General features: G+C 72.1%; 69 protein-coding genes and 4 tRNA genes (2 of these 73 only partly in view). 18 read left to right on the top strand and 55 right to left on the bottom strand.

Annotated features, from left to right (window positions below):
• Together ACQP60_RS19060 and ACQP60_RS19055 are read right to left on the bottom strand one after the other, a co-directional pair.
• Nucleotides 1–283, bottom strand: partial view of a DUF1206 domain-containing protein gene (locus tag ACQP60_RS19060; protein ID WP_429735832.1) — the start only. 533 nt of this gene lie to the left of the window's left edge; only the first 283 of its 816 coding nucleotides appear in the window; it begins with the start codon at nt 281–283; the stop codon falls past the left edge of the window.
• Nucleotides 284–478: 195 nt separating this feature from the next.
• The gene (locus ACQP60_RS19055; protein ID WP_429735830.1) at nt 479–763 is read right to left on the bottom strand and encodes an iron-sulfur cluster biosynthesis family protein; all 285 of its coding nucleotides are present in this window, start codon (nt 761–763) and stop codon (nt 479–481) included.
• A gap of 273 nt (nt 764–1,036) precedes the next feature.
• Between ACQP60_RS19055 and ACQP60_RS19050 the strand changes: the two genes are divergently transcribed.
• The 3 genes from ACQP60_RS19050 to ACQP60_RS19040 all read left to right on the top strand — a co-directional run bounded on the left by ACQP60_RS19050 (nt 1,037) and on the right by ACQP60_RS19040 (nt 2,724).
• Nucleotides 1,037–1,109 (top strand) — tRNA-Lys (locus tag ACQP60_RS19050).
• Nucleotides 1,110–1,336: 227 nt separating this feature from the next.
• Complete coding sequence (locus ACQP60_RS19045) at nt 1,337–1,915, top strand: hypothetical protein (RefSeq protein ID WP_429735828.1); 579 nt, start codon at nt 1,337–1,339, stop codon at nt 1,913–1,915.
• 44 nt (nt 1,916–1,959) lie between these two features.
• A complete protein-coding gene (locus ACQP60_RS19040; RefSeq protein WP_429735826.1) occupies nt 1,960–2,724 on the top strand; it encodes a DUF2637 domain-containing protein in 765 nt (254 codons plus the stop codon).
• Between the two features lie 466 nt (nt 2,725–3,190).
• On the opposite strand, the gene ACQP60_RS19035 is transcribed toward ACQP60_RS19040, so the two are convergent.
• Nucleotides 3,191–3,439 carry a hypothetical protein gene (locus ACQP60_RS19035; RefSeq protein ID WP_429735824.1) on the bottom strand — a complete coding sequence of 83 codons (249 nt, stop codon included), beginning with the start codon at nt 3,437–3,439 and terminating at the stop codon, nt 3,191–3,193.
• Entirely contained in the window at nt 3,436–3,732 is a 297-nt protein-coding gene (locus tag ACQP60_RS19030) for a hypothetical protein (RefSeq protein WP_429735822.1), read from the bottom strand. The genes ACQP60_RS19035 and ACQP60_RS19030 overlap by 4 nt, the downstream gene beginning before the upstream one ends.
• A 430-nt stretch (nt 3,733–4,162) precedes the next feature.
• On the opposite strand from ACQP60_RS19030, the gene ACQP60_RS19025 reads away from it, so the two are divergent.
• The gene (locus ACQP60_RS19025) at nt 4,163–4,462 is read left to right on the top strand and encodes a hypothetical protein (protein ID WP_429735820.1); all 300 of its coding nucleotides are present in this window, start codon (nt 4,163–4,165) and stop codon (nt 4,460–4,462) included.
• Between the two features lie 243 nt (nt 4,463–4,705).
• On the opposite strand, the gene ACQP60_RS19020 is transcribed toward ACQP60_RS19025, so the two are convergent.
• The 9 genes from ACQP60_RS19020 to ACQP60_RS18980 form a co-directional block, all read right to left on the bottom strand.
• The gene (locus ACQP60_RS19020) at nt 4,706–5,128 is read right to left on the bottom strand and encodes a holin (protein WP_429735818.1); all 423 of its coding nucleotides are present in this window, start codon (nt 5,126–5,128) and stop codon (nt 4,706–4,708) included.
• Between the two features lie 5 nt (nt 5,129–5,133).
• Entirely contained in the window at nt 5,134–6,132 is a 999-nt protein-coding gene (locus ACQP60_RS19015; protein WP_429735816.1) for a peptidoglycan recognition protein family protein, read from the bottom strand.
• Between the two features lie 69 nt (nt 6,133–6,201).
• Nucleotides 6,202–6,723 (bottom strand): hypothetical protein, encoded by a 522-nt coding sequence (locus tag ACQP60_RS19010; RefSeq protein WP_429735814.1) that lies wholly within the window; start codon nt 6,721–6,723, stop codon nt 6,202–6,204.
• Nucleotides 6,720–7,382: a carbohydrate-binding protein gene (locus tag ACQP60_RS19005; RefSeq protein ID WP_429735812.1), complete on the bottom strand. Its 663-nt coding sequence runs from the start codon at nt 7,380–7,382 to the stop codon at nt 6,720–6,722. The genes ACQP60_RS19010 and ACQP60_RS19005 overlap by 4 nt, the downstream gene beginning before the upstream one ends.
• A gap of 1 nt (nt 7,383) precedes the next feature.
• Nucleotides 7,384–7,650, bottom strand: coding sequence for a hypothetical protein (locus ACQP60_RS19000; RefSeq protein WP_429735810.1), 267 nt, complete (start codon nt 7,648–7,650; stop codon nt 7,384–7,386).
• Nucleotides 7,647–8,516 carry a hypothetical protein gene (locus tag ACQP60_RS18995; protein ID WP_429735808.1) on the bottom strand — a complete coding sequence of 290 codons (870 nt, stop codon included), beginning with the start codon at nt 8,514–8,516 and terminating at the stop codon, nt 7,647–7,649. The genes ACQP60_RS19000 and ACQP60_RS18995 overlap by 4 nt, the downstream gene beginning before the upstream one ends.
• Nucleotides 8,513–9,664, bottom strand: coding sequence for a DUF5047 domain-containing protein (locus ACQP60_RS18990; RefSeq protein WP_429735807.1), 1,152 nt, complete (start codon nt 9,662–9,664; stop codon nt 8,513–8,515). The genes ACQP60_RS18995 and ACQP60_RS18990 overlap by 4 nt, the downstream gene beginning before the upstream one ends.
• 9 nt (nt 9,665–9,673) lie before the next feature.
• A complete protein-coding gene (locus ACQP60_RS18985) occupies nt 9,674–11,125 on the bottom strand; it encodes a hypothetical protein (RefSeq protein ID WP_429735805.1) in 1,452 nt (483 codons plus the stop codon).
• 15 nt (nt 11,126–11,140) lie between these two features.
• Nucleotides 11,141–15,280, bottom strand: coding sequence for a phage tail tape measure protein (locus ACQP60_RS18980; protein WP_429735803.1), 4,140 nt, complete (start codon nt 15,278–15,280; stop codon nt 11,141–11,143).
• A gap of 45 nt (nt 15,281–15,325) precedes the next feature.
• Between ACQP60_RS18980 and ACQP60_RS18975 the strand changes: the two genes are divergently transcribed.
• A complete protein-coding gene (locus ACQP60_RS18975) occupies nt 15,326–15,505 on the top strand; it encodes a hypothetical protein (RefSeq protein ID WP_429735801.1) in 180 nt (59 codons plus the stop codon).
• A 22-nt stretch (nt 15,506–15,527) separates the two neighbouring features.
• On the opposite strand, the gene ACQP60_RS18970 is transcribed toward ACQP60_RS18975, so the two are convergent.
• The 19 genes from ACQP60_RS18970 to ACQP60_RS18880 form a co-directional block, all read right to left on the bottom strand.
• Nucleotides 15,528–15,794 carry a hypothetical protein gene (locus ACQP60_RS18970; RefSeq protein WP_429735799.1) on the bottom strand — a complete coding sequence of 89 codons (267 nt, stop codon included), beginning with the start codon at nt 15,792–15,794 and terminating at the stop codon, nt 15,528–15,530.
• A 61-nt stretch (nt 15,795–15,855) separates the two neighbouring features.
• A complete protein-coding gene (locus ACQP60_RS18965) occupies nt 15,856–16,593 on the bottom strand; it encodes a hypothetical protein (protein ID WP_429735797.1) in 738 nt (245 codons plus the stop codon).
• A gap of 95 nt (nt 16,594–16,688) precedes the next feature.
• On the bottom strand, nt 16,689–17,195 hold the full coding sequence (locus ACQP60_RS18960) for a phage tail tube protein (protein WP_429735795.1): 507 nt from the start codon (nt 17,193–17,195) through the stop codon (nt 16,689–16,691).
• A gap of 6 nt (nt 17,196–17,201) precedes the next feature.
• Nucleotides 17,202–17,396: a hypothetical protein gene (locus ACQP60_RS18955; RefSeq protein WP_429735793.1), complete on the bottom strand. Its 195-nt coding sequence runs from the start codon at nt 17,394–17,396 to the stop codon at nt 17,202–17,204.
• 14 nt (nt 17,397–17,410) lie between these two features.
• Nucleotides 17,411–17,848, bottom strand: a complete 438-nt coding sequence (locus ACQP60_RS18950; RefSeq protein ID WP_429735791.1) for a hypothetical protein — start codon at nt 17,846–17,848, stop codon at nt 17,411–17,413.
• A complete protein-coding gene (locus tag ACQP60_RS18945) occupies nt 17,849–18,235 on the bottom strand; it encodes a hypothetical protein (RefSeq protein ID WP_429735789.1) in 387 nt (128 codons plus the stop codon).
• Entirely contained in the window at nt 18,232–18,627 is a 396-nt protein-coding gene (locus tag ACQP60_RS18940) for a DUF6093 family protein (RefSeq protein WP_429735787.1), read from the bottom strand. Before ACQP60_RS18940 ends, ACQP60_RS18945 begins: the two co-directional genes overlap by 4 nt.
• Nucleotides 18,624–19,211, bottom strand: a complete 588-nt coding sequence (locus ACQP60_RS18935) for a hypothetical protein (RefSeq protein WP_429735785.1) — start codon at nt 19,209–19,211, stop codon at nt 18,624–18,626. The genes ACQP60_RS18940 and ACQP60_RS18935 overlap by 4 nt, the downstream gene beginning before the upstream one ends.
• 15 nt (nt 19,212–19,226) lie before the next feature.
• Nucleotides 19,227–19,538 (bottom strand): hypothetical protein, encoded by a 312-nt coding sequence (locus tag ACQP60_RS18930; RefSeq protein WP_429735783.1) that lies wholly within the window; start codon nt 19,536–19,538, stop codon nt 19,227–19,229.
• Complete coding sequence (locus ACQP60_RS18925; RefSeq protein ID WP_429735781.1) at nt 19,535–20,389, bottom strand: major capsid protein; 855 nt, start codon at nt 20,387–20,389, stop codon at nt 19,535–19,537. Before ACQP60_RS18925 ends, ACQP60_RS18930 begins: the two co-directional genes overlap by 4 nt.
• A 13-nt stretch (nt 20,390–20,402) precedes the next feature.
• Nucleotides 20,403–21,116: a phage scaffolding protein gene (locus tag ACQP60_RS18920; protein ID WP_429735779.1), complete on the bottom strand. Its 714-nt coding sequence runs from the start codon at nt 21,114–21,116 to the stop codon at nt 20,403–20,405.
• 47 nt (nt 21,117–21,163) lie between these two features.
• Nucleotides 21,164–22,486, bottom strand: coding sequence for a VG15 protein (locus ACQP60_RS18915; protein ID WP_429735777.1), 1,323 nt, complete (start codon nt 22,484–22,486; stop codon nt 21,164–21,166).
• Nucleotides 22,487–22,492: 6 nt separating this feature from the next.
• Complete coding sequence (locus tag ACQP60_RS18910; protein ID WP_429735775.1) at nt 22,493–23,953, bottom strand: phage portal protein; 1,461 nt, start codon at nt 23,951–23,953, stop codon at nt 22,493–22,495.
• A gap of 7 nt (nt 23,954–23,960) precedes the next feature.
• Nucleotides 23,961–25,691, bottom strand: a complete 1,731-nt coding sequence (locus tag ACQP60_RS18905; RefSeq protein ID WP_429735773.1) for a hypothetical protein — start codon at nt 25,689–25,691, stop codon at nt 23,961–23,963.
• Nucleotides 25,688–26,164, bottom strand: a complete 477-nt coding sequence (locus tag ACQP60_RS18900; RefSeq protein WP_429735771.1) for a phage terminase small subunit — start codon at nt 26,162–26,164, stop codon at nt 25,688–25,690. Before ACQP60_RS18900 ends, ACQP60_RS18905 begins: the two co-directional genes overlap by 4 nt.
• Before the next feature lie 734 nt (nt 26,165–26,898).
• The gene (locus ACQP60_RS18895; RefSeq protein WP_429735769.1) at nt 26,899–27,291 is read right to left on the bottom strand and encodes a DUF6221 family protein; all 393 of its coding nucleotides are present in this window, start codon (nt 27,289–27,291) and stop codon (nt 26,899–26,901) included.
• Nucleotides 27,288–28,145, bottom strand: a complete 858-nt coding sequence (locus ACQP60_RS18890) for a DUF7341 domain-containing protein (RefSeq protein WP_429735767.1) — start codon at nt 28,143–28,145, stop codon at nt 27,288–27,290. Before ACQP60_RS18890 ends, ACQP60_RS18895 begins: the two co-directional genes overlap by 4 nt.
• Nucleotides 28,142–29,164, bottom strand: coding sequence for a hypothetical protein (locus ACQP60_RS18885; RefSeq protein ID WP_429735765.1), 1,023 nt, complete (start codon nt 29,162–29,164; stop codon nt 28,142–28,144). Before ACQP60_RS18885 ends, ACQP60_RS18890 begins: the two co-directional genes overlap by 4 nt.
• A 49-nt stretch (nt 29,165–29,213) precedes the next feature.
• Nucleotides 29,214–29,894, bottom strand: a complete 681-nt coding sequence (locus ACQP60_RS18880) for a hypothetical protein (RefSeq protein WP_429735761.1) — start codon at nt 29,892–29,894, stop codon at nt 29,214–29,216.
• A 104-nt stretch (nt 29,895–29,998) separates the two neighbouring features.
• Here ACQP60_RS18880 and ACQP60_RS18875 point away from each other — a divergent pair, with 104 nt between their 5' ends.
• Complete coding sequence (locus ACQP60_RS18875) at nt 29,999–30,676, top strand: hypothetical protein (RefSeq protein ID WP_429735758.1); 678 nt, start codon at nt 29,999–30,001, stop codon at nt 30,674–30,676.
• A gap of 22 nt (nt 30,677–30,698) precedes the next feature.
• On the opposite strand, the gene ACQP60_RS18870 is transcribed toward ACQP60_RS18875, so the two are convergent.
• The 13 genes from ACQP60_RS18870 to ACQP60_RS18810 all read right to left on the bottom strand — a co-directional run bounded on the left by ACQP60_RS18870 (nt 30,699) and on the right by ACQP60_RS18810 (nt 36,304).
• Nucleotides 30,699–31,073, bottom strand: a complete 375-nt coding sequence (locus ACQP60_RS18870; protein WP_429735756.1) for a VRR-NUC domain-containing protein — start codon at nt 31,071–31,073, stop codon at nt 30,699–30,701.
• Entirely contained in the window at nt 31,070–31,195 is a 126-nt protein-coding gene (locus ACQP60_RS18865) for a hypothetical protein (protein ID WP_429735754.1), read from the bottom strand. Before ACQP60_RS18865 ends, ACQP60_RS18870 begins: the two co-directional genes overlap by 4 nt.
• Entirely contained in the window at nt 31,192–31,548 is a 357-nt protein-coding gene (locus ACQP60_RS18860; RefSeq protein WP_429735752.1) for a DUF4326 domain-containing protein, read from the bottom strand. The genes ACQP60_RS18865 and ACQP60_RS18860 overlap by 4 nt, the downstream gene beginning before the upstream one ends.
• Nucleotides 31,541–31,732, bottom strand: a complete 192-nt coding sequence (locus tag ACQP60_RS18855; protein WP_429735750.1) for a hypothetical protein — start codon at nt 31,730–31,732, stop codon at nt 31,541–31,543. The genes ACQP60_RS18860 and ACQP60_RS18855 overlap by 8 nt, the downstream gene beginning before the upstream one ends.
• Nucleotides 31,729–32,340 (bottom strand): hypothetical protein, encoded by a 612-nt coding sequence (locus ACQP60_RS18850; RefSeq protein ID WP_429735747.1) that lies wholly within the window; start codon nt 32,338–32,340, stop codon nt 31,729–31,731. Before ACQP60_RS18850 ends, ACQP60_RS18855 begins: the two co-directional genes overlap by 4 nt.
• Nucleotides 32,341–32,372: 32 nt before the next feature.
• Nucleotides 32,373–32,522, bottom strand: coding sequence for a hypothetical protein (locus ACQP60_RS18845; RefSeq protein WP_429735744.1), 150 nt, complete (start codon nt 32,520–32,522; stop codon nt 32,373–32,375).
• Between the two features lies 1 nt (nt 32,523).
• On the bottom strand, nt 32,524–33,933 hold the full coding sequence (locus tag ACQP60_RS18840) for a ParB/RepB/Spo0J family partition protein (RefSeq protein ID WP_429735742.1): 1,410 nt from the start codon (nt 33,931–33,933) through the stop codon (nt 32,524–32,526).
• Entirely contained in the window at nt 33,930–34,298 is a 369-nt protein-coding gene (locus ACQP60_RS18835; protein ID WP_429735740.1) for a hypothetical protein, read from the bottom strand. The genes ACQP60_RS18840 and ACQP60_RS18835 overlap by 4 nt, the downstream gene beginning before the upstream one ends.
• 239 nt (nt 34,299–34,537) lie before the next feature.
• The gene (locus ACQP60_RS18830) at nt 34,538–34,894 is read right to left on the bottom strand and encodes a hypothetical protein (RefSeq protein WP_429735737.1); all 357 of its coding nucleotides are present in this window, start codon (nt 34,892–34,894) and stop codon (nt 34,538–34,540) included.
• Nucleotides 34,891–35,493: a hypothetical protein gene (locus ACQP60_RS18825; protein WP_429735735.1), complete on the bottom strand. Its 603-nt coding sequence runs from the start codon at nt 35,491–35,493 to the stop codon at nt 34,891–34,893. The genes ACQP60_RS18830 and ACQP60_RS18825 overlap by 4 nt, the downstream gene beginning before the upstream one ends.
• Nucleotides 35,490–35,663: a hypothetical protein gene (locus ACQP60_RS18820; RefSeq protein ID WP_429735733.1), complete on the bottom strand. Its 174-nt coding sequence runs from the start codon at nt 35,661–35,663 to the stop codon at nt 35,490–35,492. The genes ACQP60_RS18825 and ACQP60_RS18820 overlap by 4 nt, the downstream gene beginning before the upstream one ends.
• A gap of 111 nt (nt 35,664–35,774) precedes the next feature.
• The gene (locus tag ACQP60_RS18815) at nt 35,775–36,020 is read right to left on the bottom strand and encodes a hypothetical protein (protein ID WP_429735730.1); all 246 of its coding nucleotides are present in this window, start codon (nt 36,018–36,020) and stop codon (nt 35,775–35,777) included.
• Nucleotides 36,017–36,304 (bottom strand): hypothetical protein, encoded by a 288-nt coding sequence (locus ACQP60_RS18810; RefSeq protein ID WP_429735728.1) that lies wholly within the window; start codon nt 36,302–36,304, stop codon nt 36,017–36,019. Before ACQP60_RS18810 ends, ACQP60_RS18815 begins: the two co-directional genes overlap by 4 nt.
• Nucleotides 36,305–36,372: 68 nt before the next feature.
• Between ACQP60_RS18810 and ACQP60_RS18805 the strand changes: the two genes are divergently transcribed.
• From ACQP60_RS18805 to ACQP60_RS18785, 5 genes are all read left to right on the top strand, one after another.
• Nucleotides 36,373–36,771: a helix-turn-helix domain-containing protein gene (locus tag ACQP60_RS18805; protein ID WP_429735726.1), complete on the top strand. Its 399-nt coding sequence runs from the start codon at nt 36,373–36,375 to the stop codon at nt 36,769–36,771.
• A gap of 63 nt (nt 36,772–36,834) precedes the next feature.
• Entirely contained in the window at nt 36,835–37,224 is a 390-nt protein-coding gene (locus ACQP60_RS18800) for an ImmA/IrrE family metallo-endopeptidase (RefSeq protein WP_486606391.1), read from the top strand.
• A complete protein-coding gene (locus ACQP60_RS18795) occupies nt 37,224–38,408 on the top strand; it encodes a tyrosine-type recombinase/integrase (protein WP_429735722.1) in 1,185 nt (394 codons plus the stop codon). The genes ACQP60_RS18800 and ACQP60_RS18795 overlap by 1 nt, the downstream gene beginning before the upstream one ends.
• A gap of 12 nt (nt 38,409–38,420) precedes the next feature.
• Nucleotides 38,421–39,155 carry a hypothetical protein gene (locus ACQP60_RS18790; protein WP_429735720.1) on the top strand — a complete coding sequence of 245 codons (735 nt, stop codon included), beginning with the start codon at nt 38,421–38,423 and terminating at the stop codon, nt 39,153–39,155.
• A gap of 261 nt (nt 39,156–39,416) precedes the next feature.
• On the top strand, nt 39,417–40,175 hold the full coding sequence (locus tag ACQP60_RS18785) for a glycerophosphodiester phosphodiesterase (protein WP_429735718.1): 759 nt from the start codon (nt 39,417–39,419) through the stop codon (nt 40,173–40,175).
• Between the two features lie 11 nt (nt 40,176–40,186).
• Here ACQP60_RS18785 and ACQP60_RS18780 read toward each other — a convergent pair whose 3' ends face one another.
• Nucleotides 40,187–40,762, bottom strand: coding sequence for an antibiotic biosynthesis monooxygenase (locus tag ACQP60_RS18780; protein ID WP_429735716.1), 576 nt, complete (start codon nt 40,760–40,762; stop codon nt 40,187–40,189).
• Nucleotides 40,763–41,038: 276 nt separating this feature from the next.
• On the opposite strand from ACQP60_RS18780, the gene ACQP60_RS18775 reads away from it, so the two are divergent.
• Entirely contained in the window at nt 41,039–42,238 is a 1,200-nt protein-coding gene (locus ACQP60_RS18775) for a M15 family metallopeptidase (RefSeq protein WP_429735714.1), read from the top strand.
• 11 nt (nt 42,239–42,249) lie between these two features.
• Here the strand turns inward: ACQP60_RS18775 and ACQP60_RS18770 are convergent, their stop codons facing one another.
• Nucleotides 42,250–42,612 carry a metallopeptidase family protein gene (locus ACQP60_RS18770; protein ID WP_429735712.1) on the bottom strand — a complete coding sequence of 121 codons (363 nt, stop codon included), beginning with the start codon at nt 42,610–42,612 and terminating at the stop codon, nt 42,250–42,252.
• 89 nt (nt 42,613–42,701) lie between these two features.
• Between ACQP60_RS18770 and ACQP60_RS18765 the strand changes: the two genes are divergently transcribed.
• The 5 genes from ACQP60_RS18765 to ACQP60_RS18745 all read left to right on the top strand — a co-directional run bounded on the left by ACQP60_RS18765 (nt 42,702) and on the right by ACQP60_RS18745 (nt 43,990).
• Nucleotides 42,702–42,774 (top strand) — tRNA-Glu (locus ACQP60_RS18765).
• A gap of 149 nt (nt 42,775–42,923) precedes the next feature.
• Nucleotides 42,924–42,997, top strand: a tRNA-Asp gene (locus ACQP60_RS18760).
• Between the two features lie 51 nt (nt 42,998–43,048).
• Nucleotides 43,049–43,124, top strand: a tRNA-Phe gene (locus ACQP60_RS18755).
• Nucleotides 43,125–43,259: 135 nt separating this feature from the next.
• Nucleotides 43,260–43,676 carry a phage holin family protein gene (locus tag ACQP60_RS18750; protein ID WP_429735710.1) on the top strand — a complete coding sequence of 139 codons (417 nt, stop codon included), beginning with the start codon at nt 43,260–43,262 and terminating at the stop codon, nt 43,674–43,676.
• Entirely contained in the window at nt 43,673–43,990 is a 318-nt protein-coding gene (locus tag ACQP60_RS18745; RefSeq protein ID WP_429735708.1) for a DUF3618 domain-containing protein, read from the top strand. Before ACQP60_RS18750 ends, ACQP60_RS18745 begins: the two co-directional genes overlap by 4 nt.
• 76 nt (nt 43,991–44,066) lie before the next feature.
• Here ACQP60_RS18745 and ACQP60_RS18740 read toward each other — a convergent pair whose 3' ends face one another.
• Nucleotides 44,067–44,276: a BldC family transcriptional regulator gene (locus ACQP60_RS18740; RefSeq protein ID WP_416342820.1), complete on the bottom strand. Its 210-nt coding sequence runs from the start codon at nt 44,274–44,276 to the stop codon at nt 44,067–44,069.
• A gap of 397 nt (nt 44,277–44,673) precedes the next feature.
• Here ACQP60_RS18740 and ACQP60_RS18735 point away from each other — a divergent pair, with 397 nt between their 5' ends.
• The gene (locus tag ACQP60_RS18735; protein WP_429735705.1) at nt 44,674–44,874 is read left to right on the top strand and encodes a DUF3073 domain-containing protein; all 201 of its coding nucleotides are present in this window, start codon (nt 44,674–44,676) and stop codon (nt 44,872–44,874) included.
• A 112-nt stretch (nt 44,875–44,986) separates the two neighbouring features.
• On the opposite strand, the gene purM is transcribed toward ACQP60_RS18735, so the two are convergent.
• The 7 genes from purM to ACQP60_RS18700 all read right to left on the bottom strand — a co-directional run.
• Entirely contained in the window at nt 44,987–46,093 is a 1,107-nt protein-coding gene (gene purM / locus ACQP60_RS18730; protein ID WP_429735703.1) for a phosphoribosylformylglycinamidine cyclo-ligase, read from the bottom strand.
• Nucleotides 46,094–46,134: 41 nt separating this feature from the next.
• Nucleotides 46,135–47,682, bottom strand: coding sequence for an amidophosphoribosyltransferase (gene purF, locus ACQP60_RS18725; protein ID WP_429735701.1), 1,548 nt, complete (start codon nt 47,680–47,682; stop codon nt 46,135–46,137).
• Nucleotides 47,683–47,730: 48 nt separating this feature from the next.
• A complete protein-coding gene (locus ACQP60_RS18720) occupies nt 47,731–48,180 on the bottom strand; it encodes a hypothetical protein (protein WP_429735699.1) in 450 nt (149 codons plus the stop codon).
• Nucleotides 48,181–48,247: 67 nt separating this feature from the next.
• On the bottom strand, nt 48,248–50,893 hold the full coding sequence (locus tag ACQP60_RS18715) for an ExeM/NucH family extracellular endonuclease (RefSeq protein ID WP_429735697.1): 2,646 nt from the start codon (nt 50,891–50,893) through the stop codon (nt 48,248–48,250).
• Between the two features lie 176 nt (nt 50,894–51,069).
• Nucleotides 51,070–51,444 (bottom strand): sterol carrier family protein, encoded by a 375-nt coding sequence (locus ACQP60_RS18710; protein ID WP_429735695.1) that lies wholly within the window; start codon nt 51,442–51,444, stop codon nt 51,070–51,072.
• 281 nt (nt 51,445–51,725) lie between these two features.
• Nucleotides 51,726–52,550 carry an ABC transporter ATP-binding protein gene (locus ACQP60_RS18705; RefSeq protein ID WP_429735693.1) on the bottom strand — a complete coding sequence of 275 codons (825 nt, stop codon included), beginning with the start codon at nt 52,548–52,550 and terminating at the stop codon, nt 51,726–51,728.
• Nucleotides 52,547–53,445 carry the 3' portion of an ABC transporter ATP-binding protein gene (locus ACQP60_RS18700; protein ID WP_429735691.1) on the bottom strand. 25 nt of this gene lie beyond the right edge of the window, so the window shows 899 of its 924 coding nt (coding positions 26–924); the start codon falls outside the window, past its right edge; it ends in the stop codon at nt 52,547–52,549. The genes ACQP60_RS18705 and ACQP60_RS18700 overlap by 4 nt, the downstream gene beginning before the upstream one ends.

Here is a 53,445-nt window from a genome sequence, read left to right as displayed (position 1 = left end):
CCGCCACCGCCTCGGTAAGCTGCCACAGGGCCAGGCCGCCGAAGCCTGCTGCCGTCAGCCACAGGAGCACGGCACCTCCCGGTGCCGAGGCGAGCTCGCGCAGCGCGCCCTGCTGGTCGGCGCTTCCTCCCGTGGACCCGAAGGCCAGGCGCACGGCCAGCCAGCCGAGGAGCAGGTGCAGCACGCCCGAGGCCACGTACCCGGCTCGGGCGAGGGCCTGCAGGGCGGTGCTGTCGTTCGCGCTGCGCGAGGAGCGTCGGACGGCGCGGGCAGGGTCGGTCACGGGTCACCTCCGTCGGTGCCGCGGGGTCGCGGCACCACACGATGGCGCACGCGCGCCCTGGCCGCACCCCGCCGGGCCGTGACCCTCGCGACACGACGACGGCCGGGCACGGAAGTAGCTTCGTGCCCGGCCGTCGGAGGACCGGTCAGGCGGGGGCGGTTCACCCTCGGGTCGCGCCGCCTGCCCGCCCGGACGTCACGCCTGGGGCGTGAGCACGAACCCGGGACCCTGCGCGGCAGGGTCGGTGTCGAGGGTCAGGGTGTCGAGGGCCGGCGCGGCCTGCGCCTCGACGAACACGTGCGTGGCTCCCGACTCGTCGACGACCTGGTCGTCGGGCTGGGGCGCCGGGACGAGCGCGAGCTCGAAGTTGCCGGGCTGGCCGGCGGACTGCGCGATCCGCAGCCCGCCCTCGTCGGGCACTCCTGCCTGCTGGGCGAGGTCCTCGACGGCGGTACGGGCGTTGTCGGTCACGGTGAGCATGGACGCTCCTCTCGTCGGTCCTTGCGAACCCGTCCACCGAAACAGGACGAGGGGGCCCGGCGCAACGATGAGACGCGATCGGGACGAGATCTCCCGGTGGGTGAGACCCCGCGTGACAGCCGCGCCGGCGCGTCGATAGGTTGCCCTCCGTGACCTGATCGTGACCTCTCGGGCCACGTCGCGCGCGTCGCCCGGGACCCGGTGAGCACGGGAGGGCCGCTGCCCCGCGTACGCTGTCCGCAGCCGGCGACCGACCTCCGGGCGGACGGCGGCGGGCCTCTAGCTCAACTGGCAGAGCAGCGGACTTTTAATCCGCGGGTTCAGGGTTCGAGCCCCTGGGGGCCCACCTCTCTGACCTGCATCGATGCCGATGCAATGGCCTCGCGGCACAATCTCGTGTAGCAGACGTGTAGCAGCAGACTGCACGAGATTGCGCTACGGTGGCCCCACAACAGAACGACCCCGACAGGTGCTGGTAACACCTGACGGGGTCTGACCACCTTGAGAGATCGGACCTCTCTGATGGCTGACGCCTACGGTATCAGCGCACCTCCGACACAGACGTCGAGGCCGGTGCGCATCAACGCCCACGCTCCCCTGTGGCGCATCGTCGACGCCCTCGCGGCCTCCGGCTGGGGTGACCTCCGCGACGCCCCGCAGAGCGTCCGCACGTACCTCCTCACGCTCGGCCGCATCGCCGACGCCCGGTCCGGCATCGCCGAGACCACCGACGCCCAGGTCGCCGAGCGCGCCGGGCTGTCCGTGCGCACCATCATGCGGGCCCGGGTCTGGCTCGAGGAGCGCGAGCTGCTCGTCGTCATGCGCCGCGGCGCCCGCCAGGGACTGCGCGGCGTCGCGTCCCTGCTGTCGATCACGAAGCGCGCCCTCGTGGCCATGCTGCCCAGTGCACGCGCCTCGAAGGACGCCCGCACTCGGGCCCGTGCCGCTCGCCCCGGTGGCGCTCCCAACGTGACAGCGTGGCGCGCCTTTCCTTCCTCACGGAAGAAGACGGGCCCCGCTGCGCGGGTGCCCCGGCCTGACGGCCCGACGAACATCCAGAAGCGCCTCGTCGAAGAGGCCGCGCACGCGGCCGCCAACCCGCCGCGCCCCGAGACCCTCGCCAGCATCCGCGCCCTCATCGCGCGCCGCTAACCCCTGCCCTCCCCCGCACCGCTCGCCAACGAAGGAGAGACCCGATGTCCCAGCACCGCCCGTCCCGGATCAACCCCGACACCCTGCCCGTCCTCGTTCTGGCCGTCCTGCTCACCGCCGGCCTCGCCGGCGTCAGCTTCGCGATCTCCTACGCCGCGCTGCGCGAGGTCTCCGCCTGGGCGGCCGTCCCCGCCGCGCTGTCCTGGGCCGTGCCCGTGATGCTCGACGCCGCCACCGTGGTCTACCTCCTGGCCGTCCTGGTGAAGCGTGCACGCGGCGAGAAGGCCCGCGGCGCCTGGGCAGCCCTGGCGCTCTGGACGGCCGTCTCCGTCGTCGCCAACGCGGCCCACGCCGCCGACGTCCCCGAGCTCTGGCAGCGCGCCATCGGCACCGTCGTCGCGGCCCTCGCGCCCGTCGCCGTCCTCCTCGCCATCCACACGATCGCGGACCTCATCACCGCCCCGGCGGACGCCGCGAGCGCCACCGGGGCGGACACGGACGCGGCGGCCGCGAGCGCCGGGACGGACGGCCAGGCGGACGCGGACACGAGCGCGGACACCACCCCGGACAGCGCGGACACGGACGGCCCGTCCGGGACGACGGCGGCCGGGCCGAAGGACGTCCGCCGGCACACCTCGCCCCGACCCCGGCCGCGCGGACGCGCCGTCGAGCACCGCGACGCGATCCTGCGTCTCGCCGCGGCCGGGAAGAGCGGGTACGCGATCGCCGACGAGATCGGGATCAGCAAGACCGCCGTGTACGAGCTGCTGCGTCGCGAGGTCGGCGGTCAGACGGCGCAACCCGCGTGAACTTCACCCGCCCGGGTCGCCCCCGCGCGACCCGGGCATGTTGCCCGCGACGTTACCGTCGCCACATCAGCACGCCCCGGAGGGAACGATGCGGAACCACGTGAAGGCGACCTGCTCTCGCGACGCCGTCTGCAACAAGTGCACCTGCATGGAGTGTGCGCACCGCTACTTCACGCCGAACTGGGACGGCCACACCTGCCAGGGCCGACCGGTCCCGGGGACCATGCCGGGGCAACAGGCGCTCATCGCCCGTTCGCGTTTCCTGTATTGGACAGCGCTCTACGTCGAGGATCGCCACCTGCTCGTCGGTCGTCGGGCGTGGAGCCAGAGAGCGGCCGTCCTTGCAGTACTCGACTACCTCGAACGCGAGTATGCGGACCCCATGGCGAGCCAGGCGGACTGGGAAGCCCAGACGGACCACGTCGCATCGCTGCGTAAGGCGTGGCTCCCTCGGCTCCCGAGTTGACTAGAGCGGCTCGCAGCACTCAGGACGCACCCAGACCGCCCACTGGCCCCAACCGGGGTACTCCGCGGAGAACGCGAGCAGGCCGGGCGCCCGGTGCGTCACGACACCCTCGAGCGTGACGACGTCGCCGCCATAGGTCCGAGCGGTACAGCGTGCCGACACCGCGGCCGGGAGCCGCTTCTGCCCGCGTGGCGTGGCGTCGTGATGCTCGATCAGCCCGGTGAAACTCCGGGCCTCGGACTCGATCATCGACGCTCCACCGCGGATGCCCAGACCCACGCCCAGCCCTGGCGTCCGGCGGCGTCGAGGTAGCGGACGTGGACCTGACGCGACGTCCATCCGATCGCCCAGCCGTCAACCTCGGCCTCGCGCTGCTCGCGCCCGTAGGTGATCCACACGCGCACCGCAGGCGGCTCGTCCGGCTCGACGACGCGCTCGCCCGCCCGGGCGCCCTTCGGGGCGTCGAGGGCCGTGTCGCGCAGCGGCACCGTCTCCACACCCTCGGGCCAGCCTCCCGCCGGCGATCGCCGCCTTGTCCCCATGCCGACCAGCGTAGCCCCCAGTCGAACATGCGTTCGACAGAGGGTGAAGTCTGACTGATATGTCGGGATTGCCCAATGTTGCAACAGAATCCTGTGGCAAGATCTCGGCCGTCAGGTGACGATGCCCACAGCGCGCTGCGCTGACCGTGTAGGAGACTCAACGTGACGATGGAAGCGACGAAGTCGTACAGGGACTACCTCGAGCCCGGGGAGTCCCTTTGTCGCTCCGTCGAAGATGTCTGCATCCAGCTGGAGAAGGAGGGGTGGCGAGTGCAAACCAGAACGGACCGCGGTCTGAGGTACTGGTGCCCGTCATCCCGATGCGGACGGCACCACCTCTGGATCGACCTCGAGAACCTCACCGACGAGCGACTCGACTTCATGCTCCGTAGAACGTGCCTGACCTTCAACTGAGAAAGAGGACCACCCGATGAAGCTCTTCGGCCTTGAGCTGGAGCTCACCCCGTCCGACCCATTTGCCGCCGCCGAGACGCTCGACCAGCTGCACGACGCCATGACCGCCGAGCCGGCGATTTACTCCGTCGACGTTGTCCTCGACGACGACGTCGCCTTCCTACTCGCCGGCGTGAAGGTCGGCGAGGACGAGGGCGGCGAGGACGCCGTGAACGCCTTCACGACTGCGTTCGACAAGGCGATCGTCACCGCGGGCGCGGACACGTGGGACGTCCGAGCCGCCGTAGTCGCACGCGAGATGGCTTTCGCAGGCTAGAACATGCGTGAGAACGCCCCCGTCCACCTGTCAAGGGTGGACGGGGGCGTCCGTGTGTCCGGTGTCCGTCCGGTCAGTCCGTGAAGCGTGACCGGTGCCGGTCGGCGTCCGCGTCGAGCTGAGCGCACGCGTCCGCTGCGGCCACGGACAGGTACGCCCTCGAGCAAGACGGACACCGGTGCGTCCGGACGACGCACTGTCCGTCCGTGCACGGGCCGTCCAGGCTGCAGGCCGGACAGTCCGTCACGAGCCCGCCCCGGCGGACACCTCGACGTCCGGCGCGTCCGGTACCTCGGGCAGGAGGTCGATCACCGTCCGGATGAGGGTCACGAGCGCCGCCCCGAGTGCCTGAGTGATGAGCAGCGGCCAGGAGATGTCCGTGAACGCGGCAGCGGACGCCAGGGCAGCGGCGAGGGTCTGGGCGAACGTCCGGACGACGCGGTCGAGGACGGCGGCCCAGCGGGTGCGTCCGCCGCCGAGCTCGGGCAGGTTCGCGAGCGACGTGGCGACGGACAGGACGGCGGCGAACGCGAGCGCCAGGAGGGCCTGGCGGGCGGCGTCCCAACCGCCGTCGACGAGCGGGGCCAGGAGCGGCAGCGCGGCCGCGAGGACGGTGTACAGGGCGCGCAGCAGTGCGGCGCGCCAGAACGCGAGGGTGAGGAGCACGGCGGTCAGCCTTTCTTCTTCGTGGCCGTCTTGGTCTTGGTGGTCTTCGCGCCCCGGACCCAGTTGCCGGCGGTGGTCTGCACCCACCACGTCTTGCCGAACTTGGTGCCGGACCCGTTGACGACGGTGAACGGGTAGCCCTTGGGCAGCAGGCGCCCGCGCTTGGTGCCGATGCCGGCGTACACGTGCGTGGGGGCGGTGGTGGTGCGGCGGTGGTGCTTCGCCTTCGCGCGGGCGGCGACGGCGGCGTCGAGCTTCTTCGCCGTCGCGGGGCCGGGGATGCCGTCCTGGGTGAGGCGGTACGTCGCCTGGAACGACTTCGTCGCGGCGATCGTCGCGGGGCCGCGCTTGCCGTCGACGACGAGGTCGTAGCCGAGGCGGTTGAGCTTGGCCTGCTGGGTCGAGATCCACGCGGTGGAGTAGCCGCGGTTGTCCCACCCGGGGTTGGCCGGCGCGGGGACGGGCTTGCCGCCGCCGAGCGCGTCGAGGTGCTTGCTGACCAGGCCGAGGAAGTAGGTCCAGGGGAAGTTGGGGCCCGGGTCCCAGTGGCTCGACTTCTTGTACACGCGGTTGACGTCGACGTGGCCGGCGAACCCCTTCGCCTTCGACCGGATCTGCGCGTCGGTCAGCCGGCGGACGGGGATGTCGTACTTCTTGCACCACTCCGCGGCGCACAGGGCCGCGATGTTCAGCGCCTTGAGCGAGAACGCGTCGGCCCAGTCCGCCGCGGTCTGGCGCGCGTACCCGGCGATCTCGATGTTGAGGGAGCGCGCGTTCGCGCCCGGCAGCGTCCACGCCGTGTCCTCGTCGGCCACCACCCGCACACGCGAGTCGTCGTCGACCGTCCACTGCGACGACGCGTCCACCCGCTGGAAGTACGCGGCGACGTTCTCCGCCGTCTGCGACCCCTCCGGCGCCTCCATCGTGTGGATGCCGATCAGGCTCACGGCCTCGGCACGACCCCGGTAGCGGCGGGTCGTCAGGTTCGTTCTCGTGGTGACCACGATCTGGTGCCTCCTCGGGCATGACGAAGCCCCCGGGCCGGACGGCGCGGGGGCTGGTGGTGGGGTGGGTCAGTGCTGCTGGTTCTCGATGCGGTCGAGGCGTTCCTCGAGCCGGTCGTCCCGCTCGCGCGCGTCCTCGAGGTGCTCGTCGAGCCGGAGCGCGTGGGCGCGGTACTCGCGCCGGGTCTCGGCCGCGAGCCCGTCGAGCCGGTCGGCCACGCGGGCCGTGTCGTCGCGGTCGCGACGGATGTCGGAGCGGACGCCGCCGATCTCCGCGTCGTGCCGCTTCTGGCCCTCCGCGAGCGCCTCGGCCAGCTCGACGGCCCGCTCGGCTGCCTGGCGCGCGGCGGTGAGCTCGTCGCGCAGGTTCGGGTACTCCGCGTCCTTGTGCTCGTTCTCCGTGTGCGTGCGAGCTACGCGGGCGTCCTCGGCCGCCACGCGGGCGTTCCGTGCGACCTCGCCGAGCTGACGTCGCACGGGGCGGTTCGTGATCCACGCCGCGCCCATCGCCAGCGCGCCGGTGATGAACGCGAACAGCACGACGGCGAGGAGCCAGATCAGCGGCGAGGTGCCGGCGGGCGGGGGCGTCATCCGAGAAGGGCCACTTCGAGCGACGGGTAGTCCTGGCTGTGCGTGTTGAGCGCAGAACCGGACCCCTGGTAGTGGTCGATCCTGACCGTGGCCCCCGCACTCAGGTAGCGCATGTGCGACGCCGACGTCACGTAGTAGGAGTTCGCGCTGCCCCACGACCACTCACGAACGGGCTGGCCGTTGACCATGATCCGGTTGATGCGCGAGCCCGTGCCGCTCGCGTAGGAGAACGTCGCCTGGATCAGGTAGAACCCGCTGACCGGGATCACGACGTTGTAGCGGTCGGCGGTCGACCACATGCCGGCCGAGTTCAGGGCAGCGTCCGCTTCGATCTGGTCGAAGCGGGTCGGCGTCGATTCCCCCGTCGGGATCGACTGCGCCGACGTCGCGACGACCTTCACGCCGCGGCGGAGGCCGCCGCGCAGCGCCGGTCCCCACGCCCCGCCGGACCGCATGTACAGGGTGGAGTCCGCGGCGACCCAGGCGAGCTGCCCGTTGGCGGGCGAGGCGAGCTCGGCGTCCCGGTCGGCCACCGTGTTGTACCGCGGGATGGCGCGGGCGCCGAGGAAGTCGAACAGGTTCTTGAGGTACGTGGGGATGTTGGACGGGTCGGTGTAGTCCGGGAGACCGGTGAAGCCCTGCCACTGGTCGGTCAGCATGTCAGACGTCCTCCGGGGTCTCGGGTGCGGGCTCGGGGTCCGGCTCGGGGTTGGGGTCGGGGTCGTGCTCGGTCGGCGGGTAGAGGGCGCTGATGCCGAGCAGCCCGGCGCGGGTGATGACGACGGCCTGCACGTCGTCCGGGGAGAACCCGAGGCCGGCCATGATGCTCGGCGGGTCGTTCCGGTCGACCGTGACGGGGTCGGGCGGGAGCGGCTCCTGCTCGTCGGGCACGAGCTCGCCGACGTCGTCGGCCTGGGTGTCGGTCACAGGGTCACCTCCGTGGGTGCGGTGTACGTGATGACGAGCCGGGCGTGCCGGTCCAGCTCTGTCGCGGACGACGCCTCGAACGCGTCCGTCGTAGAGCTGGACGAGAACGCGATGCCGGTCAAGACGCCGGTCGCGAGGGCGACCACCCACGAGGACGGCAGGGTCCACGTCACGGCCTGCCCGAGTTGGAACGGCGCCAGGGTGAGGGGCCCGTACCCAGACACCCAGGACGGCTGACCTTCGGGCGGCGGGCTGGCGGTCGTGTACTTGTGCCCGAACATGCGCGGCGCGGCCTGCGGGTTCGGCAGGGTGTCCGTGCGCGTCATGGACAGCGTGACGAGGTGCACGGTGCCGGCCGCTGCAGAGATGGCGTCCAGGGCCGCGCGGGCGTTGTGGTAGAGCAGATGCGTGGTGTCGTCGGCGGGGCGCACGACCGGTTCGCTGCCGTCGCCTGCGCCACCGCCCTGGAAGGGCCACCGGCCCTGCATGACCGTCCCGTGAACCCGGGCGCTCCCGTTCGTCACGTAGTCGTACAGCCACCACGCACCGGTGCCCGTGTTCCGCTCGAGGTGCCAGTTGTTCACCAACGGCACGTCCAGGGTGCGGTACACGGGCGGCGCCGACGGCGCGGTCACGACGCCGGCCAGGACCCACTGCCCGCTGACGGGGAGGATCAGCGCCCGGGCGCCGACGGTGGGCAACGCCGCCTGGCCGAGGACGTCGGGCTGAAACGTCGCGCCGCCCTCGATGAACCGCACCGTCACCGCGGCCGGCGGGCCCCCGGACACCGCCGTCACGATCGCGTACCGGCCCTGCGCGGGCAGCTCCCGGCGGATCATGTCCAGCACCGCCGACGGGGACGTCACGAGACCACCGTCCGCAGATCGCGCGTGCTCACGGGGAAGTCGCCTCCAGGGGTCAGGGGAAGGGTGAAGGAGTCGATGACGTGCCGGCGCACCGTCTTCGTCCGCCCGGACACGCTGGTGGGCACGACGACGTCGACGACGTCCCACGCCTCGAGACCCGCGTGCGGCACCGCCGACAGGTTCAGACCCGCCTGGGCCCCGACCCGCTTCGCGCCCTCCGCGGCCGCCACCGCCCGGCACTGCGCGAGCGTCGTCAACGACGGCTGCGACAGGATGTCCGTCGCCTTGCCCCACGCGCCGACGTCGGGATCGCCCCACCTGGTGGGGCTGCTGGGGTCCTCGTCGCGCCAGACACCCACGATCGGGTCCGTGGCGCCCTCGGGCGTGGCGCCCTGCACAACCATCTGGTTGACGACGCCCGCGCGGGTCTCCGACCGGCGGGAGTCCAGCAGCGTGCGCCCCTCCCCCGGCGCGAACGTCCACACCGCCGGCGACGACGTCGTCGGCGCATCCGTGATGACGAACTGCCCCAGCGGGTCCGCGTACACCTGCGCGCCGATCGAGCGCGCCAGGGTGAGGATCAGCCCCCACCTGTCGGTGTCCTCCGTCAGCGCCTGCACCGGAGCGTCCCGGGTGACCGTCGTGATGACGACCGCCTGCGGCAGACTCTCGCGGATCAGCACGCCGATCAACGCGGCCGCCGACGGGCCAGCGACGGTGCGCGGCGAGGAGAACGTGTCGTCCGCGACGTAGGCCTCGCGGGACACACCCGCGAGCGAGACCTCAGTGCGGCCGAGGTCCGACCCATCCAGGTTGTCGATCCGGAACCGCCCCACGGGGAGCGTGAGCGGACGCCCGTCCGACGCGACCAGCGAGTGCTTGATCCGCACCTCGTGCCCGCGCGTCGCGAGCACGGGATCCTGCACGAGGGGGTCCGGCAGCGCCGGCGTCTCCGCGTACAGCGACGTCGGCAGGAACGGCGGGATCGTCAGGTTGCAGCTGCGGCGAGTCGTCGAGTTCGCGTCGACCGTGATGTTCCCCGCCGCGACAGGCAGGTTCGAGTACAGGCGCACGCCCGCCTTCCACACGTCCGCCACCACGGACAGCCCGTTCGACCCGGTGACGACCTCGCCGTACCCCTCGGGCAACGGCCACATCTACGACCACGCTCCCGTCGCGAGATCCAGCAACGTCAGCTCCGCATCGACGATCGCCTGCAGCGTCGGGAACGCGTCGCGCACATCGCCGAGGGTCGTGCCCGTCCACCCGGACGCCGGGCCTGCGGGGACCGCCGCCTCCTTGAGGGTCAGCGTCGTCACCCGCAGCGGCTGCAGGTCCGAGCGCCGTCCGGCGGGGTTCGACGTCGACATCGACTGCACCTGGTAGTACCCCGAGGGCAGTTCTTCCGGCTGCCCCGTCTGGATCAGCACCACCTGACCCGGCGCCTGCCGGACCGCACGCTGGAGCGCCGCCAGATCCCCCGGGCTGTACGTCGACAGCTCGAGCGTTGTCGTCAGCGCACCCATGCCCGCCGACTGCGCCAGCGCGCCCGCGCCCGACTGCGCGATCGTCGGACCACCCGGGATGTCCCACGACCCGCCCAACGTCTCGCGCGCCATGTCCCCGACCGTCCGCACCTTCGCGCGCACCGTCATCTCCGGGCGGCCCGGGACCTTCACCCACGCGCCCCACAGACGATCCGGCAGGAGCGTCTGCACCGTGCTGGTGGTCCCCCACAGGCTCGCGCCGGCGCCGTTCATCGCCACCGCGGTGTACTTCACCGACGCATCGGTCGGAGCCTCGTTGTCCGACCAGACGACGGAGCCGCCCGGCGCCGTGACGTTCTCCAGGCCCCGCACCGGGACGGTGAGCTCGTCCCCCGCCTTGCGGGTGATCCGCACCCGCGTGACGCCCGAAGGCCACCAGTTCGACCCGTCCACCACCAGCACGACGAGGCAGCGTTCCGGGTCCCACGTCGCCGTCAGCGCGGGCGGTAGGTAGGTCTCCGTCGAGGTGGAGGCGTTCGCCGCGGCGGTCCAGTCGTACCGCAGCGTGGCGGTGTCCGGGGTCGAGCCGTCGAAGAACCCCTGCACCGCCGCGCGTGCCTCGGCCTCGGTGTCTGCAACCGCGATGACGGCCTTGCGGAACCTGAACCCGTTGTTCGGGGACGCGACGGGGGCAGGCCAGGCGAACAGGCGGAGGTATCCGCCGGCGCTGCGCGTCTCGACCTGCGCGGCGTGAACGATCCGCGTGAACCCCGTGGTCGTCACAGGCGTAGCGGCGGAGCGCTGGGCGGCGTAGACGACCGTCCCGCCATCGCCGTACCCGTCGATCACCACGCGCATGTTGGCCGCAGTGCTCGTGTCGAGCGCCTTGACGTCCAACCCGAAAGCGACCCACTGACCGACGGCGGGGTTCGGGCGCGCCTCGGTGGCGGAAGCCTCGACGTACACGCCCCCGCCACCGGCCGCGTCGAGCGCCTCGATGCACGGCTCACCACCATCGTTCGCGACGAACGTGATGCTCTCACCGGACGACACGGCCCAGCCGGCGGTGCTACCAGCCGGGCGCGGGTTCGTGACGAGGTTCGTGCGCAGAAGTGTCGCCACCTCAGACCCTCCTGTTCATCGCTGGTAGCGGGACTGCGAGTCCTGCGCGGCCCCCGTCGCCGCGACCACCCGGGCCGCAGTGTTCTGCGACGCCCGGATGATGTAGTCGCCCAACGCCTGGATGTCCTGCGGAGACATCGGCGTCACCTGCACCTGCGTCGCCGCGAGCGCCGGGGGGTTCACGTTCCCGACGGGCAGCTGGTAGGTCGCGGCGGGCAGGCGGGAGGGGATGTCGAGCAGGTTGGACGCTGCTCTCGACACGTCGGGTTCGACGTCCTTGAGGCCGAGCACTGCGCCCTGCCCCACGTAGGTCATCAGGCCGCGGAACACGCGGGACGGGGACTTGATCCCCAGGGCCCGCTTGAGGGCGTTGACCATGCCGGTAGCCGTGGAGTTGATCTGCTTCTCGACGTCGGCCTGGGAGTCCTTGAGGCCGGAGACGAGGCCCTTCGCCGCGTTCAGGCCGCCCTCGTAGAACCCCTCGGTGACGACGTTGCCCGCCCGGCCGGCCCACGTGTCGATCGACGCGTAGGCGTCGTTCAGGCTCTTCGCGTCGGCCTTCGACAGCTGCAGCAGGGCGTCCGCGGCCGGCTGGCCGGCCTCGATGCCCATCGTGGCGATCTCCTGCATGATGACGCCGGAGAAGCCCTTCTCCTGCAGCTTGCGCATGGTCAGGGCGAACTTCTTCGCCTTGGCCTGGTACGCCTTCGCTGACGCGAGCAGCGACTTGCCCGACGGCGTGCTCGCCGGGGTCGTCTTCTGCGTGTACCAGACCTCGCCGCGTGCGTTCGTGTGCCGGACCTGCTCGGTCTTCGCCTCGGTCGACAGGTCGGAGAACGCTCCGCCGAGGCTGTACCCGCCGGTGATCGCGGACCGGACACCCGACTTCACGTCCTCGAGCTCGGCGACCTTGTCCTGTGCCTTCTCGAGCTGCTTCGTCAGGTCCTCGGCGTCCTTGTACAGGTTCCGCAGCCGGGTCTCGGCCCGGTTGGCGGTCCCCATCAGGGAGTTCGACTGCTTCTTGGTCAGGTCGCCGGACCGGGCGAGGTCGCGCATCTCGTCGACGACGCCGTAGGCGCCCGACAGGCCGCCCGTGACCGACTCGCGGATGTTCCCGCGACGGATGTCGGTCCGGACCTCGGTCCGCTGCTCTCGCAGCCGCGAGAGCCGGTCACGCTGCGCCTCGACCTTGTCGCGACGCTTGTCCAGCTCCTTCTCCAGGCGGTCGAGCTTCTTCTCCGCCTCCCGAACCCGTCGGGCTGCCGCCTTGTCGTCGGCGTCGCCCTTCGACTTCTTCGCCTCGCGCTCCGCTTTCTCTGCCGCCTTGACCGCCGCCCGCTGGTTGCGGACACGCACCGACATCGCGGACGCGGCACGCTGCGCCGACTCCAGCGACCGCTCCGCCGAGCCGACGCCGCCGCCTCCGGCCAACCCGGCCAGCCCGGCGAGGGCCTCACGCGGGATCGACCGAGAGTTGATCGCCGACATCAGGCCGTCGCCGTAGTAGTCCGAGGACTGCTCGTTGACGACCCACTCCCGCGAGCGCACCAGCACTCGCGGGATCCCGCGACCGTCTACGCCGAGGAGGTTGTCCATGGACCGGTCCGCCGGCGGCGTACCGGGAAGGCGTCCGCCGGTCGGAAAGCCCGGCAGGCGGGCGCCCCCGGCATCCATGGGCAGGCCGCCGGTGCGGTTGCCCGGCCCGGCGTTCTGGACGATCTGGGTGTTGGTCTTGATGGTGATCGTCTTGGAGTTCGGCAGGTTGATGATCTGCCGGCGGACGGCGTCGATCTCGGCCGCTGCGTTCCCGGTCTGGACGTCGACCTTCGCCGTGTACGTGCCCGGGATCAGCCCGAGCTCGTTCGCGAGCGCCTCGGCCTTCTTCGTGGGCATGCCCATCGACTCGGCCGTCCTAACGAACGAGTCGCGCGCGCCCTGCATCTTCGTCTGCAGGGTCTCCGTGCTGGCGCCGGTCTCCCGCAGCGAGTCGACCAGGTCGAGGCCCGAGGAGGCGATGTTGTCCAGGGCGTCCTGGTTGGCGCGCCCCTCCTCGGTGTTGAGGTCGAGCGTCTTCCCGTTCTTCTCGAGGGCCTCGCTCGCGGCGTCGACGGCGTCCTTGTAGGACCGCTGGGCCTCACGCGCGGAGAGCGTGCCCTGGTACAGCTTCTGCTGCGCGTCGTACTGCTCCTCGGCGGCCTCCGCGGCCGCGAGGTAGGCGTCCGCGGTGTTCTGGGCTCCGTGGGCGGCGTCGTCCATCACGGGCTTGATCTGGCCCGTGGCGATCTGCAGCAGGGTCTGGTCGTCGGTCGCGAGCCCGGCGGCGTCCGCGATCCCGATGAGGGCGTCGCGGAAGCCGGGCATGACCGTGAGCAGGTCCTCGTTCACGCCGCGGTAGTTGCCCGCCGCGTCGCCCATCGCCTGGAACGCCTCGACGGCGGCCGGCATGTCGGCCTGCGCGAGCTGGCCCAGGCCGTCCCCGACCTGGAGCATGCGGTCACGCAGCTCGGAGGACTTGACCGACGCGTCACCGAAGACACGGGTGACGGAGACGCCCAGGTCGGACGCGTGCCCGCCGATGGTGTCCCACACGGACGGGTCCGCCATCGTGTCGAGGAAGTTCGCGAAGTCCCGACCTCGGGCGAGGTCGGAGTCCTTCGGGAGCATGTCGCCGAACAGGTCCTTGACGACGTCGCCCGACGACGCGAGGCCCTTGATCTTGGCGTCGACCTCGTTCGTCCCCAGGGCGGCCCGGTCCGTGACGCTGTTGAGCGCCTCGAGTGCGGACACGGCGGCCGTGATCCCGACGGCCCACTTGCCGACGTTCTTGCCGATGCCGACCGTCTTCTTCGCGGTCTCGTCGGACATGATGCCGAGGTCGACGACAGCCTTCACCGTGTCGCCGACGGCGCCGCGGAGCTTGCCCATGGCGGCGACGCCGAGTAGGCCCAGGCCGGCCCCGCCGGCGATGAGCAGGATGCCCTGCTGCACCGGGTCCGGCAGTCGGGTGAACGCCGAGACCAGCTCCGTCGCCTGCTGGGTGAGCAGACGCAGCGGACCGTCCCCGCCGGAGCCGGCGCCGATCATGGCCGTCTCGAGCGCGCCCTGGAACTCCTCGATGTCACCGCGGAGGTTGTCCATCTTCGTGGCCGCGGTCTCCGCCGCGTACCCCTGGTCGTCTACGGCAGAGATCCACTCCGCGATGCCGGAAGCGCCCTCGGAGTAGAGGACGTTCGCGGTACGCAGAGCATCCGTGCCGAAGATCGTCGCCAAGGCAGCGTTGCGCTGCTGATCGGACAGCCCGGCGAGCTGAGTCTCCAGCTGGCCCGCGAGCGCCTCGAGCCCGATGAACTGCCCGTTCGCGTCGTAGGCGGAGATGCCGAGCTTGTCCATCTCCTTCGCCGCGGTCGACGACGGCGCGGACAGCGCCACGAGGGCGGTCTTGAGCGACGTGCCGGCATCGGAGCCGAGCAGGCCCTGCTGCGCCATGGCCGCGAGCGCACCGGTGGTCTCCTCGATGGAGAGGCCGACCTGGGCGGCGATGAGTCCGGACTGGTTGAGCGCGGCGCCCATGTCGGAGACGCCGCCCATGGCCTTGCCGGCGCCGGCGGCGAGCAGGTCGGCGACGTGCGTCGCGTCGCTGCCGGCCAGGTTGAACTGCTGCATGGCCGTGGCGGCGTAGGACGCGGCGTCCGCGAGCGCGAGGTTGTCCGACGCGGCGAGTGCGAGGGTGCCGTCGAGACCGCCGCCGAGGATGTCCTCGGCGGACAGGCCCGCCTTCGCGAGCTCCTCGATCGCGTTCGCGGCCTCGGTGGCGGAGAACTTGGTCTCGGCGCCGGCGGTGATCGCGGCTTCGCGGAGGGCGTCGATCGAGTTGCGGGCGTCGTCGCCGGTGGCGGCGACGTTCGACATGGCCTGGTCGAAGTCCATGAAGGACTTCACGGCGAGGCCGGCGACGGCGGTGAGCCCGGCGCCCATGAGACCCAGGGTGTTCCGCAGGTGGTCGGCGCCCTGCTCCGCGGCCTGGAGCTGGTCCTCGAGCTCTTGCAGGCGGGCCTTGTCGGAGATCTCTCCCGTCGCCTTGGCGGCCTCGCCCATCTTCCGCTTGAAGTCGGCGACGTCGGCGCGGAGGCGGACGATGATGCTGCGGTCGGCCACGGATTCACCTCCAGGGTTCTTGAGCGGTCTGGAAGGATGCGCGACATGGGAATCAGCCCGGCGCACATCGCCGTCGTCGTAGTCCTGCTCCTGCTGGTCATCGCCGTGGTGGTGACCGTGATCGCGCTGATCGTGAGGTCGGCGCGACGGTCACGAGCGGAGCAGGAACGGCGGCACCAGGAGACGCTGAGGGCGATCCGGGAGCAGGGCTCGTCAGACCGATGAGCAGCAGCGCCGTGCGGCGCAGCTAGTTCGTCTCGCGGGTGTCGACGATGCGCGGCACCGTTCCCGGCGCTGGCGCCTTCGCGTCCTTCTGCCATCGCTCGAGCGCGGCTTCGGTGTGATCGACGAGGGAGTCGTCCACCTCGAACCAGCCGTCGAGATCGGGGTCCGTGGCGAGCCTCCACGGGATCCCGTGACGGTTCAGGGAGTCCTCGTAGAAGGTGAGCCCCTCAGAGAGGAGGCGGTCCTTGTGCGTCCACGGTGCACCCGGCTGCGAGCGGCCCAGGTACACGAGAGGCGGCGCGCTCCACGAGCGCGCCGCCTTCAACGACAGGACGAGTCCGGGGCTCCGCTCAAGCCCCTGCGCGATGAGGGGCGGCGATCTGGACCTCCTCGAGCGTGATCCGCTCGAGCGCGGAAGTGAGGTCGCGGATGTGCCGCCGGCCGCCGGGGCGGGCCTTTACACGGCGCAGACCGTCGAGCGACGGCGCGGGCTTCACCTCGCCGGCGACCTCCACTCTCTGCACCGCGCGCGCGAGCCCGCGCAGGTCGATCTCCTCCTTGGCCTTCCTGATGTCCTCGACGTGCTTCTCGATGCGGCGCGTGTACGCCTTCTGCTGCGCGGCCGTCGCGCCCGAGCGCAGCGGATCCGGCGTCTCGGGGATCCCGACCTCGTTGGCGATCTCGCGGATCTCGTCCTGGTCGAGCGCGCGGATGTGCCACACCTCGCGGTTCGCCTCGTACCGGGCGTACAGGGCCTCCGCCTCGGCGACCAGCTCGGCCAGGCGGGCTCGGGCGTCAGCGAGCGCCTGCGGGACCTGCTCCGTCTCGCCAAGCGCGGACTCGGCGTCGGATGCGGCAGCGTCCCCACCGAGCGCGGCGTCGCCGAGGGTGGCGTCATCCGGCTTCTCGGGGGCGTGCTCGGCCTCAAGCTCGGCGACGAGCGCGTCGGCCTCGTCGATCTTCTCGAGCAGGGGCTCGTACTCGGCGTACATCGCCGGGTCGCGGTAGATCGTGATCTTCGTCTGCACGTAGGAAACGCCGTCGATCCAGTCCTCGACGGCGACGTCCACGCGCTCGGTGGTGTCCATGCTCACGGGTCCTCCACGGGTGCTCACGGGTCACGGGTGGTACCTGCCGGGCCCCGACCCGTGAACGGGGCCCGGCAGGTGGTCATGCGCGAGGGTCAGGCGCCGGCGGCGACGGTGCCCTTGTAGCGGCGCTGCACGCCGAGGGGGATGACCTTCTTGATGAACCCGCCGGTGTCGGTCGGGTCCTGGGGCTCGTCGGTGATGACGTGCCAGAGGGTGTACTCGTCGGTGGCGACCCACGGGTCGTCGTGCGGCTTGCCCTCCCGGACCGCGAGGTACAGGTGGGTGCCCTTCTCCTTCGCGAGCGCCCACACGAAGTCCTCGGTGGTGTCGGGCACGCCGGTCTCGTCGTAGTACCGGAACGGCGTCATGTTGCCCTCGAAGTTCGAGGCCCCGTAGGCGACCGCGTTGGAGTCCGAGCAGAGCTCGGTGTCCGGGACGGTGTCCGACGCGACGGCGGACAGCCGGAAGTCGGACTTCAGGACGTTGCACTGGATGTCCTTGCCGGCGGTCAGCTCGGTGACCGTGGCGGCCTCCGGGTCGGCCGGCAGGTTGGTCAGCGACGTGACCTTCTTCTTCGCGTCAGCGAGGGTCTTCGGCACAGGGGATCACTCCTTCTTGTCGTCCCCGGTGGCCGGGGCCTCGTTGGTTGCCGCCTCGGCGGCCTTGCGCCCCGACGCCTTCGCGCGGGGAGTGCGGGACAGGAAGCGGCCGATCACCGGGTGGTCGATGTGGTGCTCGGGGACGAAGTGGGGCAGCTTCTTGCCGGTGCGGGTGTCATACGCCGGGACGAACTTCGCCATGGCGCACCTCCTCATCAGGTCGAGGTCGGGACGGACTCGATGCGGTACTGGTCGGCCTGGAACGCCGGGTGCCGGCTCGAGCTGGGCAGGGTGACGTCGCGGTCGACGTCGGCGGACGCGAACCGCTCCCAGCGGATCGACGCCGCACGGTCGGGCACGACGAGCGGGATCGGGCCGCGCGGCCCGAGGGTGCGCATCGCGTTCCGCGCGAGCACGCCCGCCTGGTCGGGATTCACGCCGACGGATGTGACGCCGACGAGGAACGACGTGTGCTCGTTCGTCTCGCAGAGCGCCGTGTCGGGGCCGGGCGCGCCGAGCGACGGCCACACGAGGTAGTAGGGGTAGACGAGCGGCGCCTCGGCGCCGTTGACGTACCGGACGGCGTCGATGATGTAGACGTCGCGCCCCAGCGGCTCCAGGGCTGCCTTCACGGCCTGCAGGTGCGCGAGCATCTACAGCCGTCCGGCCACGTCGGCGAGGCCCTTGAGGAACCCTGGCGCCTCGGCCTCGAGCGCGCCCTCGGGGTCGGGGACGGTGCCCCCGCCGCGCGACGTGCCGAAGTAGGCGATGTTCGCGAGCGAGCCGGGCGAGCCCTTGCGAGGCCCGATCTGGGCCTCGATCACACCGCCGCCGGGGCCCATGCCCGACTTCATCGAGTAGTCGATCGACCGGGCGGCACCGCGGAAGTGCCGTGAGGCGGACATCTCTGCGCGCATCTGGCGCTTGATGTTGTTCGCCCCGCGGTGCACGACCGGCCGCACGTCCTGCGCGAGACGCTCTCCCGCCTTGCGGAGGTCCGCGCCCAGCGCGCGCAGCTCTGTGCTGTCGAGCTCGATCACGTCGGCACCTCCTCGACGCCGAGCCGGTACGCGGTCGCGAGGCTCTTGTGGAGCAGCGCAACCACACGGAACTTCCGGCCGGTCAGGTTCGGGTCCATCAGGGCCGCGGTGACCGTGACGACGTCGCCCACCTCCGGGGCGTAGGCGCCGACAGGCAGGTGCACGGCGTACCGCTGAACGGTGTACGTGTGGCCGCCGGCGGCCGGGGTGGCCTCCTGCGCCTCGTAGGTCTGCACCTTCGCCTTGCCGGCGTAGACCTCGGCCTCGGGCTGCACGAGGTCGCCCGTGATCGGGTCGACCACCTGCGCGCCGAGCCGCACCACCCGGACGACGTCGACCATGAGCTTCGCGGCGGACCGGCGACCGCGGCGCAGCACACCAGCCGCCGTCACCGGACAGTCCCGACGACGGCCGCCCCGCCGGCGAACCGGCCACGGAGCCACGCACGCGTGGACTCGGGCAGCTCCATCGGAGAGACGACCTCGTCGTCCCCCGTGGCCATGCCGTACTGGTAGTCGTCGATCCGCTCGTACCCCATGCCGCGCTTGGGGTCGTACTCGTCCTCGGCAGCAGCAAGGCCGCCAGCGACGAGCGAGCAGCACAGGTCGACGACGTCGTCCGGCACCGGGTCGTACCCGGAGTCGAACGTGACCTCGAGCTCGCCGGGGATGTCGCCGGGCATCTGCCAGTAGCCGTTGAGCCACAGGCCGGAGCCGCGGAGCTTGTAGTCCGTGACGACCTCTCCGTCCAGGACCACCGAGGACACCGAGTGCACCGGCTTGGCCGGGAGCTCGATGCGGCGCGACGGCTCGGTCCAGAGCGTGACCGTGGCGGTCACGCGGGAGATCGCGCACCCCGCGGCGTCCCGGATCGCGGCGGATGCTGCGTTGAGCAGCGCCGCGACCCGGGACGCGTTCGTGGTGTCGATCCCGCGGGCCGTCAGGTCATCCGTGCCGGCGAGCGGGGGCAGTGCCACGGCGACCTCCCTCGGTCAGGCGTCCTGGTCGTCGCCGTCGGGGTCGTCCCCGGTGTCGTCGGCGCCCTCGTCGTCGGCCGCCTGGTGGGCGGCGACGAGCTCCTTGAGCTCGGGCAGCTTCGTGCCGTCGGGCACGTCGATGCCGAGGTGCTCGGCCCACGCCAGCCAGTCGGCCTTGGGGCTGTTGCTCTTCGGCTCCTCCGGCACGTCCGGCTCGGGCGGCCCGTCGACGTACTCGAAGCCGCGGGTGCCGTCGCCGACGACGATCTCCGCCAGCCCCCGCGCGATGTCCGTGACGACCCCGTTGGGGTCCTTTACCCGCGTCACGGGGTCACCGACCACTTCGCCACGCCGAGCGGGCGGATGACCTTCGCGCCGTAGACGTGCAGACCACGCAGACGGTCGGCGATGCGGTCGTTCGCCCGCATGGCCTCGGTCTTCTCGATCTGGTTCACGTAGGCGAGCGCCGGCCGGTAGAAGGCGAGCGCGAACGGCTCGTCGATGACCGGCAGGTTCTCCGACGTGTAGGTCTCGAAGCCGAGGATTCGGCCCACGACCGCGTCCCGGAGGCCAGCGGGCGACCCGGACGTGTCGACGCTGGTGATCTTCGAGCCCGCGTCGACGAGCAGCGCGTCGAACTCGCTGTTGCAGAGCAGGACTCGCTGGGTCTTCGGGACCTTGGCCTGGTTCATCGACTTCCGCAGGTCGCGGATGATGTTGAACGCCGCGTCGCCCGTGGTCGGGGCGGCGCCCGACAGGCCGATGCCGGCACCCGTCGCGGCCGTGGCGAGGATGAACTTGTCGGCGTCCTCGGCGAGGCCCTCGGCAGCGGACTGCGTGTAGGCGTCCATCGTCCCCGCGGCCTGCCGGCGGTCGATGTCGTCGACGTAGAAGTCGAAGTTCTTCTCCTGGTCGATCAGGAGTTCCTGGCCGGTGTCCGAAGTGGCCTCGGGCTGCGTGGTCCGCGGCTTCGGCGCGGCGGTGGTGCCGCCGTTCCCCTCACCGATCGAGTAGTCGAAGATCGACACGTCGACGGCCGAGGTGATGTGCACCGTGTTGCCCTTGGAGGCGTCGCCCTCGTAGTTGCGGTTCGCGAGACTCGCGGCGACGGTCTGCTCCCGGAAGCTGGTGAGCATGTCCGCTGCCCAGATCTCCGGGATGAAGTTGTCGATGGCCATGAGGCCCTCCTTGTCAGTTGGTCTTGCCGGCGAGGAGGTCCTGGAGGAGTCCCTCGCGCTTGGCGGTGGCGATCTGCTCCGGGGTCTTCCCCTGGAGGTCGGCCCTCGTCCACTGCTTCTTGCCCGTCGAGCCCTCACGGTTCGCGGTCGGAGAGTGGATGATCGGCCCGGCGCCGCCTTCCGCGGCGAGGTACGGCTTGGACTTCACGAGGCCCTCGAGGGCCTCCGTCACGGCGGCGGTGTCCACTTCGCCGTCGTCGCTCACCTCGAACTGGTCGAGGTCGAGGTACAGCAGCGCGTCGGCCGGGTCCTTGAGCAGCTTGGCGGCCGCCGCCCGGACCTCGGACCGCCGGATGCGGTCGTTGGCCTTCTCGAGCGCCTTGGTCTCCGTCTCGCGCTGCTTCTGCAGCTCGGCGTGTTCGGCCTCGCGGCCCTGCGCCTTCGCGAGCTCGGCGGTCAGGTCCTCGACCTGCTTCTTGAGCGGGCCGGCCTCGCCCTTCACGCGCTCCTCGAGCTTGCGGTTGATCTCCCGCTGCGCGTCGAACTTGGCCTTCCAGTCCGTGGGCTCCGGCTCGGTCGTGCCGCCGGTCTCGGTGCTGGTGGTGCTGGCGCCGTCGGCAGTCGACTCGTCGGCGGCGCCCTCCTGCGCGGTGCTGCCCCCGCCGGCGAGCTCGTCGTCGGTCGGGGCGGTCATGAACATCAGCCGGTGGCGGATGCTGCGCTTCATGGTGCGGTCTCCCTTGCGGAGGTTGGCCCCGGCGTCCCTCGCGGACGTCAGGGGGTGAAGACCTGCCCGCGGGTGGCGAGCAGGAGCCGGTACTCGGCCTCGACGCGCGCGGCGACGGCCGGTGTCACGGGGCGGATGCGGCCCGACGCGCTCGAGCGGCCGTAGCCGGTCAGGGCCCCGGTCGGGTCGGGGCGGTTGCCGAAGCCGGGCGACTGGTAGGGGTCGCGGCCCTCCAGCACGGCCAAGTACCGCTGCTCGGCGTCGTACAGGCGCCGCTCGGCGGCCGTCATCGTGTAGCGGCTGTTCGGGACCCGGACGCCCGTCGCGCGGGCGTCCAGCACGGCCTGCGAGGCCGCGCGGCGGGTGCCCCCGCGGCCCATCTGCCCGAAGCCCTCGACCTGGCCACGCAGCGCGCCGCCGGCGACCTGCCCGCGGGGCAGCACGTACCCGTGCTCGCGCAGCAGCTGCAGCGCCCGCTCCCGGTCGCCGCCGGCCTGCTGGTAGATCAGCTCGGGCGTCATGCGCCGCTGGCCGCGCTTGAGACCCGCGGCCGCGTTGCCGCGGCGTGTGGTGCCCTCGGTCGTGAAGTTGCCGTTCGCGGTCATCCCGCGACGAGCGTTGACGACCTGGGAGACGTCGGCGCCGTCGCGGATGGCCTGCGCATTCGCCTTCCCGAACGCGGCGTCCTGCTCGGCCTCCGACATCGCGTTGAACGCCTGGTACGGGTCGTCGACCAGCCCCTCGTCCCGGGCCGCCTGCGTGGAGCCGGCTTGTGACGCGACGTGCACACAGTCGCAGCGCGGGTGGCGCAGGAAGCCCGTGTTCCACCGGTAGAACCGGCCCGCGAGGATCAGGCAGCGGGAGCATGACGGCGGGTTCAGCATCCGCGTGTACCCGACCGCCGGTCGCGTCGTGACGTCGACGCCGGCGGCCTGCCGGCCCGCGTCCGAGACCGTCGTCGCGACGATCATGTCGAGCGCGGACCGGCCCGCCGCGAGCGCCTGAGACAGCGAGCGACCTTCGGCGATCGCGGTCTTCGTCGTCGTCGCCGGCGAGTACAGCAGCCCGGCGAGGTCGCGGCCGTCGGACGCGTACCCGCCGAACGCCTGCGGGTCCGTGAGGTCCTCGGGCGGGACGTAGGTGCCCTGCTCGGCGAGCGTGGGCGCCGAGTACGTCGCGCCGGCGGCCGCCGCCTGCACCTGGATGCCGACCAGGACGGGCAGCAGCTGTGCGAGCGCGTCGTTCCACGACTGCGTGATGAACCGGCCGTCAACGTGCCCCCAGGCCCTGCGGGACGCCTTCACGGCGACCAGCTGCAGGCGCTGCATCTGGCGGTAGTGCTCGACGGCGGCCGCGGGGATCGTGGCCACCGCGGGTCATGCCCCGGAGGTGAACGCGGCGACGTCGCGGCCCATGCGTTCGAGCGTCGGGTCGGCGTTCTCCTCGGCGATCATCCGCATGACGCGGTCCACCTCCTGCGGGGAGAGGCCGTACTCCTCGGCGATCCAGCGCACGGGGAAGCCGACGGCGCGCATCTTCTGCAGGCCGTCCATCAGCTGTGCCTCGGAGCGGTACTGCGGCTTCTTCCACAGCACCTTGCCGACCGCGATCCGCTCGGCGCGGGCCGTGTCGCCGATCGCGAGAGCGGCGAGACGGTTGACCTCGCGCACCGGGGCGTTCGCGTAGGAGATCCGCTCGCCCGCCTTGGCGACGAGGCCGGCGTCCTGCGCCTCCCAGCCCGTGGCGGGGACGTTCGCGCCGGCCATCATGTAGTACGCCGGGATGCGGGTCTGCGCGGCGATGTGGGCCACGGCCTGTTCGATGACCTTCGAGAAGCCTTCCAGGGTGGCCGGCTTCCACTCGGCGATCGACACCGGCTGGCCCGAGCTGCCCGACAGCCAGGCGATGCGGTCGCGGATCAGGGCGTCGAGCTCCATCGGTCGCTCGCCGATCTTCACACCCTCGTCGTTGAGGATGTCCTCCTTCGGCATCTCGCCGTTGAGGATCACCCGCCCCGGCAGGGACGCGTAGTCGAGCGCGTTGAGCAGGTACGCCCACACGAGGTTGATCGAGTCCTGCATCGGCATGACGAGGCCGATGTCGGAGATCGGGTCGTTGTCCAGCAGGGACTGGTTGCGGAACTCCACGAGCGGGACCGCGCCGAGCGCATGCGGCCGCGGGTCGGTGTCGCGGAAGTTCCAGCCGGTCACGTCCGGTGGGACGTGCCGGTCGCCGCGGTCGACGGCTGCCTTCTCCCGCTCGAGCGAGACGATCGACGTCGGCAGCACCAGCTCCGCGTACTCGTGTGTGTCGTCCTCCCAGACGACCATCCCGGCCTTGCGCTTGCCGGTCGCGCCGTCGTAGGCGACTGCCGTCGAGTCCGGGTTCTCGAACGTGATCCGCGCGCCGTCCGATGTCGCGGAAACCATCGCGTAGGACCGTTTCGCGATTGTCATCATGAGCAGCGCCTCGTTGAGGCCCCGCTCGGCGTCGTTCCGCTCCCACGTGCGCGCCAGCTCCGGATCGGCGCCCCACGCCTCACGGGAGGGCGCGGGCGTCACCTCGTCCGATGGCTCGAGCTCGCGCGAGTCGGGCAGGCGCATGCCGAGGTAGTGGATGCGCTCGACGGGCGCCTGCGCGACGGGCATGCACCAGTTGTCCGAGAAGCCGACGAACCGCTTCGCGAAGTAGTCCCGGAACTCGTCGGAGGCGAACCGCATGCGGCCTTCCTGGCCGCGGAAGTACCGCACCGACTCCTGGACCGCGGGGCGCCGCGCCATGATCTTGTCCGACAGCATCGTGGCGAGCTGCAGTACCTGCTCGGCGGTCATCGCCATGCGCGGCTCACCTCCTGCTGCGTCGAGTGCTCGACGACGTGTAGACGCGGGTCGTGGTTCGTGCGCCGGCGCCGGCGGCGAGGGCGTCCAGGCGGGCCTGCCAGGACAGGCCACCGGCCATGGCGAGGTCGATCTTGTTGAGCGAGTCGTGCCGTTCCTTGGTCATGACCCACAGCGGCTCGCCGTCGTCGTCGTTCATGCGGATCGCGCGCTTCTGCGCGTTCGCGATGTGCGACGTGAGGTCGGCGTTGCCCGTGTTGAGCACCTCGCCGGCGCGGATCGCGCCGGCGTAGGCCCGGCACATCTGCGCCGTGCGGCGCAGGTTGCGCGAGTCGGTGTAGAAGAACAGGACCCGCTTCGGGCCGTGCTTCCCGGCCCACGTGGCCATCTGCTCGTCCCAGCCGGACGCCGGATCGCCGTACATCCGCACGACGTGCCAGTCCTTGAACGCCTGGTCGAGGACGGGCGTGACCTCCGCGACGCGGATCTGCTCCTCGCCGTCCTCGTTCGGCTCCGGTACCCAGTACCCGACGACGTCCTGCAGCCCGGTCTCGAGGTCGGTCACGATGAGGCCCGTCGTGTCCTTCCAGCGGGAGCCGTCGAAGCCGAGCGTGACCGCGCGGCCCCGGGCGATCTTCGCCGTCGGGTCCGCGAGGTCGTCACGCCACCGCTTCGCGTCGAATGCCTGCGCGCTGGTCTGCGTCCACCGGTTCAGCCACGTGCGCTCGAGGTACTGTTGGTCGGCCTTCGGGCGGTCCCACTGCTTCGCGATGCCGCGTAGGTCCGACCAGGCGGCCACCGCCGGCCCGGACGCCTCTCGGACGGCCTCGACGCGGTCGGCGAGCACGGTCAGGTCGTAGGGCTCGCCCGTGACCGGGTTGTGCGTCCCGGCCTCGCGGTGGAAGTAGAAGAGCTCCGGCTCCTCCACCTCGCCCTTCGCGATCAGCTCGGCCTCGTCCTTGTCCTGCTCGGCGACCGAGCCCTTGCCCGGCTGCCCCGCCGTCGTCGTGCCGAGCGACCACGGGTCGTCCAGTGGACGCTTCGGGAGGTTCGCCTCCATCGTCTCGTAGGCCGACTTCGCGGTCGGGCCGTCGAGGCGGTGGGTCTCGTCGTAGTACTGGAACGTCGTGCGCGCGCCGTCACGGGCGTTCGGCGAGCCCGCCAGGGGCACCGCCTTGCCGTCCGCGCCGCGAGCGCCGAGGCGGATGATCCGCTCGAGCGAGGAGTCGAACAGGTCGGCGTCCGGGCCCTCCGTGCAGACGGTGAAGAGCACGCCGAACGCGAGCTCGTGCACCTGCTCCTGCGTGTACGCCAGCATCGGGATGTACGGGTCGCGCACGGGCCGCCCGACGGGGTTGCCGTCGGCGTCCCAGCCGTCGAACCGGACGGGGCCCTCGGGGTGCAGCTCGGCGTAGGACAGCCAGCCGCCGAACTCCGTCTTCGCCGTGCCCTTGCGCCACGAGATCCGCACCCGCTTGAACCGTCGCCGGCCCGCGAGCGGGTGCTTGCGGCGCACGTGCAGCCCGGGCCCGGCGCCCGCGAACGCCTTCGTCACGATCCGTGGGTAGACCTCGTATGCCTTCCAGATCGCGGCGCGCTTCTCGTCGTCCAGCCGTGCCGGCTCGCCCTTGAGGGATCCGGGCCCGAAGACGGCTCGCTCCTCGATCAGGTCGCAGATCGGGCCGCCGAGGGACGGCCACGGCTCCTCGTCGAACGGCGGGACGATGAACGTCGTCACACGGCGCTCAGGACGACGCGCGGGTCACCCGCGGGCTTGCCCTGAGCCTCGCCGCGGTCCGCGGCCTTCGTGTTGCGCCGGCGAGCGCCCTTGTCCTGGGCCTCGTCGGTGCGCTCGATCTCCCACTGCAGGCGCCGGCGGTCGATCGGCGACAGACCGAACCGCTGGTCCTGCAGGCGGATCTCCGTCGCGGCCATCTTCCGGTCGAACAGCGACGTCGCGTTCCAGAAGTCGTTGCGGAGCATCGCGAGCTCGAACAGCCCGTGGCGGTCCGCGTCGTCGTACTCGGGCGCCATCGGCGAGGCCCACAGGTCCCGCCACCACTCGAGCACCATGTCGTGCCAGCCGTTCGGGTTCGCCGGCAGCTCCGGGGCGATGATCGACGCGTCGGCCTTGAGCGTGGCCCGCGTCGTGGTCTTGTTGCGCCGCGCCCGCGTGCTCGCGGGCTTGGGCGCGGGTCCCATCCCAGCCATGTTCCGTCGTCCTTCCCGGCCTTCCGCCAGGTCAGCGGCACCGCCCCCTCGCGGGGCGGGATCGAGCGTTTCCCCAGGTCAGACAACATTCACCAGACCCGTACAGAGCAAAATCCCCCTCACCGGCGGTGTGGGGGTCGGGGCCCGGGAGGGGGGTCCCCCCACCGTCCGGCGTCCGTTACGCCCGGCCGGCGCGACGTCGCTGCGCGTCGTACTCAGCGCGCGTTCCAGCCGGCGGGCTTCGTGCGTGCGGTCTTCCGGTTGTGGCAGTCGGCGCAGACGCCGCGGCCCCGGGCAGGGTCGTCGGGGTTGAGGCCCATCGCCACGAGGTCCACGCGCTCGTGCGGGTGATGGTCAGCAACGGTCGAGCGCCTTCCGCACCAGCCAACGTGCTGACCGCACTCGCCTGAGCAGACGCAGCGCGGGTTCTTCGCGAGCACGAGACGTCGGAACCGTTGGTGTCCGCGCGTCGAGTACGGGTTGCCGTCGGGCCGACGGTCACGGTCAGCCTGAGCCCTGCACCCGTCGCACATCGACTGTCCCGGCGGCGCGAGCTCGGGGCAGCGCGTGCATGGCGACCAGCCGCGAGGCACATGACCACCACCGATCCACCCCGGGTATGACGAAGGCCCGGCACCTGGTGAGGTGTCGGGCCTGATCGTGGGTATGACGAACCCACTGCCGTCAGAGTAGCGCATCACCCGCCGAGCGCAAGACCATCGGCCACGGCGTGGTCACGGCCGCCACGCCTCGTCGTAGTCCGGGTGGCCGGCGTAGGGCAGGGCGAGCGGCGCGAGCAGGTGGAGCGCGACACGGTCATGGCGCAGGCTGTCGGTCTCCCGCACGCCGTCGACGAACTCGGCGTGCTGCTCCACGCGGTTGATGAGCTGCCGCTTCGCCTCGACCTCGGCCAGAATTCGGTGAGGGGACACGCCAACCAGCCACGTGTTGGTGTCGTGGAACGCAATCCTGCGCGCCGCGGCCCGCCGCACGACCTCCGCGTCCGAGATCTCGTGCTCGGCGAGGAACTCGGCACGCGAGACGGGGTCAGGTCGCTTGGTCAGCGTCTCGCGGGCGGCGGCCTCGTCCTCATTGAGGCGCGCGGTCAGGAACTCGGTCAGCGTCATGCCGTCACCGTACCGACGACATCGGGGGTGGTGCGGCCGACGAGCGCGGCAGGGGTGTGAGCGCGGTACACATCGGGGTCGGTGAAGTCGCCAGGGTCGTGCTCCTGCCCGCACGTCGTGCAGGGCCGGCGCTCGATCAAGTGCTCGACGACGGCGGCGGCCGCGTGCTCGGCGAGCAGCTGCACGTGGGCGCCGAGCTGGTCGATGGTGAGTCCGTCCCACGCGGCGCCGCACTCGAGACAGTAAGCCGTCGTCGGGTAGAGGCGGACCTGGATCTTGCCGAGCACGCCGCACTCGCTGCACGGCACGTGCGGCTTCCACGGCGGGTCTGCCCACGTCGTGACGGTGCGGGCCAGGACCCACCAGCGCATCACGTCGGCGTCGAGGTTGTGCAGGGTCGAGTCGGGCAGCGTGGGCGCGTGCTCGGCGAGCCGGCGCAGCCGATCGGCCGGGCCGGCCGGGACGGTCTGGCCGAACAGGGCGCGGCACCACGTGAGCGTGCCGAACTGGATGTCCTGGTGCGCGGCCCAGCCCTCGATGCTCGTCGGCGGCCGCGACGCGGGGCCCGACGACGACAGGCCGGCGGTGGCCACGGGCGCCGGGTGCAGCAGCTGGTCGAGCAGCGGGGCGTGCTCGATCGTGGTCGTGCGGACGACGACGCGCGGCAGGCCCGCCGGTCCCTCCTGGCCACGAGGCGTGTCGTGCCACGTCTGGCGCTCGGCGTCGGTCTGCAGCGACGGGCCGACGACCTGGTCGACGGGCTCGGCCCATGGCTCGACGAGGGCGGCCACGCGCTCGGTGATCCGGTCGCACGTGACCTGCTGTGCGGTGCGCTCGATCCGGTGCTTGCTCATGCGGTGGTACCTCCTGGGTTCGAGCGGGAACGTCCACCACCACGCTTGCCACGACGGCGGCGAGGGCGCGGAGGCTGGGCGGGGGGCTTGGGGTTGCTGGCGTCGGGCGGGTCAGGTCGTGCTCGCGGTCCCCTGTAGTTGGTGTGGTGAGTACCCGAACCGTCCCGACCCGACCCGGTCGAATCCGTTCTGTCGACCTTGGGGGTTGAGTTCTGAGGCGACTTCGGGGCGGGACGCGCTGCCGGTGGCGCTGCTGCTCGCACGGCCGTGGGGCGTGCGGTGGCGGCTGCTGCCGGCGCTGCGGGTCGCACACCTTCGGGTGCGGGGTCCGCTGCTGCCTGGGGCGCTGCGTCGTCGCTCGTGACGTTCTCGGAGATCTCGGGGTGGCCGTTGTCGTTCAGGTACTTCGTGGTCGCCTTGCCGTAGCGCGGCGACGTCGGGGCGGGGCGCAGGGTGTGGTTGTCGTCCCAGAGGTCGACGTTGCCGCCGCGGGCGCTGTTGCAGCCGAGGCAGGCGACGACCATCGTGTCGACGGTGCCGGCGGTGCCCGGCTGCAGGTGGTCCAGTGAGCCGGTGCGGTTGCTCTTTCGGCCGCGCCACTGGACCAGGACGCCGCACCACCGGCAGTTGTCGCCGTCGCGTAGGAGCACGGGCGCCTTGAGCGAGGGGTTGCGGGTGTCGTCGCGCTGCTGGCGCTCCCACGTGACCTCGGCGCGCAGGCGCAGGTGGATAAACTCCGGGTCCTGCACCAGGCGCCACGAGCGGCCCGCGAGCACGGGCTCGAGGAGCCCGACGGCGATGCACTGGTCGATCAGGAGCCGCCAGCGAGCGCCGCCGATCATCTGGACCGTGCCGACGTCGATCACGTAGTCGGTGGTGTGCGCGGCGGACTGGATTGCGCACCGGCTGACGAAGCCGAACACCTCGTTCACGGTGTGGTCCTCGGCCGTGATGAGGCCGGCGGTCGCCATGACAGGCGGGTAGGTGGCGGCGCTGTCGCCGGTGCGCATCCAGGGCAAGGGGTGGGGCTCCTTCCGGGAGTCGGGACGTGTCGGTGGGCGGTTGCGGTCAGGGTGTGGGCGTGGCGCCCATGACGCAGTCGTAGATCGCGCGGGCCCAGCGGGCGTCGCCCATCGCGGTGTGCCGCTCGTCGGTCGGCGGCTCGATGCCGAGCGCGCGGGAGATCTCGTCGGAGTCCCACGGCGGGCCGAAGTCGGCTCGGACGAGCTCGGGGCCGCCGGCGGGGAGTGACATCAGGTGGCCCGCGTTGGACTTGATCGTGGCGCCGGCCGTCTCGTCGAGGCCGACGTCGACTCCAAGCACGATCCGGGCCGGCGCCGCCGCGAGCGCCCCGATGGCGAGGTTCTCGACGTTGATGAGGTGGTAGTGCCAGGGCGGGGTGAGGTCGTGCTCGTCGAGGAGGCGGGCGAGGCGTTCGGTGTCGAAGTTAGGGACGGCGCCGACGACGTGGACGGGTCCGTGCACGGGGTGCGGCTCGAGGAAGGCATGGATCGCGGCGGCCGCGGTGCGGCGGGTCCAGGCGCGGTCGTGCGCGGGGAACCGGCGGAGGTGGTCGGTCAGGAACGACTCGGGCAGGCGGGCGCACTTGTTCGTGTCGTGCTGGATGAACATGTGCAGCTCGTAGTCGTCGCCGCGGGGGTTGCGGCGGATGGCCGCGAACTCCCAGATGTCGTCGTCGAGGGCGAGGCCAGTCGTCTCGGTGTCGAGGAAGACGAGGGGTGCGGTCACGGGTGGTCCCTTCGAGGCTCGGGCGGGTGGGTCAGTCGGAGCAGCGGCACTCCCCCGTGTGGGGGTTGATCGGGCCACCGCACGAGGTGCAGAGCTCAGGAGGCATGGGTCACCTCCTTGGCCTGGAGACTTCGCCCGCCACTGCGCCGCCCGCGCCCGTAAGGTCAACCGGCATGGAGTGGTGGCAAGGGTTCTGGGGATGGGCGATTACGGCGGGGCTGGCGGCGATCGCGGCTATCGGCGTCGTGACGCAGGAGGTAAGGCATTGGCGTGCTCGACCGTGGGGACGGTTCGAGATTCGATCTCTGGGCACGATCGACGCCGACGGCGAGCCGAGGTGGAAGGTCTTCACCTTCGCCAACACGGGGACGATCAACATCGGTGTCCTCTTGTTCGCGATCTTCGGCGTGAAACAGGAGTACCCGCCGCCAGGAGACGAGTACGTGATCCCGCGGACCGTCAAGATCAGCGAGTCGCGCAAGTTCGCCGTGCAGCATGGGCCTACGGACCGCGCATGGATCCTGCTGACAGCAGAGCACCCGCGAAAGCGTGGAGCGACGATCCTCACGTGGCATCCCCTCGACGACGAAGGCCCACTCAATGACGAGTACCTTCGCCAGCTCGAGAACGAGCACCGCTTCACGCAGCGCGTGCTCCGCCGCGTGCGAAATGAGCGACGTCCCGTTGGGCCGGGCGGCGTGACGCGACGCGTAATCTCGTCGAAGACTCGACAGCCGAGCGGCGATACGTTCGTCGTGGAGCTCCCCAAACACCTCTCGTAGGTCGCGCGACGTCCAGCGGCGGTCATGTTCGATCACCGGGCCCCTGCACGCGGGTGAGGACCGTCAGGATCGTTCCGTCGAGGAGGTCGGCAGGCCGCCACACGTGGGCCTCGACGCCTGCGCCGCGGAACTCGGCGAGCCACTGCGTCTGCGCCGTCGAGAGGCGACCGCGGACGGTCTTGAGCTCCGCCACCAGGAGGCGGCCACGGCGGGCCGACACGAGCACGAGGTCCGGGAAGCCAGGCTGCGAGCGCCGCGAGTCGAAGGTGTGGTAGGTGACGTACCCGAGCTCGCGCGCGAGGCCCTCGACGCGGGCCTGCAGGGCGCTCTCCTTCATCTCGCCGGCGACCTGGGCGCGGTACTCGGTGCGGGACACGAGCCGCAGCGGGCCCGTCACCGGCGGCCATCCCGGCGCCGGCGCTTGCTCACACGGTCGACGGCGTACACGACGGCGGCCAGGATCACGAAGCACACGACGGTGCCGACCAGGTCCTCGAGGGTGAATCCGAAGAGGGTCACGAAGCCTCCCCGTTCGCGATCTCGAGGAGCACGTCGGCGTGGCACGGCTGGTCGAGCGGGCACCAGCATGCGAGGTCTTTGCCGGCGAGCTCGGCTCGGATCTCGGCGGCCGACGGCGCGAGCCCGAGGTGCACGAGGTCACGGAACCGTCGGGCTGCGCTGGCCCGCGCACTAGCGAGGTCGGTGTGCTGGCCGATGAACCCGACGCCGTCACGTTCGAGGTCGAACGGGCCAGACGCATGCACGGGCACGACCCGCACGGGGTTGCCCCAGCGCGAGGGGCGGGCCACGACGACGGCGCCCTCGGGCTTGCACCACCCCTTCTTGTGGCGCAACTGGATGCGCTCAGCCACGGTCGGTCTCTTCTCGCTCGGCGAGGACCGCGTCGACCTTCTCGGGCGCCAGCACCGGGATCTCGTCCTCGGTCGACACGTGGGGCAGGACAGCCGCGAGCGCGATACGGAGGGAGGCACGGCCGACGTACACGTCGACGGGCGGCCGCGCAATTGCCGGCGCGGTGGTCTCGGTCGTGGTCACGCGTCCTCCTGTGCGTTCTTGGAGCGGTACCCGCGGGACCGGAGCACGATGCCGGCACGGCGGAGGTCTACGGCGACGGTTTGGTGGGAGCAGCCGAGCCGGTCAGCGATGTCGCGGAGCGTGGGCTGCTCGGGGCTGGTGTAGAGCTCGACGGCGCGGCGGGCCCGGGCGTCGTCGCGAGGCGTTCCGCGCTGACGAGTCTTCACGCCCGCCTTGGCGAGCGCGGCGGCGACGACCTTGCGGCTGCAGCCGAGGCGTTGGCCGATCTGCGCCATGGTGGGCTCGTCGGGGCTGGTGTAGAGCGCGACGATCTGCTGCGTTCGGTCGGTGTCGATGCGACGTGCTGCACGCTGGCGAGGGCGGACGTTCGACGTCCGAGCCCGGCCGCTGGCGGGGCGCGGAGTCGGGAACGCCGCCGCCTCGTATTCGGTGCTGACCAGGGCGCCCGCGAGCGCCCGGGGGGCCGACATCGATCTCCGCTGGCCCGATGGCTCGGCGAACGGGTTCGTCGCCGCGCGGCGGGCCCTCTCGGCCTCGCGGCGCTCCCGAACGGCGTCCAGGTCGACGTCCGGCCGGCCCGTGGGGAGCGCCAGCGGGGCGAGGCCCACGACGCCGCCGGCGGCGGTGCTGCCGGCGGCCCTCACGCCGCACCGCCGGCGGCGAGGCGGTGACGGTGGGCCCAGCCCCCGGCCGCGTCGTCCCAGTCGGGGGCGGCCGGGACGATGGGCTGCTCGCCGATCAGGGGGCGGCGCGCGGGGCGGTGGGTGCGGGCCAGAGTCGCAGGGGCCACGTCACGCCGCCTTCTCGGCGCTGTCGAGCCAGGTCTGCTCGATCTCGGACAGGCCGTACCCGCCGGCGGCAAGGAAGCGCAGGTGCTCGGCACCACGCGACGGACCGGCCGGCCAGGTGCTGCTCGGCGGGCGGCGCCAGAACGCGGCGTCGCCCTTGGCGATGACGTCGCGCTCGCCGATCGCGAGGGCGAGCGCGAGCAGGTACCGCTTGCCGTCGGCGGGCGATCGGCGGATGTGCTCGACCCGGGACGCCTGGGTCTGGCCGAGGAGGTCGTCGAGCGCCTGGCCGACGCCGAAGTCGTCCGGCCGGCCGATCGCGATCATGAGGGCGGCGTGCTGCATGGCCGCATCGTTCGGCTTGGAGGACGCGGTCAGGAGGTGCTCGCGGATCCACTGTCGGCGCACGGTCTCGGCGGCCTCGGCCGCCTTGCCGTTCGCGATGACCAGGCGGCGGTGGGCGGTCGCGTCCTCGGGCTCGGCGCCCGACGTCGCGCCCGCGGTGTTGCGGGCCGACCGCTTGAAGTGGCCGTGCTCGCGCCAGTCCGTGCAGAACGTCGTCTCGTCGAGCCGGTCGACGCCGAAGGCCCGGACGTACACCGCGTGGCCGGGGCACGACATCTGGTGCTCGGTCGCGGCGATCCTCGGTGCCGTGCCGTGGGCGTTCGGCTTGTCGGTGAGCTCGCGCAGGTGCTCGGCCTTCGCCCCGCGAGCGTAGGTCTCGGGGTACGTGTCCAGGACAGTCACGCCCTGGGCGCGCAGCTCACGCACCCGGTTCTCGACTGCCTCGCGCTCGGCCCGCTCCCGGCGCGCGTGCTCGAGCTCGTGGTCGATCGCGGCGGGCCGCGACCGGGCGACCTGGGTCAGCCGCTCGATCGTCTCGGTGTCGCCGGCAGCGGCGTCCGCGACCTTCGCCGCGACGACCAGGTCGACGCCCTCGGCCAGAACGGCGCCGCGGGTCTCCTCGTCGGCCTCCGCGAGCGCACGGGCGGCGGCGACCTCCTCCTTGGGCAGCTGCGTGCGCTTTGCGATCGCCGCGTTCGAGAGACCGAAGAGGACCAGCTGCTGCACGGCGGCGACGTGGTCGGCCTTGCTGATGCTGGCGCGGTGGCCGTTGGCGCCGAGCTGCTCGACGATGCGGTCGGCCTCGTCGGCGATGTCGTCGACGACGAAGACGGGCACCTGCACGCCGGCCTCGATCGCGGCGAGGGTGCGGCGCTGGCCGTCGATGACGACGAGCTGGTCCATCGGGTCGCGGCGGACCTCGACGGGCTGGCGGACGCCGCGGGCCGCGACGTCGCGCTTGAACGCGGTGTCAAGGACGACCGTGCGGCGGACGTTCTCGCCCAGCACTAGCGTCGTCGGGTCGACCAGGGTCGGGCGCGCCACCTCGGGCGCGTGGACGGCGTTCACGCGGCGACCTCGCGGACGACGCTGACGCGCTCCGCCACGTAGGGCCCGAACGTCTCGATGCGCTGCACCCGCCCGTCGACGACGGCGACGACGTCGAGCTTGCCCTCGCCACGCCACCGGAAGTCGACGACCTGACGGACCCTCACGGGCTCGTCGGCCGGGCGACCGGCCAGGAACACGAGGATGTCGAACGGCGGGCGCTCGCTCAGCGGGCGCTGCGTGGGCTCGCTCGGCTCGTCGCGGCGCATCGGGAGATCACGGACGGGCACGGCAGCGACGGCGGCCGCGTGGTCGTTCACGACGTCGTCGCGCGGGTTGACGGGGCGCGCGTCGAGCGGGGTCGGGACGGAGTGCAGGTCGGTCACGGTTGGCTCCTGGGGTCAGGTGGAAGCGGGTCAGTCGTCGTGGGCCGCGAGCGCCGTGGTGTCGGCGCGGGGGTGGGGCAGGCGGGCGAGGGCGGCGATGGTCTGCCGGCGGGCCTCCTCGCGGGCGTCCTCGTGTCGCCGGCACATGGGGCATGCGGGCCGTCCAGAGCGGAGTTTCCGGGCGGTCGGCACGCCGTGCTCGCAGAGCGGCTGGTCGACGTCGGCGAGGGACACGGCTCTTACCCGCCGGCGCGGTACGGGGTGTGGGTGCGGCGGTAGATGAGGACGCCGGCGCCGTGGGCGCTGCGGCCGGTGGAGGGCTCGCGCCGCTGCTGGCGGAAGCCGGGACCCGTGACGTACACGGGCTCGATCAGCTTCTCGGCGACGGCGATACGGAACAGGCCCGCGCGGGCCACGGTCGGGACGCGTGCGTCGTCCAGCTGGCGGCGCACGAGGTTCACGGAGAACTCCGTGCCCGCCCGCACGGCGGCGATCGCGCGCAACGTCGCGTCGACCTGCTCGGTGGTGCATGTCTGCACCGAGCGGGCACGGCCGCGAGCGCCCACCTCAGCCGGGGTCAGGGTCGGCGCGCTCATCGGGCACCACCGTGCTGGTGCGACCCTGCGACGGTCTCGCATCGCTGGCACGGCACGGCGGCGCCGTCGCTCGCCACCTCGCGCTCGTGGTGCATGTCGATGCCGCACAACGCGAACCGCTCGCCGAGGCGCGCCGCGTAGTTCGGCCAGCATGTGGTGCACAGGCGGTGCACCAACTCACCAGCGTCGGCCGATGCAGTCGGGGCGAGGGCGTCTACCTGGGCGGGGGTCTCGGTCGGCGTGCTCATCTGGCTCCTCCGGTACTGGGTGCGGACGAGGCGGCAGACGAGAGCGCCGCCGAAGACGACGAGGAGGGGGGACGCGATGAGGTGCCCGCCGGAGTGCTGGGGCGATACCCAGGCGACGACGACCGCGAGGTAGACGGCCGCGAGCGCCAGGGCGAGGACCATCGCGACACCGAGGGGGTGCCGGGCGGCGCGCCCCGCGGTGCTGGTGTTCACGCGGGGCGCGCCGGCCGTCCTCTCCTCGCCCTGCGAGGTGAGGTCACGTGGCACGCGCTGCTCGAGCGCAAGCTGCACAAGTGGGTTCGTCGCGGCGTGCTGCTCGAGCAGGTCGTCGACGTCGTGCGCGGAAGTCACCGGTCACCCTCCGTCATCTGCGTGGCCGCGAGGATCGCGGCGCCGCGGAGGTTCGCTTGCTGGCCGGCCTGCGAGGAGGCGGGGCGGGCGGACGAGACGTACTCGGAGTTCCGCTCGATGCCGGGGACGGTGTCGATCACGTGCGGGGCGGCGGTGTCGGCGGTGGTCATCTGTAGGCTCCTCGGTGAGTGCGGAGCCCCCGCTATTGCCCTGGTCGGCGCGGGGGCTTCGTGTTGTCTGCTACCGAGGCCGTCAGGAAAACCTGACGACCTCTAGTCCAGTCAGGTTTTCCTGACAGCGGCCACGCTCTTGAGCTCGACGACGTCGGCTACCTGGTGCTCGCACGGCCGCCCGGACACCCACGCCTCGGCGCACGCCTCCTCGACGGTCCAGCGACCGCCCTTCACCCGCTGCGAGCCGTGAAGCTCGCCGCCGGCGAGGGCGTTGCGAACAGTGACCGGGTGGCAGCGAAACTCCCCTGCCACCTCGGCTGGCGTCAGTCGACGGGTTGCGGTCGCGTGCATCACGCCGCCCCCTTCCGGTTGGCGTCGCGGGACATGACTTCCTCCGCGCGACGGATCAGCTCGAACGGGTGAATTCCGAGGACGCCGGCGACTGCGTGCAGCTGTGAGTACGTGAAGGGCACGTGGCCGCTCGTGCGGGCGGTGAGCGTTGCGCGACGGATGCCGAGGCGGTCGGCAATGGCGGAAATACTCGCGTCCGACTGGCGGGCGATCTCGGCACGAACCTCGGCCGCGAGCGCCTCGTCGCGAGTCTTGGACCGAAATGGGTTCGCGTTCATGTCGGCCATCGTGGACCCATTTGGGTCCGCTGTCAAACGGGACTGGCGCACTGAACCCAAATAGGTACAGTGGCTCCATGGCCAGAGCCCCGAAGCCCATGCACCCCATCGACCACGCCGTCTCGCAGCTTCTCGCAGACGCCGTCGAGCGGGCCGGCATCTCGCGGCGGGAGCTCGCCGAGGAGGCCGGGATGTCGACCAACCGGATAGGCATCATCCTGCGCGAGGAGCGGCCCGCGAGCGTCGGCGAGGCCGAGGTCCTCGCTCAGGCTCTCGGCGTCGACGCGTTCGACTTGTTCGCTGAAGCGGAACGGCGCGCGACGAAGAGCCAGCACGCCGGCCTCATCCAGGTGCGGCCCAACGTCATCGAGGGCCGCTTCGCGCGACTCGGCAGCAGCGAACCGTTTGCCGCCGATGCGGCGGCACTACACAGCGAGGTATCGATCCTCGACGAGCAGGAGCAGCAGGGGGACTGAGATTTGCGGGAGCTGCTGGCCATCGCGCACCAGCGCGGTGTCTTCGTGGAGTGGAGTCGGAACATGGGTGAGCACCTGCGGGGCGTCTACGAGCACGACGCCCGCACGATCACCTTGAACTCGCTCATGAGCATGGTGCAGCAGCGTTACACCCTTGCCCATGAGCTCGGCCACGCCTGGCACGAGCACATGTTCACCGGCGACCCCCACGCTGACATCGAGGCCGAGCGGCTCGCCGACGAGCACGCTGCGGGCCTGCTCATCACCCCGACCGAGTACGCCGAGGCGGAGCAGCTGCGGGGCCCGCACCCCGGCGCGATCGGCGACGAACTCGGCGTGCACGCCAACGTGGTCGCTACCTTCCAGCGCGTCCTGCGACGGACCGCGCCATCCGCGTACATGCACCCCTGGGGGCACGCCCCCTGGGCAGCCCTCAACGACAGGAGCGCCTGATGGCCTGGGCGGTGAAGACGACGGCCGGAAGATACGTCGGCAAGTACCGCGGGCCGGACGGCAAGGTCCGGACCGCCGAGGGCGGACCGTTCACCCACAAGCGCGCAGCAACCAACGCCGCCGCGGCCGCCGAGGAAGCCTCACGACACCTCGGGTGGCGCGACCCGGCGGCCGCCGGCCGCACCTGGCGCGAGTGGTGCGAGGAGTGGTGGCCGACACGCACGGTCGCGGCGTCGACGCTCAAGTCCGACGAGGGCCGGCGCGACCAGCACCTCATGCCACGCTGGGCCGACGTCCGCCTCATCGACATCACCCGGCAGGACATCAAGGCGTGGGCCGCCGAGCTACGCAGCTACGAGACCGACGCCGGCGCGACGCGGCACCGGTCCGCCGAGACCGTGAAGCGCATCGTGAACGTGCTCTCGATCAGCCTCAAGGCCGCCGTCGACGCCGAGATCCTGCCTGCGAACCCCGCCGCCCGCCTCGCGCTCCCGAGCGGCGGCGCCGTCAAGGACCGCTACCTCACCCATGCCGAGCTCGACGCAATCTGCCAGCAGCTCGACGGCGAGCACCTAGCCATGACCCTGCTCCTCGCAGGCACCGGCCTGCGATGGGGTGAGGCCGCCGGGCTCCACCGCGCACGGATCGACACCAAGCGTGGAGTGCTCGACGTCGTCGAGACGTGGTCCGTCCGCGGCGCGCACATGAAGCCGTACCCGAAGGGCCGCCGCCGGCGGCAGGTGCCGATCCCCAGCTGGGTCGACCTCTCCGCGCTCGAGCAGCCCGCCGTGAGCGCCGAGTGCGGCTACGAGCACATCGAGGGGCACTGCCCCGGCCCTTTGCTGCTCACGACGGAGAACGGCACCATCGTCGAGCACGCGCGCTTCTCGAAGGCGTTCGCGGCCGCGGTGCGCGCCGCCGACGTCGGGAGGGTGCGCGTTCATGACCTGAGGCACACCTACGCGTCGTGGCTCATCCAGGGCGGCCGCCCCCTCGCCGAGGTCGGCAAGCTGCTCGGGCACGTCTCGCCGATCACGACGCAGCGATACGCACACCTCGCCGACCTCGACGCCCGCGACGTTCTATCCGCGCTCGGGCCGGGGCCCGCGAGCGCCACGAAGGCCCCACGCGCCGTCGACGAGCTGGCAGCACGACGCGCCCGCCGGCTAGACGCGCACGCCTAGGGAGTCTCAGCAATGGACGTCGAACTCTTGGCCGTGGGATCAAGCGCCTTGGTCGGAATCGCCGGCATCGCCGCAACATTCACGCTCGCGCGCGGTCAACGGAAGGCAGATGCGGAACGGCTGCGTAACGAGGCACGGAGCCGATACCGCTTCGACGCGCACGAGCGACGCGCGACGCTCTACAGCGAGTACCTCGCGACACTCGAATCCGTGGTTACGGAGCTTCGGATCCAGAACGGACTCGACGTCTCCTTCCGAGCAAACTGGCCTGTCGGGCTCGCCGAGAAAGTGCGGCGAGACGCCGAGCAGGAAGGAGACTCGCCGCTCGGGGGTCAACTGCGTGCGTTCGCCAGTGCCCTGGACGCCGACCCGTCGCTCGCGGTCAGGATGGCGGGGGAACGGCCAGATCTAGGTCCGCGATTCGAGGTCGACGTGGTAGCCACGATTCGTCAGCTCGCGGCCGCTGAGGCAAAGATCTCGGTGTTCGCGACGAAGGAGATGTCCCGCGCCGCCGCGGATGCTCGCGCCGTTGCGACGGCTGCGCTCATGAGGTTCGCCGCTAACCAGCTAGCGGAGACCCTGGAGGATCTCGACACCCCGCTCAAGAGCCTTTCCTCCGCCATCGAGAAGGTCCGGCTCGCTGCCCTCTACGAACTGAGGCTCCTGCCGTTCGGAGAAGCTTCGAGCCTGGAGGAGCTGATCGAAGCGGCAGAGGCTGGTGCTCCGCCAAGCCACGGCACCCCGTGAGCGGGAGCGGGCCGGGCGCAGCGCCTAGGCCAACCGCCGTGATTGCCCTGGGCGCGGACGACGTCCCGTGTAGCATCCGTGTAGCAGACCGGCGCTACACGAGGCTTCACGAGGTTTCACGGCCCAGACTGCTGAAGGGCCCAGAAGTGCCGCCTGACCTGCGAGAACGCTTAGCGTGACTGCATGAGGCTGCACCGGAATTCACCCCGCGTCAGGGACTTTTAATCCGCGGGTTCAGGGTTCGAGCCCCTGGGGGCCCACGTGGACATTCCCCGCCCCGTCGTCGTCGCCCACCGTGGCGCGTCCGCCGACGCCCCGCAGAACACGCTGGCGGCCTTCGACGCCGCCGGCGGGGCGGGCGCCGCCATGATCGAGCTCGACGTCCACCTCAGCGCCGACGGTGTCCCGATGGTGATCCACGACGGCACGGTGGACGCCACGACCGACGGCTCCGGGGAGGTGCGCGGCCTCACCCGGGACGAGCTGCAGGCGCTCGACGCCGGCGCGTGGTTCGGCCCGGAGTTCGCCGGGCAGCGCATCCCCACGCTGGCGGAGGTGCTGGCGCTGGTCGCGCGCCACCCCGGCCTCGGGATCCTCTGCGAGTACAAGGGCCGTTGGACCGCCGAGGACGTCGCCGTGACGATGCGCGTGCTGGACGACCCAGCGCTCGACGGGCGCCTCGTGGTGCAGGGCTTCGACCCCGCGACGGTCGCGGCCCTGCGCGACGTCGCGCCGCAGGTGCCGCGGTCGCTGCTGGTGGAGCACCCGCGCGACGACCTCTTCCCGCTGCTCGCCGAGCTCGACGCCGCCGCGGTCAGCCCGGCCGTGGCGCTGGTCGCCGCCGACCCGGGGCTCGTCCCGGCCGCGCACGCCGCGGGGCTGAAGGTCTTCGGCTGGACCGCGAACGACGAGCTCGCGTGGCGCACGCTCGTCGACGCGGGCGTGGACGGCATCATCACCGATCGCCCGGCCGAGCTGCGCGGGTGGCTCGGGCCGGCGACGGCCCCCGCCCGGGGCTGACCGCGCGGCTCTCAGCGTCGCGGCGCGTGCAGCCAGCCCGAGAGACGGCCCGTCACCCAGGGCAGCACCCAGAACGACATGATCGGCGTCAGCACCAGCGTCGAGACGAGCACGCGCAGCACGACGGGGAGCTCCTCGAACGGCGGTACCAGCCACCCCACCAGGAGGGTGAAGGCGAGGTTCACGGGGAAGAAGCCGAGCCAGATCGCCACCGACTGCTTCCAGCGCGGCGGCGCGGCCAGGAGCGGGGGCCCGGCGGGCTCGTCCTGCCGCACGGGCGGGTCGAACCAGCCCTCGATGCCGGTGCGCTTCTCCACGCGACGCTCCTCGACGAGCCCCTCCCCGGCGGCGAGCCAGCGCCGGCGCTCGGGAGACTCCTCCCAGGCCTCGAGGCGGGCGGCGTCGGCGAAGCGGTAGAGCATGATCCAGTCGGAGGCGCCCTCGGAGGCCCGGATCCAGCCCGAGCCGAGGAAGCCGTCCCAACGGTTCGCGAGGCGGACGCCGGACTGCACCCAGGCGGTGACCTCGGGGACACGGTCGGGGCTGACGGCGCGGTGGACCGCGACGGTCACGGGTGCGGAAGTCATCCGAGCATCCTGGGGCGCGGGCGGCCCGCGGGGCCCGGGGACGCGGGCGTGCGGGACTGCGCGTCCCACCATCCGAGCGCCCGCCGGGCACGGCCCGAGGTTTCACCGGGTTGTCCCGTCCTTCACATCTCGTCCTCGCGGCCCGCACCGGATTCGTGTCGTCTGGTCCCCTCGTTGGCCCGGAGCACTTGTCGAAACGGTTGAAGATGGAACGAGCTTTCCGACCGGTGCGAGCTCCCGACAGGTTCGAGCTCCCGACCCCCGAGGACCTTCTTCATGACCGAGCACACGACCGAGCGCGCCTCTGCGCCCCTGCCCCGGCGCCGCGACGTCCACCACCCGGCCCGACCCACGACTCCGCGTCCCGGACGGCGCGCCGTGCGCACGGGCGTCCCCGTCGCGTTCACCGTGATGGCGCTGACGACCGGCGTGGTGCTCACGGGCAACGCCACCGCCTCCGGCGAGACGCGGACCGCAGCGTCGACCGACCCGGCGTCCTCCTCGGTCGGCACCATCGACACCGGCACGTTCGGCACCGCCTCGGCCACCGCGATCGTGCGGCCCGTGCTGTCGGGTGCCACGGGCGCGACGGCGGGCGCGGTCGGCTCGGGCACCGTGAACGCGGGCGCTGCCGGCGCGGCGAAGGCCGACGCCGGGCAGGCCGCGTCGAAGGGCGTCGCGCAGAGCGCCGCCCCGTCCGGCGACGAGGCGCTCGTCGCCGCCCAGGAGGCCCTCGCCCGTGCGGACCAGGTGACGACCGAGTCGCTCGGGGTCCCGGCGAAGCAGCGCAAGGCGGTCGCGAAGAGCGCCGACCGGCTGCGCGACGTCGTGTCGGACCGGTCCGGCGGGGAGGCGGCGTCGCGCGCCGGCGAGCGCACCGCGCTCGACGTCCGCGGCGAGGGCGCGGCCGACGTCGCCGACGCGACCGAGGACCTCACCACCCTGATCGAGAAGACGGACACGAGCGCGATCAGCATCACGCCGGCGCCCGCGACGCCGGCCGAGATCCTCGAGTCGCAGGCCGCTGCCGCCCGCAAGGCGGCCGGCTCGCTCAAGAAGTTCGCGGACGACACCGAGGGGTACGAGAACGGGCGCCTCGCGGCCGCCGACCTCGAGGGCCTGTCCTTCGCGCCGGGCGAGTCTCTGCGCCGCGACGCGGCCGAGCAGCTCGAGCGCCTCGACGCCGCCTACCGGGCGCGCTTCGGCACGCACCTGCAGATCCGCGACTCCTACCGCTCCTACGAGTCGCAGGTGTCGGTCAAGGCGAGCCGCGGCTACCTCGCCGCCGTGCCCGGCTACTCGGACCACGGCTGGGGCATCGCCGTCGACATCAACGGCGGCGTCGAGGAGCGCTCGAGCGCCCAGCACCAGTGGCTGGTCGAGAACGCCGCGACGTTCGGGTGGGTGAACCCCGAGTGGGCCCAGGCCGACGGCCGCAAGCCGGAGGCGTGGCACTGGGAGTACCGCCCGTCCTGACCCGCGGCGGCTCAGGCCCAGCCGAGCTCGTGGAGCCGGTCGTCGTCGATGCCGAAGTGGTGGGCGATCTCGTGCACCACGGTGATGGCGACCTCTTCCACGACGTCGTCGCGGTCCTCGCAGATGGCAAGGGTGGGGTTGCGGTAGATCGTGATCCGGTCGGGCAGCGATCCGGCGGCCCAGAACTGCCCGCGCTCGGTGAGCGGCACCCCCTCGTACAGCCCGAGGAGCTCCGGGTCGTCCGCGGGGGCGTCGTCCTCGACGAGCACGACGACGTTGTCCATCATCGCCGCCAGGTCGGCCGGCACCTGGTCGAGGCCGTCCCGGACGGCGTCCTCGAACTCCTCGCGCGTCATCTCCACCACGGGTCCCATCCTGGCCCACGGGCGGGCACCGACCGGCACCGGAGCGGCACGGGCCGGCACGGACCGCCCCGGGTGCCTGGGTATGCTTGCCGGGTCCAGCCCCCATCGTCTAGCGGCCTAGGACCCCGCCCTTTCACGGCGGTAGCACGGGTTCGAATCCCGTTGGGGGTACGTCCGTGGGGACTCCGGCACCGCCGGGAGCCCCGCGAAACCGCGCATCCGCGCTGGTCAGGATCCGATTTCAAGATCCCGGCGAGCATGGGGTACGCTTCTTCTCGGCTCGAAACGAGCTTCCTCGGTGGGAGTCCACTCCCCACCATGGCCCTGTAGCGCAGTTGGTTAGCGCGCCGCCCTGTCACGGCGGAGGTCGCGGGTTCAAGTCCCGTCAGGGTCGCGCATGATGCGCCCGGTTCGTCGGCAACGGCGCCCGGGCGTTCGTGTCCAAGGCTCTGTAGCTCAGTTGGTAGAGCGTTCGACTGAAAATCGAAAGGTCACCGGATCGACGCCGGTCGGAGCCACCACCGAGACCCCCACGCCCCAGGCGTGGGGGTCTCGTCGTTTTGTCCCAGGAATTGCCTGGACCAGCAGGGACGGGTTGAGTGGGACCGCACGGACGATCACCACACGCAGGACCTCACGCAGGATCGGAGCAGCCGATGACGGACTGGGACGACGGACGCACGCCGCCCGCCGAGCAGCCACCCTCGATGGGGCGGCTCGTGGAGCAGCTGTCGGAGCAGACGACGCGGCTCGTGCGCGCAGAGGTCGCGCTCGCCAAGGCCGAGATGACGGAGAAGGCGAAGCGCTCCGGCATCGGGATCGGGCTCGTCGCCGCGGCCCTCGTCATCGTGCTCTACGCGGTGGGCGTGCTCATCTGGGCCGGCATCACCGGCCTCGCCACGGTCTGGCCGCTGTGGCTGTCGGCGCTCGTGGTCGGGGTCGCCATGCTGCTCGTCGCCGGCATCGCCGTGGCGATCGCGGTGGGCCAGCTCAAGAAGGCGGCCCGGCGACCCGAGACGATCGACCGGGTCAAGGAGGACGTGGAGACGATCAAGAAGGGGGTGCGCCGGTGACCGAGCCCACGACGCCCGAGAACAAGGCCCCGACGCCCACCACCCGTGAGCTCGAGGACGAGGTGGCCCGCACCCGCGCGGAGCTCGCCACGACCCTGGACCAGCTGGCCACGCGGTTGTCGCCCAAGTACCAGGCGAACCAGCTCGCGCGCGCGACCAAGCAGGCGGCCGGCGACGCCGGCACGTTCGTCACGGGTGGCGGCCTGCCCGACACCGACCCGCGGCGCAAGCGCAACGCACAGGTGCTCCTGGGTGCCGCCGCGGCGAGCCTGGCGCTGGTCGTGATCGTCGTCGTCCGCGCCCGGCGCCACTGAGAGCCGCGCGCCGCCGAGAGCGCCGCGCCCGGGCGGCGCGGCGACGGCCCAGCGGGCCGCCCTCCTCCGGGCCGCCCTACTTGTTGTCCGGCGTCGCCTCCTCGGAGGCGGCGCCGAGCAGCGCGCGCACCTCCGACTCCTTGTAGCGGCGGTGACCACCGAGCGTGCGGATCGACGAGAGCTTTCCCGCCTTCGCCCAGCGGGTCACGGTCTTCGGGTCGACGCGGAACAGGCTGGCCACCTCGGCAGGCGTCAGCAGAACCTCGGAGTCTCCGTGGAGCGACATCCCCTGCACCTCCTGGTACGGACCGGCCCGGGCGGCGCCCGGTGTGCGGACACGGTCTCGCTCATCCATTGTGTGCAGAAAGCGGGATTGAGGCGACTTGGGAGCCGGATGAAATCGTCCGGATCGTCCGGGCATGGATGGACTCGTGCCCGTGCGTCCGTTCTGCCAGGCCCTGCCGCCCTCCGGACCGCTCTACGCACCGAACGGTCTCGTGACCTGAGACACGATCCGGGCAGGATCACCCGCTCCCACGGCCGTCGATGCGCGCGGCACGTGTCGCTGAGTGGAGGGAATGGCGCGCGAGCATGTACCGTTGGGGTCTGAACAGACTACTTACGCACGGGGCCGCCGTCACGGACGGCGCAAGCCCCGCTCCTACGTTGAGGGGGTCTCAGCCATGGGCCGCGGCCGTCAGAAGGCAAAGCAGACTAAGGTCGCTCGCGAGCTGAAGTACTACAGCCCCGAGACGAACTACCACGCGCTCGAGCAGGAGCTCAAGAGCGGCGGAGGCAGTCGCACGGATGTCGCCACGGAGGATCGCTTCTCCGACGACGACGAGTACGACAACCGATACAACTCCTGGGGCGACGAGCGCTGAGTCCCCGGCGTCGGACCCCGTGATCCACGGGTTCCGACGCTGCGCGAAGGGCCGGACGGCAGCAGCCGTCCGGCCCTTCGTCATGCCACGGGGCCTCCCCCGGGCCGAGTCGTCAGCGGTAGTCGCCCGTGAGGCGCACGGCGCCGCCCTGCACGCCCTTGGTCCCGGCCACCAGGTCCTCGGGCGCCGCAGCCGGGTCCAGGTCCTCGACCGAGCCCAGCACCCACGCCGGCACGCCGCGGGCCGCGAGCGTCGCCAGCGCCGCGTCGACGCCGTCCGCGCCGACGACCGCCACCATGCCGACGCCGAGGTTGAGCGTGTTCTCCAGGTCCCGACGCGGCACCGAGCCCAGCTCACGCACGGTCCGGAAGACGGCGGGCACCTCCCACGACGCGCGGTCCACGGTCGCCACCGTGCCGGCGGGCAGCACCCGCGCGAGGTTCGCCGCGAGGCCGCCACCCGTCACGTGCGTGACGGCGTGCACCTGCGCGGCCGGGTCCTCGGCGAGCGCGAGGACGTCGCGCGCGTACACGCGGGTGGGCTCCAGCAGCTCCTCGCCCAGGGTGCGGCCGAACTCCTCGACGTGGCGGTCCAGCGACCAGCCGGCGTGCTTCACGACGGCGCGCACCAGCGAGTAGCCGTTCGAGTGCAGGCCGCTCGAGCCCATCGCGACCAGCACGTCGCCGGCGCGCACCCGCTCCGGGCCGAGCACGGCGTCCGCCTCGACGATGCCCGTGGCCGCGCCCGCGACGTCGTACTCGTCCGGGGCCAGGAGGCCGGGGTGCTCGGCCGTCTCGCCGCCCACGAGGGCCGTGCCGGCCACCTCGCACGCCTGCGCGATGCCGCGCACGATGTCGGCCACACGCTCCGGGACGACCTTGCCGGTGGCGATGTAGTCCGTCATGAACAGCGGCTCGGCGCCCACCACGACGATGTCGTCCACGACCATGCCGACGAGGTCGAAGCCGATCGTGTCGTGCTTGTCCATCGCCTGCGCGATCGCGACCTTGGTGCCGACGCCGTCGGTCGACGTCGCGAGCAGCGGCTTGCGGTACTCGCGGATCGCCGAGAGGTCGAAGAGCCCCGCGAAGCCGCCCACGCCGCCGAGGACGGCGGGCCCGTGCGTGCGGCGCACGGCGTCCTTCATCAGCTCGACAGCCTTGTCGCCGGCCTCGGTGTCGACGCCGGCCGCGGCGTAGGTCAGGGGTTCGTTCGTCACGTGGGGCTCACCGTTCGTCGGCTGGGTCGGTCGGCTGGGAATCACGGGTGGTCGAGCGCGGTGCCGCCACCGGCGCCCACGGAGACCTGTCGGAGCCCGTCCTCCGGCGCGCCGAGCGGCAGCTCGGCCTGCTCCAGGAGGTGCTTGCCGAGCTGGTCGGCGGTGGGGAGCTCGATCGGGTACTTGCCCGTGAAGCAGGCGGCGCACAGCTGGGACGCCGGCTGCTCGGTGGCGGCGATCATGCCCTCGGTGGAGATGTAGCCGAGGGAGTCCGCGCCCAGGGACTGGCCGATCTCGTCCGGGCTGAGGCCGTTGGCGATGAGCTCGGCGCGCGACGCGAAGTCGATGCCGTAGAAGCACGGCCACTTCACCGGCGGCGACGAGATCCGGACGTGCACCTCGGCGGCGCCCGCCTCGCGGAGCATGCGGATGAGGGCCCGCTGGGTGTTGCCGCGCACGATCGAGTCGTCGACGACGACGAGGCGCTTGCCGCGGATCACCTCCTTGAGCGGGTTGAGCTTGAGGCGGATGCCCAGCTGGCGGAGCGTGTCGGACGGCTGGATGAACGTACGGCCCACGTAGGCGTTCTTGGTGAGCCCCTGCCCGAACGGGATGCCCGACTCGGTGGCGTACCCGACGGCGGCGGGCGTGCCGGACTCCGGCGTCGGGATGACGAGGTCCGCCTCGACCGGGTGCTCCCGGGCCAGCGTGCGGCCCATCTCGACGCGCGCCGCGTGCACGGAGCGTCCGTTGATCGTGTTGTCGGGGCGGGCGAGGTAGACGTACTCGAAGACGCAGCCCGCGCGCTCCGGCTCGGCGAACCTCTCGGACCGCAGGCCGTCGGCGTCGATGGTGATGAGCTCGCCCGGCTCGACGTCGCGCACGTACGACGCGCCGACGATGTCGAGGGCCGGCGTCTCGGACGCGACCACCCAGCCGCGCTGCAGGCGGCCCAGCACCAGCGGGCGCACGCCCTGCGGGTCGCGCGCGGCGTAGAGGGTGCCCTCGTCCATGAAAACGAGCGAGAACGCGCCCCGCAGCTTGGGCAGCACCTCGAGCGCCGTCTGCGCGAGGGTGTGGTCGGCGTCGCCGGCCAGCAGGGCCGTGATGAGCGCCGTGTCGGTGGTGTTGCCGCGCGCGAGCTCGCCGCGCCGCTGGGCGCCGTAGCGCTCCGCCACGAGGTTCACGAGCTCGGCGGAGTTGGTGAGGTTGCCGTTGTGCCCGAGGGCGACGGTGCCGCCCGCGGTCGCGCCGAGGGTCGGCTGGGCGTTCTCCCAGGTCACGCCACCGGTGGTGGAGTACCGGCAGTGGCCCACCGCGAGGTGGCCGGTGAGGGCGTCGAGCGCCGTCTCGTCGAAGACCTGTGACACGAGGCCCATGTCCTTGTAGACGAGGATCTGCTCACCGTTGCTGGTGGCGATGCCCGCGGACTCCTGTCCGCGGTGCTGCAGGGCGTACAGGCCGAAGTAGGCGAGCTTGGCGACCTCCTCGCCGGGGGCCCAGACCCCGAAGACGCCGCACGCGTCCTGGGGGCCCTTCTCGCCGGGCATGAGGTCATGGTTCAGGCGGCCGTCAGGGCGCAAGGGCATGGCTCGAGTATCCCACAGGGCCCCGGTGCGTCGACCTGCCCGAACGCGTCAGCGGCGCCGCAGGCTGCGCCGGTCGGAGATCACCGCGATCAGCCCGCCGACGCCCAGGCCGACGGCGATCCCGCCCAGGATCATCACCGACACGTACACGCCCGGCTTCATCAGGGTCTCGGCGGCGCCGGAGGCGTCGATCAGCCACGTCGAGAAGATCAGCCCGACGACGGCGCCGACCAGCGCGCCCATCCACAGGAACACCGGGTACTTGGGAGCGCGGCGCACCCGCTCCGGGTCGACCAGCAGCGTCACGTCCTGCGGCTCCTCGGCGGCCGGAGCCGGGGTCGGCGCGGTGCCCTCGGGACGTTCGGCCGCGGGCGTCGCGACGTCCTGGCCCGTCGGCGCGGCCGAGGGGTCGCCGGCGGGCGCCTCCGGACGAGGGGCGGCGTCGGACGTCGCCGGGACGTCGCCCTGCACGGGGCCGTCGGGGGTGGAGCTGCTCACCCCTCGAGCCTATGCCACCCTCGACGACGCCCCGACGCTCTCCCGCACCGTCACCGCGTGGCGGCCGTCACTGCGGGAGGACCTCCTGCCACGGCCCGTGCGGCTTGGTCCCCGGCTCCTTGTCCCGGTTGGGGCGGGTCGCCTCGTACAGCGCGCCGCCGTGCACCACGCGGTCGCCGCGGCCGTAGCGCGTGCCCCGGTCCCACGCGGGCGCGGACGGCGCGAGGTCCAGCCCGACGAGGAGCGGGTCGTGGTCGGAGGACCGGAACGGCGACTCGTCGTAGAGGATGGTCGCGTTGTAGTTGTAGCGGCTGTACTCGTTCGCCACCGGCTCGTACGCGTTGATGTTCCAGATGTCGGTGCCGGTCACCCGGTCGACCAGGCCCGACGACGCGAGCGCGTGGTCGAGGGAGCCGACGGCGCCGTCGAACGCGTAGGTGTACTCCCCCGTCGTGGGCCCGAGGTCGGTGTACCCGGCGTCGGTGAGGACCGTGATCGGGTCCTCCTGCTCGTAGGAGTTGAAGTCCCCCACCAGCAGCACGGCGTCGGTCCCGGCGTCCGCGGCGACGTCGTCGGCGAACGCCGCCAGCGCGGTCGCCTGGCGCACGCGCGACTCGTTCGACGCGCCCTGACCGTCGCCCGTGTCCTCGTCGCCGGGCCACGGGCCGGCGGAGCCCTTCGACTTGAAGTGGTTCGTGATCACCACGACGTCGTCGCCCGGGTCGGCGTCGACCCCGCCGGCCGGCTGGAACACCTGCGCCAGCGGCTGGCGCGCGTTGCCGAAGGCCTCCGGGTCGTCGAGGATCCGGGATGCACCGACCGGCTCGGCGCCCGCGGCCCGGTAGACGAACGCGGTGCGGATCACGTCCTCGCTGTCCGGGAGGTCGGCCGGGGACGCGACGTACGCCCAGGTGCCCGCGCCGTCGTGCGCGTTCAGCGCGTCCACGAGGTCGGACAGGGCCTGGTCGCGGTCCTTGCCGAACGCGGCGGAGTTCTCGATCTCCTCGAGCCCGACGACGTCGGTGCCGAGAGCGGAGATCGCGGCGACGATCTTGCCCTGCTGGCGCTCCAGGTCCTCGGCCTCGGCCGCGCCGCGGGCGTCGCAGCCGCCGCGGACGGTGACCGGGTCGCCCGCGCGGTCGGTGTAGTACGTGCACCCCTCGAGCTGGTCGCCCGTGGTCGTGAAGTAGTTGAGCACGTTGAACGTGCCCACCTGCAGCGTGCCGCCGACGTCCTCGGGCGCCGCCTCGCGGGTGTCCTCGAACGTGGCGGGCTGCACGGCGTCGGCGACGTCGGGCGTCAGGCGGTGCTGCGGCTGCAGCCCCCAGGCGTCGTAGCGGTAGTCGAGGACGACGGGCCGCGTGAAGGTCACCGCGGCGCCGACCCGCACCGGTGCGCCGCCCGTCAGCCACGGCAGCGGCTGCGAGGAGTTCGCCGCGGAGCCGTAGTTCGTCGACGCGCCGTCGTCCAGCAGGACCGCGCGGGCCGCGTTGTCCTCGGCCTGCTGCTTCGCCTCCACCGAGCCGGGGCGCCCGACCGTGGTCGGCTGCACCAGCGGCGAGCCGCCCGCGGCGAGCCCGATCGTGCCGTAGAAGTTCGTGTCGTAGTTGTCCGTGACGGTGAAGTCGCCCTGCGGGGCGAGCAGCATGCCCTCGAGGGCCTCCCGCTCGGCGTCCGTCGCGGGCCAGGTCGTGGCCAGCGGCTCGACGGCGCCCGGCTCGTCGAGCACGGTCCACGCGTCGGCGGTGACCTCCGTGAGGCCCTGGTGCTCGCTGACCTCGCCCGTGACCTCCACGTGGTCGCCCACCTCGAGCTCGGTCGCCGCGGCGCGCGAGTACACGAAGACGGCGTCGGACGCGCCCGGCGTCGAGTCGTCGGCGGGGTCCCCGCCGGTGCCCGCCGTCTGGAGGTACAGGCCGTCGAAGCCGCCCGCGGGGTAGGTGGCGGTGACGACGCCGGTGGTCGTCACGGTCGTCCCGGCCAGCGGCGACGTCGCGCCGGCGCCCTGGATCTCGGCGATCGTCGCCTCCTCGGCCGGGCCGGGGTCGGTGCCCGGGTCGGCGCCGCTCGCGGTGGGCGTCGGGGCCCCGGCGGCGAAGTCGGCGGCATTGTCGGCGGTGTGCGCGTGGTCGCGGCGCGCGACCGACGTCGCGTTCGTCGTCGCCGGCGCCGGACCCGAGCCGGCGAAGGCGTTGGCGGTCGGACCCCAGCCGACGAGGTCGACGACGGCGTCGGCCGCGGCGCAGTCGGCGCCCGCGCAGCCGAGCCGGTCCGTCGAGCGCACCAGCGCGACCTTGGCGCCCGTGCCGGACATCGCGATGGTGCCGGTGACGTCGGGCGTCGGCAGCGCGGGAAGCGAGGTGTTGGAGCCCAGCGCCTCCGCGACGAGGAACGACCCGCCCGCCGGGATCTCGCCGGACAGGTTCGTCTGCGCGCCGTTCGCCCACGTGCCCGCCGCGGACGCGTACTGCACCGACCAGCCGTCGAGCGGGACGGCGGCGTCCGTCGGGTTGTACAGCTCGACGAAGTCCTGGTTGAACGCGGCACCGCTGTTGCCGCCGCCCCCGTACACCTCGTCGATGACGACGGGGGCGGCGGGCGAGACGGCGGCGGACGCCGGGGCGGCGAGGGCGGCGCCCAGGGGGAGGACGAGCGCGGCCGCGGCGGCGGCCGCGAGCGGTCCTCGGAGACGGGCGGGACGGGTAGGGCTCACGGTGGCTCCTTCGCGGCGGACGTGGGTGACGTCACCTCAGCAGGCCCGCGTGAATCGTCGGTGAACCCCGTGTCACCGGACGTCGTCGTCCGGCCGTCGGGAACGCGTTCCTGCCCGGTGCCGCCGAACGTAGCGGAACCCACCGACGTCCGCGCGCCGCGCGGGGAGCGGGCGGGTCAGGGGCGAGGACGCGCGGCCTGCAGCGGCAGCAGTGCGGAGAGGTCGGCCCGCTCCCCCGACGCGCTCACCCGCCCGGCTCCCACGGCGTCGTCCCACGAGACCCGCCCGGTGGCGAGCTCGAGCCACGTCTCGACGTCGGTCTCCACCACGTTGGGCGGCGTCCCGCGCGTGTGCCGCGGCCCGGCCACGGCCTGCACGGCCCCGGCCGGCGGCACCCGCACCTCCACGGAATTCCCGGGCGCGACGTCGGCCAGCTCCTCCAGCGTGAACCGCACCGCCGTCGTCACCACGGGTCGCGAGGTGTCGCCGCCCAGCCACGCGGCCACGGCCGCCCGTCCAGCAGCAGGTTCGGTCCGTCGTCGCGCAGGCACGCCAGCACCTTAAGCCTCCCCACCCACCGGCCGACGACGTCGCCCCCGCACGCCGTGCCGGCCGCACGAAGGGCCACCCGCCCAGGCGTCGGCCGACGGGGGCGCATGTGGACCGCGGGGGCCGCTCGACGGACCAACGCGGCGAGCCGAAGGACGAGCGCGGGTCGGCGGGGTCTTCGCGCGGACGTATCCCTCCCGAAGTGGAGGGCGCCCTGGCGCCCGTGAACGCGTCCGCGCGAAGACCCCGCCGACACGCGCGACCGCAAGGCGACGAAGCAGTACTAGGAGGCCAGCTCCGCCCGCACCTCCTCGCGCAACCGCCCATGACGGGAGGGCTCCGGGGCGGCCGCCAGCAGCGTCTTCGTGTAGTCGTGCTGGGGGTCGAGGATGACGTCGTCGGACGGGCCCCGCTCCACGATGTCCCCTCGGAACATCACGATGATCTCGTCGCTGAAGTGCCGCGCGGTGGCGAGGTCGTGGGTGATGTAGAGGACGCCGAGGTTCTCCTCGCGCTGCAGGCGGGCGAGCAGGTTGAGGACACCGAGCCGGATGGAGACGTCGAGCATGGACACGGGCTCGTCGGCGACGAGGAACCGCGCGCCGGGCGCGAGCGCCCGGGCGATGGCGACGCGCTGGCGCTGGCCCCCGGACATCTCGTGCGGCCGCTTGACCGCGTACGTCTCGGGCGGGGTGAGGTTGACGCGCTCGAGCAGGTCGTGGACGGCGGGCTCGAGCGCGTCGCCCTGGGCGACGCCGTGCAGCCGCAGCGGCCGCTCCAGGTGGTGGGCCACCGTGTGGTACGGGTTCAGCGACGCGAACGGGTCCTGGAAGACCATCTGGACCTGGTGGCGGTAGCTGGACAGGGCGCGCCCGCGCCGCCCGATGGGGTGGCCGTCGAGCAGGATCTCCCCGGTCGTCGGCGTCTCCAGCTGGGAGATCATCTTCGCCACGGTGGACTTGCCGGAACCGGACTCGCCCACGAGCGCGATCGTCTTGCCCGGCTCGAGGGTGAACGACACGTCGTTCACGGCGCGCAGCGTGCCGCTGCGCAGCCCGTTGCGGACCTTGAACTCCTTGACGAGGTTGCGGACCTCGAGGCTGCTCATGACGCCTCCCCGTTGGCGGCGTCGCTGGTGACGCCGGTGCGGACGAACGAGCCGCGGTCGCCCGTGAGGCTCGGGAACGAGTCCAGCAGCTGCCGCGTGTACGGGTGCTGGGCGCGCGCGTAGATGGACTCGGAGGTGTCGAGCTCGACGATCCGCCCGGCGCGCATGACGGCGATGCGGTCGCTGATCTCGAGCAGCAGCGGCAGGTCGTGGGTGATGAACACGACGGCGAAGTTGAATCGCTCGCGCAGCCGCATGATCTCGCGCAGGATGCCGCGCTGGACGACGACGTCGAGCGCCGTCGTCGGCTCGTCCATGATCATGACCTGCGGGTTGAGCGCCATCGCCATGGCGATCATGACGCGCTGACGCATGCCGCCGGAGAGCTCGTGGGCGAAGCTGTCGAGTCGTCCGGGGTCGACGCCGACGAGCTCGAGGAGCTCGGCCGCGCGCGCGTCCCGCTCCTTCTTGCCCATCTGCGGCCGGTGGGTGGTGAGGACGTCACCGAGCTGCTTGCGGACGCTGATCACCGGGTTGAGCGAGTTCATCGCGCCCTGGAAGACCATCGAGACCTTGTCCCAGCGGAAGGCCCGCAGCGCGTCGCCGGTGAGGCTGACGACGTCGATGTCGTGGCCGTTCGCGTCGTGGAACGTGACCTCGCCCGACCGCAGGATGGCGGGCGGCTTGAGGAGCCGGTTGAGACCGTAGGCCAGCGTCGTCTTGCCGCAGCCGGACTCGCCGGCCAGCCCCAGGATCTCGCCGCGGTGCAGCGTGAGCGAGACGTCGTCGACGGCGCGGACGGGCGGGTCCACCTCGTACTCGATGGACACGTGCCGGGCGGTGAGCACCGGCTCGAGGCGGGCCACGTGCTCGGCGTGCGTCGGCGACGACAGCG

The sequence above is a fragment of the Isoptericola variabilis genome (assembly GCF_050311655.1).
Taxonomy (GTDB): Bacteria; Actinomycetota; Actinomycetes; order Actinomycetales; family Cellulomonadaceae; genus Isoptericola; species Isoptericola variabilis.
The sequence above is the reverse complement of the archived record's forward strand: the minus strand, read 5'-3'. Positions and strand labels throughout refer to the sequence as shown.

Bases quoted from the DNA above. Each gene is read 5' to 3' on its own strand.
- ACQP60_RS19005 (WP_429735812.1), bottom strand. From the start codon at position 7,382: ATGCTGACCGACCAGTGGCAGGGCTTCACCGGTCTCCCGGACTACACC.
- ACQP60_RS18795 (WP_429735722.1), top strand. From the start codon at position 37,224: ATGGCCTGGGCGGTGAAGACGACGGCCGGAAGATACGTCGGCAAGTAC.
- ACQP60_RS18810 (WP_429735728.1), bottom strand. From the start codon at position 36,304: ATGGCCGACATGAACGCGAACCCATTTCGGTCCAAGACTCGCGACGAG.
- ACQP60_RS18820 (WP_429735733.1), bottom strand. From the start codon at position 35,663: ATGACCACCGCCGACACCGCCGCCCCGCACGTGATCGACACCGTCCCC.
- ACQP60_RS18805 (WP_429735726.1), top strand. From the start codon at position 36,373: ATGGCCAGAGCCCCGAAGCCCATGCACCCCATCGACCACGCCGTCTCG.
- ACQP60_RS18705 (WP_429735693.1), bottom strand. From the start codon at position 52,550: ATGAGCAGCCTCGAGGTCCGCAACCTCGTCAAGGAGTTCAAGGTCCGC.
- purF (WP_429735701.1), bottom strand. From the start codon at position 47,682: ATGCCCTTGCGCCCTGACGGCCGCCTGAACCATGACCTCATGCCCGGC.
- ACQP60_RS18975 (WP_429735801.1), top strand. From the start codon at position 15,326: ATGGGAATCAGCCCGGCGCACATCGCCGTCGTCGTAGTCCTGCTCCTG.
- ACQP60_RS18790 (WP_429735720.1), top strand. From the start codon at position 38,421: ATGGACGTCGAACTCTTGGCCGTGGGATCAAGCGCCTTGGTCGGAATC.
- ACQP60_RS18800 (WP_486606391.1), top strand. From the start codon at position 36,835: ATGGGTGAGCACCTGCGGGGCGTCTACGAGCACGACGCCCGCACGATC.
- ACQP60_RS19030 (WP_429735822.1), bottom strand. From the start codon at position 3,732: ATGGGGACAAGGCGGCGATCGCCGGCGGGAGGCTGGCCCGAGGGTGTG.
- ACQP60_RS18770 (WP_429735712.1), bottom strand. From the start codon at position 42,612: ATGGGACCCGTGGTGGAGATGACGCGCGAGGAGTTCGAGGACGCCGTC.
- ACQP60_RS18775 (WP_429735714.1), top strand. From the start codon at position 41,039: ATGACCGAGCACACGACCGAGCGCGCCTCTGCGCCCCTGCCCCGGCGC.
- ACQP60_RS18910 (WP_429735775.1), bottom strand. From the start codon at position 23,953: ATGGCGATGACCGCCGAGCAGGTACTGCAGCTCGCCACGATGCTGTCG.
- ACQP60_RS18740 (WP_416342820.1), bottom strand. From the start codon at position 44,276: ATGTCGCTCCACGGAGACTCCGAGGTTCTGCTGACGCCTGCCGAGGTG.
- ACQP60_RS18965 (WP_429735797.1), bottom strand. From the start codon at position 16,593: ATGGACACCACCGAGCGCGTGGACGTCGCCGTCGAGGACTGGATCGAC.
- ACQP60_RS18920 (WP_429735779.1), bottom strand. From the start codon at position 21,116: ATGAAGCGCAGCATCCGCCACCGGCTGATGTTCATGACCGCCCCGACC.
- ACQP60_RS19040 (WP_429735826.1), top strand. From the start codon at position 1,960: ATGTCCCAGCACCGCCCGTCCCGGATCAACCCCGACACCCTGCCCGTC.
- ACQP60_RS19025 (WP_429735820.1), top strand. From the start codon at position 4,163: ATGAAGCTCTTCGGCCTTGAGCTGGAGCTCACCCCGTCCGACCCATTT.
- ACQP60_RS19010 (WP_429735814.1), bottom strand. From the start codon at position 6,723: ATGACGCCCCCGCCCGCCGGCACCTCGCCGCTGATCTGGCTCCTCGCC.
- ACQP60_RS18895 (WP_429735769.1), bottom strand. From the start codon at position 27,291: ATGACGCTGACCGAGTTCCTGACCGCGCGCCTCAATGAGGACGAGGCC.
- ACQP60_RS18890 (WP_429735767.1), bottom strand. From the start codon at position 28,145: ATGAGCAAGCACCGGATCGAGCGCACCGCACAGCAGGTCACGTGCGAC.
- ACQP60_RS18750 (WP_429735710.1), top strand. From the start codon at position 43,260: ATGACGGACTGGGACGACGGACGCACGCCGCCCGCCGAGCAGCCACCC.
- ACQP60_RS18830 (WP_429735737.1), bottom strand. From the start codon at position 34,894: ATGAGCGCGCCGACCCTGACCCCGGCTGAGGTGGGCGCTCGCGGCCGT.
- ACQP60_RS18900 (WP_429735771.1), bottom strand. From the start codon at position 26,164: ATGGCTGGGATGGGACCCGCGCCCAAGCCCGCGAGCACGCGGGCGCGG.
- ACQP60_RS18925 (WP_429735781.1), bottom strand. From the start codon at position 20,389: ATGGCCATCGACAACTTCATCCCGGAGATCTGGGCAGCGGACATGCTC.
- ACQP60_RS18780 (WP_429735716.1), bottom strand. From the start codon at position 40,762: ATGACTTCCGCACCCGTGACCGTCGCGGTCCACCGCGCCGTCAGCCCC.
- ACQP60_RS18955 (WP_429735793.1), bottom strand. From the start codon at position 17,396: ATGGCGAAGTTCGTCCCGGCGTATGACACCCGCACCGGCAAGAAGCTG.
- ACQP60_RS18875 (WP_429735758.1), top strand. From the start codon at position 29,999: ATGGGTCACCTCCTTGGCCTGGAGACTTCGCCCGCCACTGCGCCGCCC.
- ACQP60_RS19035 (WP_429735824.1), bottom strand. From the start codon at position 3,439: ATGATCGAGTCCGAGGCCCGGAGTTTCACCGGGCTGATCGAGCATCAC.
- ACQP60_RS18950 (WP_429735791.1), bottom strand. From the start codon at position 17,848: ATGCTCGCGCACCTGCAGGCCGTGAAGGCAGCCCTGGAGCCGCTGGGG.
- ACQP60_RS19055 (WP_429735830.1), bottom strand. From the start codon at position 763: ATGCTCACCGTGACCGACAACGCCCGTACCGCCGTCGAGGACCTCGCC.
- ACQP60_RS18735 (WP_429735705.1), top strand. From the start codon at position 44,674: ATGGGCCGCGGCCGTCAGAAGGCAAAGCAGACTAAGGTCGCTCGCGAG.